This is a genomic window from Corynebacterium amycolatum, from assembly GCF_016889425.1.
Classification (GTDB): domain Bacteria; phylum Actinomycetota; class Actinomycetes; order Mycobacteriales; family Mycobacteriaceae; genus Corynebacterium; species Corynebacterium amycolatum.
Genome location: NZ_CP069513.1, coordinates 1,728,969 through 1,786,639 on the forward strand (window position 1 = coordinate 1,728,969; position 57,671 = coordinate 1,786,639).

Annotated in this window: 51 protein-coding genes and 1 tRNA gene (2 of these 52 cut by a window edge); 29 read left to right on the forward strand and 23 right to left on the reverse strand. The window is 58.7% G+C overall.

Annotated features, from left to right (window positions below):
• Both I6J19_RS07570 and I6J19_RS07575 read right to left on the reverse strand, forming a co-directional pair.
• A protein-coding gene (locus tag I6J19_RS07570) for an Eco57I restriction-modification methylase domain-containing protein (protein ID WP_038625593.1) crosses the window boundary here: on the reverse strand, positions 1–1,514 show its beginning. The gene continues 3,046 nt to the left of window position 1, outside the view; the window shows 1,514 of its 4,560 coding nt (coding positions 1–1,514); it begins with the start codon at positions 1,512–1,514; the stop codon falls past the left edge of the window.
• Between the two features lie 9 nt (positions 1,515–1,523).
• Positions 1,524–4,538 (reverse strand): DEAD/DEAH box helicase, encoded by a 3,015-nt coding sequence (locus I6J19_RS07575; protein WP_038625591.1) that lies wholly within the window; start codon positions 4,536–4,538, stop codon positions 1,524–1,526.
• 84 nt (positions 4,539–4,622) lie between these two features.
• On the opposite strand from I6J19_RS07575, the gene I6J19_RS11050 reads away from it, so the two are divergent.
• From I6J19_RS11050 to I6J19_RS07595, 5 genes are all read left to right on the forward strand, one after another.
• On the forward strand, positions 4,623–5,063 hold the full coding sequence (locus tag I6J19_RS11050) for a winged helix-turn-helix domain-containing protein (protein WP_200879285.1): 441 nt from the start codon (positions 4,623–4,625) through the stop codon (positions 5,061–5,063).
• 34 nt (positions 5,064–5,097) lie between these two features.
• Complete coding sequence (locus I6J19_RS07585; protein ID WP_200879284.1) at positions 5,098–5,610, forward strand: restriction endonuclease; 513 nt, start codon at positions 5,098–5,100, stop codon at positions 5,608–5,610.
• Positions 5,611–5,659: 49 nt separating this feature from the next.
• Positions 5,660–5,878, forward strand: a complete 219-nt coding sequence (locus I6J19_RS10915; RefSeq protein ID WP_052155522.1) for a hypothetical protein — start codon at positions 5,660–5,662, stop codon at positions 5,876–5,878.
• Positions 5,875–6,573, forward strand: a complete 699-nt coding sequence (locus I6J19_RS07590) for a P-loop NTPase family protein (protein WP_052155521.1) — start codon at positions 5,875–5,877, stop codon at positions 6,571–6,573. Before I6J19_RS10915 ends, I6J19_RS07590 begins: the two co-directional genes overlap by 4 nt.
• A 1,103-nt stretch (positions 6,574–7,676) precedes the next feature.
• Positions 7,677–8,792, forward strand: a complete 1,116-nt coding sequence (locus I6J19_RS07595; protein ID WP_038625589.1) for an esterase/lipase family protein — start codon at positions 7,677–7,679, stop codon at positions 8,790–8,792.
• A 55-nt stretch (positions 8,793–8,847) separates the two neighbouring features.
• On the opposite strand, the gene I6J19_RS07600 is transcribed toward I6J19_RS07595, so the two are convergent.
• Positions 8,848–9,606 (reverse strand): LURP-one-related/scramblase family protein, encoded by a 759-nt coding sequence (locus I6J19_RS07600; RefSeq protein ID WP_038625587.1) that lies wholly within the window; start codon positions 9,604–9,606, stop codon positions 8,848–8,850.
• A gap of 40 nt (positions 9,607–9,646) precedes the next feature.
• Entirely contained in the window at positions 9,647–10,165 is a 519-nt protein-coding gene (locus tag I6J19_RS07605; protein WP_038625585.1) for a type 1 glutamine amidotransferase domain-containing protein, read from the reverse strand.
• Between the two features lie 93 nt (positions 10,166–10,258).
• Here I6J19_RS07605 and I6J19_RS07610 point away from each other — a divergent pair, with 93 nt between their 5' ends.
• The 14 genes from I6J19_RS07610 (at position 10,259) to I6J19_RS07675 (ending at position 25,357) form a co-directional block, all read left to right on the forward strand.
• On the forward strand, positions 10,259–10,468 hold the full coding sequence (locus I6J19_RS07610; protein WP_038625583.1) for a DUF4177 domain-containing protein: 210 nt from the start codon (positions 10,259–10,261) through the stop codon (positions 10,466–10,468).
• Positions 10,469–10,541: 73 nt separating this feature from the next.
• Complete coding sequence (locus I6J19_RS07615) at positions 10,542–12,173, forward strand: CTP synthase (RefSeq protein WP_038625581.1); 1,632 nt, start codon at positions 10,542–10,544, stop codon at positions 12,171–12,173.
• Positions 12,174–12,221: 48 nt separating this feature from the next.
• Positions 12,222–12,875, forward strand: a complete 654-nt coding sequence (locus I6J19_RS07620; RefSeq protein WP_038625579.1) for an NUDIX domain-containing protein — start codon at positions 12,222–12,224, stop codon at positions 12,873–12,875.
• Positions 12,872–13,810, forward strand: coding sequence for a site-specific tyrosine recombinase XerD (locus tag I6J19_RS07625; RefSeq protein ID WP_038625577.1), 939 nt, complete (start codon positions 12,872–12,874; stop codon positions 13,808–13,810). The genes I6J19_RS07620 and I6J19_RS07625 overlap by 4 nt, the downstream gene beginning before the upstream one ends.
• A gap of 103 nt (positions 13,811–13,913) precedes the next feature.
• Positions 13,914–14,789: a ParA family protein gene (locus I6J19_RS07630; protein ID WP_038625574.1), complete on the forward strand. Its 876-nt coding sequence runs from the start codon at positions 13,914–13,916 to the stop codon at positions 14,787–14,789.
• 3 nt (positions 14,790–14,792) lie between these two features.
• Complete coding sequence (locus I6J19_RS07635) at positions 14,793–15,635, forward strand: segregation and condensation protein A (protein ID WP_187402594.1); 843 nt, start codon at positions 14,793–14,795, stop codon at positions 15,633–15,635.
• Between the two features lie 173 nt (positions 15,636–15,808).
• Positions 15,809–16,423 carry an SMC-Scp complex subunit ScpB gene (gene scpB / locus I6J19_RS07640; RefSeq protein WP_038625570.1) on the forward strand — a complete coding sequence of 205 codons (615 nt, stop codon included), beginning with the start codon at positions 15,809–15,811 and terminating at the stop codon, positions 16,421–16,423.
• 396 nt (positions 16,424–16,819) lie between these two features.
• Positions 16,820–17,953, forward strand: a complete 1,134-nt coding sequence (locus tag I6J19_RS07645; protein ID WP_052155520.1) for a PDDEXK family nuclease — start codon at positions 16,820–16,822, stop codon at positions 17,951–17,953.
• Positions 17,954–18,201: 248 nt separating this feature from the next.
• Positions 18,202–19,572 carry an adenosylmethionine--8-amino-7-oxononanoate transaminase gene (locus tag I6J19_RS07650; protein ID WP_038625568.1) on the forward strand — a complete coding sequence of 457 codons (1,371 nt, stop codon included), beginning with the start codon at positions 18,202–18,204 and terminating at the stop codon, positions 19,570–19,572.
• Between the two features lie 145 nt (positions 19,573–19,717).
• Positions 19,718–20,407 carry a dethiobiotin synthase gene (bioD, locus tag I6J19_RS07655; RefSeq protein WP_038625566.1) on the forward strand — a complete coding sequence of 230 codons (690 nt, stop codon included), beginning with the start codon at positions 19,718–19,720 and terminating at the stop codon, positions 20,405–20,407.
• Positions 20,408–20,785: 378 nt separating this feature from the next.
• Entirely contained in the window at positions 20,786–21,637 is an 852-nt protein-coding gene (locus tag I6J19_RS07660; RefSeq protein WP_081914028.1) for a pseudouridine synthase, read from the forward strand.
• A gap of 66 nt (positions 21,638–21,703) precedes the next feature.
• Positions 21,704–24,013: a bifunctional cytidylate kinase/GTPase Der gene (der, locus tag I6J19_RS07665; protein WP_052155519.1), complete on the forward strand. Its 2,310-nt coding sequence runs from the start codon at positions 21,704–21,706 to the stop codon at positions 24,011–24,013.
• A gap of 170 nt (positions 24,014–24,183) precedes the next feature.
• Positions 24,184–25,197 (forward strand): PASTA domain-containing protein, encoded by a 1,014-nt coding sequence (locus tag I6J19_RS07670; RefSeq protein WP_038625562.1) that lies wholly within the window; start codon positions 24,184–24,186, stop codon positions 25,195–25,197.
• A gap of 86 nt (positions 25,198–25,283) precedes the next feature.
• A tRNA-Pro gene (locus I6J19_RS07675) sits at positions 25,284–25,357 on the forward strand.
• A gap of 82 nt (positions 25,358–25,439) precedes the next feature.
• Here the strand turns inward: I6J19_RS07675 and rraA are convergent.
• The gene (gene rraA, locus I6J19_RS07680) at positions 25,440–25,913 is read right to left on the reverse strand and encodes a ribonuclease E activity regulator RraA (protein ID WP_016422839.1); all 474 of its coding nucleotides are present in this window, start codon (positions 25,911–25,913) and stop codon (positions 25,440–25,442) included.
• 217 nt (positions 25,914–26,130) lie between these two features.
• Between rraA and secA2 the strand changes: the two genes are divergently transcribed.
• From secA2 to I6J19_RS07705, 5 genes are all read left to right on the forward strand, one after another.
• A complete protein-coding gene (gene secA2, locus I6J19_RS07685) occupies positions 26,131–28,410 on the forward strand; it encodes an accessory Sec system translocase SecA2 (RefSeq protein ID WP_038625556.1) in 2,280 nt (759 codons plus the stop codon).
• Between the two features lie 238 nt (positions 28,411–28,648).
• Positions 28,649–29,074, forward strand: a complete 426-nt coding sequence (gene odhI, locus I6J19_RS07690) for an oxoglutarate dehydrogenase inhibitor Odhl (RefSeq protein WP_038625554.1) — start codon at positions 28,649–28,651, stop codon at positions 29,072–29,074.
• Between the two features lie 71 nt (positions 29,075–29,145).
• The gene (gene ftsR, locus I6J19_RS07695) at positions 29,146–29,904 is read left to right on the forward strand and encodes a transcriptional regulator FtsR (protein ID WP_038625552.1); all 759 of its coding nucleotides are present in this window, start codon (positions 29,146–29,148) and stop codon (positions 29,902–29,904) included.
• Between the two features lie 45 nt (positions 29,905–29,949).
• The gene (locus tag I6J19_RS07700; protein ID WP_038625550.1) at positions 29,950–30,549 is read left to right on the forward strand and encodes a bifunctional nuclease family protein; all 600 of its coding nucleotides are present in this window, start codon (positions 29,950–29,952) and stop codon (positions 30,547–30,549) included.
• 388 nt (positions 30,550–30,937) lie between these two features.
• On the forward strand, positions 30,938–31,441 hold the full coding sequence (locus tag I6J19_RS07705; RefSeq protein ID WP_172620271.1) for a MerR family transcriptional regulator: 504 nt from the start codon (positions 30,938–30,940) through the stop codon (positions 31,439–31,441).
• 144 nt (positions 31,442–31,585) lie between these two features.
• On the opposite strand, the gene I6J19_RS07710 is transcribed toward I6J19_RS07705, so the two are convergent.
• From I6J19_RS07710 to gndA, 7 genes are all read right to left on the reverse strand, one after another.
• Positions 31,586–33,199, reverse strand: a complete 1,614-nt coding sequence (locus I6J19_RS07710) for a vWA domain-containing protein (protein WP_038625547.1) — start codon at positions 33,197–33,199, stop codon at positions 31,586–31,588.
• Positions 33,200–33,296: 97 nt separating this feature from the next.
• Positions 33,297–34,214, reverse strand: a complete 918-nt coding sequence (locus I6J19_RS07715; protein WP_187402593.1) for a 3-methyladenine DNA glycosylase — start codon at positions 34,212–34,214, stop codon at positions 33,297–33,299.
• A complete protein-coding gene (locus I6J19_RS07720; RefSeq protein ID WP_038625543.1) occupies positions 34,211–35,425 on the reverse strand; it encodes a hemolysin family protein in 1,215 nt (404 codons plus the stop codon). The genes I6J19_RS07715 and I6J19_RS07720 overlap by 4 nt, the downstream gene beginning before the upstream one ends.
• On the reverse strand, positions 35,422–36,807 hold the full coding sequence (locus I6J19_RS07725; protein ID WP_038625541.1) for a hemolysin family protein: 1,386 nt from the start codon (positions 36,805–36,807) through the stop codon (positions 35,422–35,424). Before I6J19_RS07725 ends, I6J19_RS07720 begins: the two co-directional genes overlap by 4 nt.
• 3 nt (positions 36,808–36,810) lie before the next feature.
• The gene (locus I6J19_RS07730; protein ID WP_222867223.1) at positions 36,811–38,145 is read right to left on the reverse strand and encodes a DEAD/DEAH box helicase; all 1,335 of its coding nucleotides are present in this window, start codon (positions 38,143–38,145) and stop codon (positions 36,811–36,813) included.
• Between the two features lie 80 nt (positions 38,146–38,225).
• Positions 38,226–39,839, reverse strand: a complete 1,614-nt coding sequence (locus I6J19_RS07735) for a bifunctional hydroxymethylpyrimidine kinase/phosphomethylpyrimidine kinase (protein ID WP_038625537.1) — start codon at positions 39,837–39,839, stop codon at positions 38,226–38,228.
• A gap of 47 nt (positions 39,840–39,886) precedes the next feature.
• On the reverse strand, positions 39,887–41,329 hold the full coding sequence (gndA, locus tag I6J19_RS07740; protein ID WP_187402592.1) for an NADP-dependent phosphogluconate dehydrogenase: 1,443 nt from the start codon (positions 41,327–41,329) through the stop codon (positions 39,887–39,889).
• Positions 41,330–41,443: 114 nt separating this feature from the next.
• Here gndA and I6J19_RS07745 point away from each other — a divergent pair, with 114 nt between their 5' ends.
• Positions 41,444–42,007 carry a PaaI family thioesterase gene (locus I6J19_RS07745; protein ID WP_224786555.1) on the forward strand — a complete coding sequence of 188 codons (564 nt, stop codon included), beginning with the start codon at positions 41,444–41,446 and terminating at the stop codon, positions 42,005–42,007.
• A gap of 92 nt (positions 42,008–42,099) precedes the next feature.
• Here the strand turns inward: I6J19_RS07745 and I6J19_RS07750 are convergent, their stop codons facing one another.
• A complete protein-coding gene (locus tag I6J19_RS07750) occupies positions 42,100–43,521 on the reverse strand; it encodes an NAD(P)/FAD-dependent oxidoreductase (protein WP_049181063.1) in 1,422 nt (473 codons plus the stop codon).
• Positions 43,522–43,707: 186 nt separating this feature from the next.
• Here I6J19_RS07750 and I6J19_RS07755 point away from each other — a divergent pair, with 186 nt between their 5' ends.
• On the forward strand, positions 43,708–45,162 hold the full coding sequence (locus tag I6J19_RS07755; protein WP_038625531.1) for a class I SAM-dependent methyltransferase: 1,455 nt from the start codon (positions 43,708–43,710) through the stop codon (positions 45,160–45,162).
• A 117-nt stretch (positions 45,163–45,279) separates the two neighbouring features.
• Positions 45,280–47,007 (forward strand): FAD-binding dehydrogenase, encoded by a 1,728-nt coding sequence (locus tag I6J19_RS07760; RefSeq protein WP_038625529.1) that lies wholly within the window; start codon positions 45,280–45,282, stop codon positions 47,005–47,007.
• A 39-nt stretch (positions 47,008–47,046) separates the two neighbouring features.
• Here the strand turns inward: I6J19_RS07760 and I6J19_RS07765 are convergent, their stop codons facing one another.
• Complete coding sequence (locus tag I6J19_RS07765) at positions 47,047–47,331, reverse strand: Lrp/AsnC family transcriptional regulator (RefSeq protein WP_005511316.1); 285 nt, start codon at positions 47,329–47,331, stop codon at positions 47,047–47,049.
• A gap of 174 nt (positions 47,332–47,505) precedes the next feature.
• Here I6J19_RS07765 and tpx point away from each other — a divergent pair, with 174 nt between their 5' ends.
• Positions 47,506–48,003 carry a thiol peroxidase gene (tpx, locus tag I6J19_RS07770; RefSeq protein ID WP_038625527.1) on the forward strand — a complete coding sequence of 166 codons (498 nt, stop codon included), beginning with the start codon at positions 47,506–47,508 and terminating at the stop codon, positions 48,001–48,003.
• A 64-nt stretch (positions 48,004–48,067) separates the two neighbouring features.
• Here tpx and I6J19_RS07775 read toward each other — a convergent pair whose 3' ends face one another.
• From I6J19_RS07775 to I6J19_RS07795, 5 genes are all read right to left on the reverse strand, one after another.
• Positions 48,068–49,105 (reverse strand): hemolysin family protein, encoded by a 1,038-nt coding sequence (locus tag I6J19_RS07775; protein ID WP_038625524.1) that lies wholly within the window; start codon positions 49,103–49,105, stop codon positions 48,068–48,070.
• Positions 49,106–49,108: 3 nt separating this feature from the next.
• Positions 49,109–50,545: a hemolysin family protein gene (locus I6J19_RS07780; RefSeq protein WP_038625522.1), complete on the reverse strand. Its 1,437-nt coding sequence runs from the start codon at positions 50,543–50,545 to the stop codon at positions 49,109–49,111.
• A gap of 487 nt (positions 50,546–51,032) precedes the next feature.
• Positions 51,033–51,251, reverse strand: a complete 219-nt coding sequence (locus I6J19_RS07785; RefSeq protein WP_038625521.1) for a hypothetical protein — start codon at positions 51,249–51,251, stop codon at positions 51,033–51,035.
• Between the two features lie 182 nt (positions 51,252–51,433).
• On the reverse strand, positions 51,434–52,144 hold the full coding sequence (locus I6J19_RS07790) for a YceI family protein (protein WP_038625519.1): 711 nt from the start codon (positions 52,142–52,144) through the stop codon (positions 51,434–51,436).
• 17 nt (positions 52,145–52,161) lie between these two features.
• Complete coding sequence (locus I6J19_RS07795) at positions 52,162–52,551, reverse strand: hypothetical protein (RefSeq protein WP_080972838.1); 390 nt, start codon at positions 52,549–52,551, stop codon at positions 52,162–52,164.
• An 81-nt stretch (positions 52,552–52,632) separates the two neighbouring features.
• Between I6J19_RS07795 and I6J19_RS07800 the strand changes: the two genes are divergently transcribed.
• Entirely contained in the window at positions 52,633–53,022 is a 390-nt protein-coding gene (locus I6J19_RS07800; protein WP_005511311.1) for an RNA polymerase-binding protein RbpA, read from the forward strand.
• Between the two features lie 310 nt (positions 53,023–53,332).
• On the opposite strand, the gene I6J19_RS07805 is transcribed toward I6J19_RS07800, so the two are convergent.
• The 4 genes from I6J19_RS07805 to cobN all read right to left on the reverse strand — a co-directional run.
• The gene (locus I6J19_RS07805; protein WP_038625514.1) at positions 53,333–54,148 is read right to left on the reverse strand and encodes a polyprenol monophosphomannose synthase; all 816 of its coding nucleotides are present in this window, start codon (positions 54,146–54,148) and stop codon (positions 53,333–53,335) included.
• A gap of 12 nt (positions 54,149–54,160) precedes the next feature.
• Complete coding sequence (gene lnt / locus I6J19_RS07810) at positions 54,161–55,849, reverse strand: apolipoprotein N-acyltransferase (protein ID WP_187402591.1); 1,689 nt, start codon at positions 55,847–55,849, stop codon at positions 54,161–54,163.
• 38 nt (positions 55,850–55,887) lie between these two features.
• Positions 55,888–56,508: an FxsA family protein gene (locus I6J19_RS07815; RefSeq protein ID WP_038625510.1), complete on the reverse strand. Its 621-nt coding sequence runs from the start codon at positions 56,506–56,508 to the stop codon at positions 55,888–55,890.
• Between the two features lie 112 nt (positions 56,509–56,620).
• On the reverse strand, positions 56,621–57,671 hold the end of the coding sequence (cobN, locus tag I6J19_RS07820) for a cobaltochelatase subunit CobN (protein ID WP_038625508.1). 2,600 nt of this gene lie beyond the right edge of the window; the window shows 1,051 of its 3,651 coding nt (coding positions 2,601–3,651); the start codon falls outside the window, past its right edge; it ends in the stop codon at positions 56,621–56,623.

Sequence of the window (57,671 nt, forward strand, 5' to 3'; positions counted from 1 at the left end):
TCACCTGGTGCATAGCGTCGATTCCGAGGGGTGCCATCCTCGAGCTTTTCCTGAACAAAGGAATCTGATGGAAGGCTTTCTGCGAGCGCAGGTGTTACTAGCCACGAACCTTTCGAAGCGTCTCCTTTCGGCGCGACTTCAAACATCTCTTCTTGGGCAATCGAGCCCGTAAAGGACATCAGTCCTTCATAGACCTGTCCCAGCTGGGTGACTCCTAAGGTTGCGTAGGAGACATAGCCGCGTTCTTTCCCTGCAGCTTCACGAGTTAACAGAAGATTCTGCAGCACACGGTGAAGCGCAGCATTAGAAAGTTTTGATCGAGAGATGTATGCGATAGCGCTGGGCGCAAATAAGTCAGCTGACAGATTGCGGAAGGTCAGGCCTTCTTCGGCGTGACCATCATGCAGAGGGTTTTCCTGGTCATTTGGATCGTGACCGGTATTGACCAAGTTAAACAGCAAATTCAGACTGTCATAAAGATATGTGCCATTTGCCGCACGGTCGGTGGGTGGCTCGACCAAGATCTGGTCGCGTAGGTTAGCGAGTCCATAGCCCTCGTCATAGTCAGGCACACCTGTAGGCAGGATATTGAGTTCAGGGGACGCCTCGGCGAAGAGCAAAAAGAGTATACGGTAAAGGTAGCGTAGAGCCTGCTTGGACAACTCATTTCCGTCGACATCATCGATATCGAGACCTTGATGGCGGTAACGCTTAAGGGCATCGTTGCCGATAATCTCAATCGACTCTTTAATCGCTTCGCGCAAATCTTCGGAGACTTTCACCGCATGTTCGCGGGATTCTTCAATCGTCTGTAGCCACCAGGTTGTTCCGTCAGCAGCGCGCTCAATGTGTTCGCGCGCCAATGAAGCGACCACCAGACTTAACTCGCCGCGAACCTTCGTATCATTGCGCTCCGCTGCCAGGGCCACATCGACTGCTAAGAATCGGCCGAGGGGCCACGATTCCCGCTCAGCCAAGACAACCATGTTGCCTGCAATTAGAACGACGAAGGTCGGAGGTTGTTCTGATAAAAACACCTCAGTGATAATTCTTGAGACCGGGACGTCCCAAGTTTTTTCATTCTTAGTAGCCGCCTCAAGCAGTTTGGTGGTAGGAAAATCTTCGACGTCGGCAAGCCGTTCAGTGCGTAAATAAAGTGTCGTTCCTGCCACATCGCGTGCAGCAGACAATTTGATGGAGTCCCCGGAATAGTCAATAGAAACTTCTGTTGGAACGGGATAGTCGAACGTTTTCTCGATCTGCTCGGCAGCATTGATAACACTGATTTTCACGTCGGCATCAATGGTCGACAGTGCAGTTTGCAGCTGATTGCGGTTCGAAGTCATTCGTCCCCACGGTGAAACCTCGACGCCGCTTGCCTTATCGTCAGCTTTCCATTGTTTAATTGCGGCATCGGCTCGCTTACTGAACGACTCGCCCTTTTTCTCATCAGTAGTCAGGTAGTAGTCGCTAATCCACTCGTCGACGTTGATGATGGAATCAAAACTTGCCATGAGATGCTCCTACTTTTCTGCAGACGGGATGATGACGGCGAGCGGACGAATCAGCGTTCGCTCAGGAATAGACGCAGTCAGTAGCTCTCGCTCCTGGTTAACGAACAGTTGAGACCTGACAAGGCTCATAGTGCCGGGGAGGTCCTCCGCATCAGCTTCCCAATTGGCGGCCAATTCGGACCAAGCATTAGTACGATTATTAGCGTCTTCGGTCGCAGCTTGCTTTGAGATATCCGTGAGAGATCGTGCCTCACGGAGTCCCTCCCGAACTAGCACTTCAGCGTCCGCAGGCACGGTCAACGTACCGGTAGAAATTGCATCACCCGCAAGTCCCGTGGACCTCAACCAACCAATTGGATCCGAGATAGTGCGACAAATAGCACGGGGCATTCCCTCAGGTGCATCCAAACCGAATGGGCCAGGCTGCGCGACAATGAAAGCACGCGTGATTACTTGGCCACGTGAGTTGGTGAGAGTCGACATGAAAAGAATCGTCAGCTCATCGACTGCTCCAGCAAATGCGGGTATTTGAGAACGCTCCATGGAACTCAGCGCACGGTCGACAGCCCAGTCCGTTACTGGGTGTAGCGGGCCGAGGAAGTGAGCCTTTGGCCAGGACTTCTCCGACTTTCCTTCGCGAGCCATTCGCAGCTGAGAGTTACCCCGGTGCAGCGAAGTAGCGAGCATGAGTCGATCTTTGACCTTCCGATATGAGACATAATCTTGAGGGAGGTAATCGAAACGGCGCTGTAAATCTCTCGGTGGTGTGAGCTCGAGAATATCGCCTTCTTGAATTGTTAAGTCCACGCCTCCGGCAGCGGAACGTTGCTCCGGAACCTCATTGAAGGCCTCAGCGAGAGCATCGACAAGATAGTCCTTCTCCGATTGGTACAAGCTGAACGAGCCAGGTTCCGATGATGCCTGCTGTGCTTCGGAAGAAGTATCTGGGGAGGAAGCGGATGGGCTTGCCAACAAACTGGCTAGGAGGACTTCAATATCCTCTTCGTCGTCAACCATTTTTTCAGGCGATGAGGCGGGGGCCGAAGAAGCGTGCTTACCAGAACCAGGAGTGGGGGTGTCGCTTGTGGCCGCACCAGCGGAACCGAGTATCTGCTGTGCAGTTTTGACAGTGGAGTCAAAGTCGCGAGCGCCGCGAAGGACATCGCGAATTTCGTCTTCTTCACGTTTGGCGGAATGCTGTCCCATCAAAGAAGAAGCGTCACCCAGTAACTGGTTTGCCTCATATTCGCGTTCAATCAATTTGGTGAGAACGTGAATTTCACCGACGGCATCTGCATCAGCAGGATCCAGAAGTAGAGCTGCAATACGCGGATTGTTCTCCTGCCCGTATCGGTCAATGCGGCCATTGCGCTGCTGAATTCTGATCAGAGACCACGGAATATCGTAATGAACGAGGTCGTGGCACTGCGCATGTAAATTAACGCCTTCAGATGCCACATCGCCGGTAATGAGGACTCTTAGCTTCGTATCCGTACGTTTGAATTCGTCGATAAGCTCCATCTGCTCGATGTCAGACATTTGGCCGTGCATTGTTTTGACCGCGGCAGGGGAGAGCTTTAAATCCCGAATCAGGTTTTCCTGCAGCCAGCCCAGCGTCGATACGCGCTCGGAAAAGATGACTACCCGGTTCTTGGAGCGCTTGCTGATTCCCACCGTTTCGATCAAATAATTGACTAATGAGGCATACTTGTTCGAAGCCTCTGAGGTGACATGGGAGTTGAGCTCAAGGAGTCGCTGTAAGGCTAGCTGTTCTTGATTGTTGGTTGTGCCGTACTGAGTTTCAATCGTGCGCAAACGATTCTTAATAGATGCTTCGAGCGCAGCTGGCGACGACAAGAATGCCTTCACCAAAGTCCATGCAAAAAGATGAGAACGCGAATTATCAGCCGAATCAGTGGTTGAAATCCATGAATCCCGAAGCTCGTTAGCTACAGCGTTTTCCTCAGCTGAGGCTTCGACCGGAATATTGAGAGGTTCTTCGCGGGGCGCCCACTTAGCGCCGACCACGGACTTGACCTCAGGTGAGTTTCGGTGGCGGCGGATAATGAGTTTCTTCGCCAACTCCATATCAATGGAACCATCAGGCCGTACCGCAAGCGGGTCCAGCAGTTTGAGGATTTCCTTGAAAGATTCCGGATTGCCATTGTGAGGGGTCGCCGATGCCAGGATGAGTGCCTCAGTGCGCGGAGCGAGCGTTCGCGCGAGGTCATTATTCTGGGTTCCCGAATTGGTGGCATTGTGAATCTCGTCGATGACGACAATGCCCCAATTCACCTTTTCCAACTGCGCCTTATACTTTGCAGACTTCAGAGTGTCCATCGAGACAATGACGCGAGGAAAGTAAGAAAAAGGGTTTTTAGAAGCAGGTAGCTTCTGGCGAACCTTTTGAATGCCCTGGGAATCGAGGCGAACGAGCGGAATCGCAAAACGAGTCCACATTTCCTGCTGGAATTGTTCAAGCACATGCTTAGGAGTAACAACCAGAATGCGTTCTCCGCGGCCACGGCGAATGAGCTCGGCAACAATCATGCCGATTTCAAGAGTCTTGCCAAGCCCGACGGCGTCGGCAAGCAAAATGCGCGGACGAATGTGCTCAGGGCTGAGCGCCTTGCGGACTGCGTTGAGCTGATAGTCAAGCGGGTCGGCCAACATGCGCGTGGAGACCTCAAGGTTGTTCTGGTACAGCGGCACAGGCGTCTGACGGATTGTGGACTCAAGCCAGAGGCGAGACTTACGGAAGCCAGCGGAGTTGTCCGCAGTAACCGTTATCTTTGCTGGATCGAAAACTTCGAGGTCGCAATCAAGCGCTGTGTAAAAGGTAGCCGTGGTATCGCGCACATAGTCAGAAATGCCGCGCGCTTTAACTTTGAAGCCGTCACTCGACCTGGTGACGTGGGTTACAAGCCAGTACTCGTCACGAACCTTAATGGTGACGCCAGGAGAAAGCTGATCGAAAGCATCAGGAGTGGTCCCGTGCGACGGGGCTTCAGAAGTTGCGGTCATGGAGTTCAATCTACCGTTACAAAGCTTTAGGAATCGAAAGGGGACACCTATATGGCAGGGCCGCTAGGTGGATATAGTTTTCTTATGGATTCCGACAACACTCCGATAATCGATCAGTTCCGTCCTGCAGTACTGCGAGTATTAACTGACGGGCGAGAGCGTCGAATTAGTGAACTAGGCGACGAAGTAGTCAGATACATGGGGCTTTCTCCTGATGTTTTAGCGGAGACAGTTCCGTCTGGGCAGCCACGCTATAGAAATCGAATTGCATGGGCTTGTTCCTCATTTGCTCAGGCTGGTTTGGTGTTTCGACCTAAGCGCGGACGATACGTGATTTCGGACGACGGACGCGAGGTTGATTCAAGAAACCTTGCGGAGTACTCCGAAAAGGACATGCTGGAGTGGCCCAAGTGGCGGCAATACCAAGATGAGATTCGGGAGCGTAAGAGCTCCGGCAATGCAGCGGCTAATCTACTGGCATCCTCGGGTGAGCGTAGCGGAAGAACTTTAGCTGCATGGGGGTGAGGTTCCGAGTAGTCCGGAAAAATCGCCATTAGAGATGGTGGAGGATGCGCAAGCTGATTGGAACGCGAAGGTTTCAACTGATTTGCGGCAGCGCCTGCAGGACTCTACTCCGGAGTTCTTTGAACGTGCAGTTATTGAACTGCTGTGGACGATGGGATACGGCGGTGTCCACGGCCAGAAGCAGCATCTGGGACGGTCGAATGATGGCGGCGTCGATGGAGTAATTCGTGAAGATGCCTTGGGCCTTGGGAAGGTCTATGTACAGGCCAAACGCTATGCTGACTCGAATTCTGTCGCCAATTGGGAGATTAGGAACTTTATTGGCGCTCTAGATTCCCGAGGTGCGAATAAGGGCGTATTTATTACTACGTCTCGTTTTACTTCTGGCGCTGTAGAAGCCGCAGCGAACTATAGGCACGGAACAATCGTTCTGATTGATGGCGTGAAACTATCCGCGCTCATGCTCGACTATGGCGTCGCGGTCCAAAAAGCACACGAGATTACTCCTTATGAACTGGATGAAGATTTCTTCGAAGAGGATCAGTAGGGCATCTCACAGCCGAGTGTGACCTGTCGGCAGGAGGGCCACACAACTCATGCTGATTGAACAGCAGCATGAGGAGATCTACCTGAGCAGCAAGAATGATGAGCCGGCCGAGCGAGATTCGTTGGCTAAAACCGTCTATTCGCTGTTTATCTCGCTACGGGAGGGCGAGACCGATATCGAGCCCGACATCCGGCCGGTGCGCTCGGAGCGGTTTGGTGTCGATGTCCTGCCAGGGCACCCGGCACTTTCCAACATGAAGATGTCATGAGTGACGCATGGCAGTCATCGCTAGCCAAGAAGACCGGCGACTTTCGTCGAATCCACTGGGCCGGGCAGTTGGCTGTGGCTATGGAGGATGAAGATCGGTACGACTACATCTTCTACGACGTGGGACCGTCGTTAGGCCCTTTCAATCGCACCGTACTTCTGGGCTGCGAACCCTTCGTTACTCCGACGTCAACCGACCTGTTTAGCTTCCATGTCTTTGGAAACCTCGCCAAGTGGTTCAACGAGTGGGTGACTGAGGACAGAGAAATTTCCGAGGGGAATCTTGCCCAGTGGAGGAACTACTCGCCAGATATTTCGAAGAAAACTCGAAAGCTTCGGTTGCTCGGGCACGACGGGCGTGGGCTTCAGTACCTTGGCTACACAACGCTGGAATACGTGAAAAGGTGCTCAAATGGTAAAGAGCAGCTTGTCGGAGCGTTTGAACGATTCCGCGGCAAGTTTGACGACGAAGCAAAGCGGATCGGCGATAGCCTCGGGCATTCGTGTGACCAGTACCTGATTGGGCATGTGCCGCATATGTACTCGATGCCGGCGACTGCTCAGGACAGCCATTCACCAATTGCAGACCTGCAAGCAACCGATGGCGTGCGGGGAACTCAGCTGAACCAGCGCACTGGCTATGCAGAGAAAATTGATGAAGTCGCTGCGCTGGTTCTGGAGCGTTTGGAGAGTTAGCGAGTAAGGCGAACTTCTCGGTGACGACGGCGCGGGGGCAACGCGTCACCGATCTCGCTGCAGGCTGGGGAGGGCGTGCGGTAGAAAAATGTGAGGATTTTTGGGGCGGTGGTGGCTATGAATTGAATTGGTGAATCTGTCGCTGCGAATGTTTCTCGTTGAAGGTGGCAGCGGCTTCTTAATTCAACATCGCGCGACACTCTTCCTCAGAATGGCCAGAGTTCAGGCAATCGGCCCAGTCGATTTGGCCTTGAACCCACGGGGACGGCTCGGTGTTCTGAGGTTCTGGGGCAGTGTTTGCGGAAGGGCCATCATAGAAATTGTTGGCGCAATATTGCGTCCAGCCGGAGGTGCCGTCGGTAAACCAGGCGGTGCCCTGCTCGTAGAGTCCCTGCGAGGATTTCGCGCAATGCGAAATCGTTTTGTTTATAGCTGTCGGCTCGCCGTTGGGTGCGCCGGTGTAACCGGTAGGTCTCGAGCTTTCTGTCGTCCGGGCCGGGGGTGTTGACGGGTTAGGGGTCTTGGTGGTGGATTGCGTCGTCGATTCTGTGCTGCTTTCTGGGCTGGTGACAGTTTTTGTAACGGTAGTCGGTTCCGGTGCTTTTTCTGGTTCTCCGTTGGAGCAAGCCGAAAGGCACAGTGCTGGAATAGTCAGTGCGAGGGCGAAAACGTGTCGTTTGTGCATGTGAAATACCTTACTGTACGGGCAGGTGAAAAGGTGTTTTCATTGAGTTCTGCTATCAGTGACGTGGTTTCCTCGCTGGAGGTGTAAGGCCCCGCATTGATGATGGTCCGACATGATTGTGGAACAGGTGTTTAATCTCACCGGCGATTTGGGCTTCGGCAGCAATCCCGTGGGATTGCAAAGAAAGTAGGGCTTGTTTTGGCCTGTGGTCGATATCACTTTAAAAGCCTGCGGGCTTGTAAGTGAATAGCATTATAGTTATATTTAGTTTACTTTTTATTCACCCCTTTGAGAGGCTTTCATTGATCGCCTTTCAGAGTACGATTGCGATTCATAGCCTGTAATTACTGGCTCTTGCCCATGCCGTAATTCTTATTGAAAGCGTTTTACTGTTCACTGTTCTACGCAAGGAGTAATCATGGGCACTCAAGGAGTATTCACAAAACTGGCGCGTTCGGCCACGGCCCTAGCAGCCGCAGCTGGTGTCGCTCTGGCGGCGGCTCCCATCGCGGCTGCCGCACCGGCTTCGGCAACTGATAATGATCAGGTCCTGTCCTGGACCGAAATGGGTGACTGGGGGCCAAAGGCAAATGATTTCCCCACCGTCATGGTCAACCAGGGGATGACGGAAAACATCAGTCCCGAGGGGACAAATGTGCAGTGTGTTCCTGCTCCTGGTGAGAATCCGGTGGTCATGATCCACGGCATGAACTCGAACGCCTACCAGACCTATGCCCGCATGGCACCGGAGCTAAAGGCAATGGGGAAGTGTCTGTACGCATTTAACGTCGGCAAGCTAGGCCCTGATGAGTTTTCGGTGCTGGGATCTATTCCAACCATGCGTAACATGACCCCGTTGGATACCGCTTTGGCAGAGCTGACTGCGAAGATTGAAACCCTCAAGGCGGAAACCGGAGCGACCGAAGTTGACATTGTTGGTCACTCTGCAGGTGGCACCTTGGCTGCCGCTTACGCCAAGCAGGAGCAGGGCCGGGGAATTGGCACCGTAGTGTCCCTGGCGGGCGTGCTGCACGGCACATCGCTGCTCGGTATCTCCTATGGTTTGGAGGAACTCAACCAGTTCGGCAATGCTGGTGACAAGGCTGCGGGTGTCATTGTCAGCCCGAGCCTGGTGGATCTGCTGCAGCACAGCGAGTTCATGGCCAAGATGAATGAGGGCGGCTTGGAGCAGCCGGGTGTCAACTATGTTGCAATCTCGACTCAGGTTGATGAAGCCGTCACGCCAATGGCTGCAAGCCAGTGGAACGCACCGACTTCCAACAACATTCTGCTGCAGGATGGCTGCTCTGCAGATCTATCGGGTCACATCGGGCTGACTTTCTCACCGCGGGCAATTGCACTGGTAGCGAATGCGCTCGGACGTAATGTTGAGGTTCCATGTGTACCGGTAACCGCCGTTGTGGAAGGCGGCATCAATGACAACGCTAATGTTCGCCCCGAACACGTCAATGCCGTCTCTGATGGCATCACGGAAATCGACGGACGCATCGCTCAGGCTGCAGAATCGCGGTAGAGATAGTCGCGAGCAGTAGCTCTTGATAAAAGGCGCGAGCCGACAGTGAAATCAGCTAGTCGGATTGCGCCTTTTTCGCCATCAAATCCAGGGCAATGGCGGCACCAATGATCGACGCGCGCAATTGTGGCGGCAAATCATCTTTGAGCTGGAGCATGTAACGCTCATTGCCGGATAGGAAATTTGTAAACCCCGACCACTTTCGTGACATCTGGGCGACTCTGACGTCGTTGATCATAAAAGTGGCGTCGTAATGCCAGACGTCGCCGTCGACCTCGCAATTGGCAAAACCGGGGATGGAAATCTCCAGCCGCCGCTTAAAGAACGCAAACTTCTGCTGAATAGTGGCCAAAAGGCGCGATGACTCTGCTCCATCTTGCTGCTGGCCTTCAGGGGCTGTCGCATGCGGGGCGGGGTAGTAGACCTCGTAACGGTCAAGGGCAAGATCGGTCGGATCGGTAATAACGAATACCGGAGTGCCGTCTGGCTCGGAAACTGTCAGGCGACGAGAGCCCATAAACATGCGGCTCAGCGTGCCACCAGTAGTTTCAATCTTGCCGATGCAATTGCCCTCGGTATCCAGGATGTCGAAATCATCCGCCATGAAGTTTCGAATCTGCTGGATAACGATGCTGTTGTGCGAGAGCAATCCCTGATAGCGCCCTTGCTGTGGCGGAAGCTGTGCAGCCGCGGCAGGCTGTTCGGCCGCGGAAGGCTGTTCCGGCGTGGAAGGCTGCTGCTCGGAAACATCTTCCTCATTGTGCTGTGGAATCTGATCCCACAGCGACTTTGGGTTATCCCAATATGAACTCATGGCAACAGCCGTCCTTTGGTGATGCTAAAAGCCGAGTGGCTTAGAAGTTCTCCACGAGAGCCTTGTTGAAAGCCTCGAGGTCAGCTGGGGTGCGGGAGGAAATCAGGTTGCCGTCAACGACAACTTCCTCATCGACCCAGTTGGCACCAGCGTTAATAAGGTCAGTCTTGACGCTGATGTAGGAGGTAATAGTGCGGCCCTTAAGCACATCCGCATCGGTGAGAATCCAACCGCCGTGGCAAATCACGCCGATTGGCTTGTCGGCTGCGGCGAATGCCTTTACCAGGGCTACGGCATCCTTATCGATGCGAATCTGGTCTGCATTTACGGTGCCGCCAGGCAGAATCAGGGCATCATAATCATCAGCAGAAACGCTGCTGGTGAGCTTATCGACATCCACCTTCGTGCCATTCTTGCCCTCAATGGAGCCATCTTCGGTGGAGATAACGTGCACGGTCGCACCGGCATCCTTCACGGCTCCCGCCGGGCTCGTCAGCTCGGAGTCCTCGAATCCGTTAGTGGCCAAAACTGCAATGTTCTTATTCGTTAGGTCAGTCATAGCCCCGAGGGTAACGACGTGGTCGCGTTTATGCATCCGCCCGAGTATTGTTTTGCTTGCAATATTGAAAATTACTTTAACGGAGGGCGGAAAATGCCTCATTATGAAGTTCTTCAGGTGGTTCTGAAGGAAAAGTTCATCGGTACCGGCTCGGCTAATCTGACAGAGCTTGAGAGGGTAATCAACGACAAGGCTTCGCAGGGGTTCCGGTTGCACACGATTACTACTGCCTCTTCGGGCAGTAAGGGACTGATGGGCGGGGACCGTATCCAGGCGACCATGATTTTTGAGAGTCTTACCTAGTTGCGTAAGTAATCTCCGCCATTGTGAAAAATAGCTTGCGCTCATACCCGCGCAGGCGATATTCTGAAGTCCCGTGGTTACGAAATACATCATCGTTACAGGAGGCGTTGCCTCCTCCCTCGGCAAAGGCTTAACCGCGGCTTCGCTCGGCCGCCTGCTTACCTCGCGTGGTCTCAAAGTGACTATGCAAAAGCTCGATCCCTACCTCAATGTGGATCCGGGCACCATGAACCCCTTCCAGCACGGCGAGGTCTTCGTCACCGAAGACGGCGCGGAAACCGATCTGGACCTGGGGCATTACGAGCGTTTCCTCGACCGCAACCTCTCCGCCGGCGGCAACGTCACCACCGGCAAGGTCTATTCCTCGGTTATCGCCAAGGAGCGCCGCGGTGAATTCCTCGGCCAGACCGTCCAGGTCATCCCGCACATCACCGACGAGATCAAATCTCGCATCGTCGCTATGGGGAACGCGGACGCAAACGGCGAAAAACCCGACGTGGTCATCACCGAAATTGGCGGCACCGTCGGCGATATTGAATCGCAGCCCTTCCTGGAAGCTGCGCGGCAAGTGCGTCACGACGTCGGCCGCGAAAACGTCTTCTACCTCCACGTGTCACTGGTTCCATACCTCGGCCCCTCCAAGGAACTGAAGACCAAGCCCACCCAGCACTCAGTAGCTGAACTTCGCTCGATTGGCCTGGTTCCCGATGCTGTCGTTTTGCGATGCGACCGCGACGTTCCCGATTCCCTCAAAAACAAGATTGCGCTGATGTGTGACATCGACCGCGAGGGCGTGGTGTCCTGCCCAGATGCGCCGAGCATCTACGACATCCCGAAGGTCCTCTACGACGAGCACCTGGACACCTTCATCATTCGCCGCCTCAACCTGCCGTTCCGCGACATGGATTGGGCCGTGTGGGGAGACCTGCTCGAGCGAGTTCACAACCCAAAGAGCGAGGTCACGGTGGCGCTCGTCGGCAAGTACATCGACCTGCCGGACGCCTACCTGTCCGTCGCAGAAGCCGTGCGCGCAGCCGGTTTCGCCCACCGCGTGAAGGCGAACATCCGCTGGGTCGCCTCCGACGACTGCGAAACCCCCGAGGGGCTGAAAGAAAACATGGCCGGCGTTGACGCGATTGTCATCCCCGGTGGCTTCGGCGGGCGTGGGATTGAAGGCAAAATCGCTACCATCCGCTACGCCAAGGAAACCGGCATGCCACTTTTGGGAATCTGCCTGGGTATGCAGTGTGTTGTCATCGAGGCGGCACGCACCGCGGGTGTCGAAGGCGCGTCCTCGACCGAGTTCGACGAAAACGCGGCCGAGCCGGTCATCGCCACGATGGAGGAGCAGCTCCAGGCCGTCTCTGGCGAGGCTGACTTGGGCGGATCCATGCGCCTGGGTTCCTACCCGGCGAAGCTCGCTGAAGACTCCGTCGTCGCGCGTCTCTACGGCAGCACCGAGGTCACCGAGCGTCACCGCCACCGCTACGAGGTCAACAACGCATACCGTGCCCAGCTCGAAGAAGCAGGCCTGGTCATCTCGGGCACCTCGCCGGACGGCAAGCTCGTCGAATTCGTCGAGTACCCCACAGACGTGCACCCATACCTCGTGGCCACGCAGGCGCACCCGGAGCTGAAGTCGCGCCCCACCAACGCTCATCCGCTTTTCGACGGCCTCATCGCCGCAGCCCTCAAGCGCAACTAGCCTTGGCTCCGCGAGGGTGAATCCGGCCTACCTATTAGAGTGAAACTCATGGCGCACCAATTTGACGTTGTTGAATCCGAGATTGTTCTCGAGGCACCTATTCTCGCGATCCGCCGCGACCAGGTGCGAATGCCGGGTGGGAATGTGTCCGCTCGTGAGATTGTGGAGCATTTCGGCGCTGTCGCGGTCGTTGTCGCAGATGAGAATAACCGCCTCTACCTGCTCAATCAGTGGCGGCAGGCGGCAGGGGAGCGTCTGGTGGAATTGCCGGCCGGGCTCCTCGACGTCGCAGACGAAGACCCGCTGGAGGCCGCCAAGCGTGAGCTAGTGGAGGAAGCCGGGCTGGAGGCCGAGTCCTGGTCCCTGCTTACCGATATGTTCAGCTCGCCCGGCTTCGCAGAGGAAGCGGTCCGGATCTACTTGGCTAGGGGTCTCCGTGCCGTCGATAAGCCGGAAGCCCACGATGAGGAAGCGGACATGACTGCGTCGTGGATTGACGTCGAGGAAGCGGTGGCGATGGCGCTGCGCGGAGAGATCCTCAACGGCATCGCACTGTCCGGCATTCTGCTGGCGGCGGAGGTGCTGCTGAGGGGTGCGACGCCGCGCTCGGTCGCGGAGCCGTTCGGCATTCGGCCGACGGCACTGGCGAAACGCCGGACGGAGCAGCTCGGCACCGGAGCGGACCTGAAACGCATCCGATGAGTTCAATTGATCCGCTTGTCGACGCCTTCGTGACCTACCTCGCGGTGGAAAAGGGGTTGTCGGCGAATACACTCGCCAGTTATAAGCGCGACTTGGAGAAGTACCGCACCTACCTGCGGGAGATTGGGCGCACGGAATTGGCGCAGGTCACCGAGCAGGACGTAACAGAGTTCCTGGCGTATCTGGCGCGGGGAGATAAGTCGGCCGGCAGGCCAGCGTTGGCCCCGACCTCGGTGACGCGGTCGCTGTCGGCCGTGCGGAGCTTCCACAGGTTTGCGGTGGGTGAGGGTGCGTTGGAGGTGGATGTCGCCAAGCGGGTGGCGCCGCCGAAGCAGCCCTCGCGGTATCCGAAGGCACTCAGCATTGAGGAGGTCACCCGGCTTATCGAGTCCATTCCCGACGACGACACCGCAGACGTGACCGACCTGCGCAACCGTGCACTGGTGGAGTTTTTGTACTCGACTGGTGCGCGAGTGTCAGAAGTCACCGGCCTGGATATCGATGACGTGGACCGCGAAACCAACCTCGTGTTACTGCATGGCAAGGGCGGCAAGGAGCGCATTGTGCCAGTGGGCTCGCCGGCCATGGCGGCGCTCGATGCGTGGCTGACACGCGGGCGGCCGAGCTGGGTGCGGGCAAACTCCGGGCCGGCGCTGTTTATCAACTCGCTGGGACGCAGGCTGTCTCGGCAGTCGGCCGGAAATACGCTGGCGGAGTTGGGTGAGCGCGCCGGGCTGAGCGTGAAAATTTCCCCGCACACCCTGCGCCACAGTTTCGGCACGCACCTCATTGAAGGCGGTGCCGATGTGCGAGTGGTCCAAGAGCTATTGGGACACGCCTCCGTGACGACAACCCAGATTTACACCATGATTACCGCGGAGAATATGCGACGAGTCTGGGCGGGGGCTCACCCACGGGCTGAATACTCGCGGTAATATGCGGCGGTAGTATGTAGCGCTACTACGCGGCGGTAATATATGGCGGTATTACGTGGCGCAGTAGAATTGATGAGAAATCTTCAAGGAAGAGGGATTGACTGTGGCTGAAGAAGGGTTGTTTGAGGCCGATCGAGTTGAACTCGGTCTCACCGGTCGTCCGGTGCGCGAGCTACCGGAACCCGCACCCCTGACCAGTCACGGCCCCGCGGTCATCCTGGCAATGTGTAACCAGAAGGGCGGCGTGGGTAAGACCACCTCGACCATCAACCTGGGCGCAGCACTGGCGGAGTTCGGCCGTAAAGTCCTGCTCGTTGACTTGGACCCGCAAGGGGCACTATCCGCCGGTCTTGGTGTCCCTCATGAGGAACTCGACCTGACTGTCTACAACCTCATCGTCGACGACACCACCGACGTCCGTGATGCCATCCACCACACCAAGGTTTCCGGCCTGGATCTCGTCCCGGCCAACATCGACCTGTCGGCGGCGGAGATTCAGCTTGTCAACGAAGTCGGTCGCGAACAGGCCTTGGGGCGCGCGCTGCGCCCAGTGATGAATGACTACGACTTCATCATCATTGACTGCCAGCCGTCGCTAGGCCTGCTGACCGTCAATGCGCTGACCATCGCCGAGGGCGTCATCATCCCAATGGTGGCCGAATACTTCTCGCTGCGCGGCCTGGCACTGCTCACCGACACGGTGGCCAAGGTTCGCGACCGCCTGAACTTCAACCTGGAAGTCTCCGGCATTCTGGTCACCATGTTCGACCGCCGCACGCGCCACGCCAAGGAAGTCATGGAACGCCTCATCGAGGTTTTCGGTGACAAGGTCTTTGACACGGTCATCACCCGAACCGTCCGCTTTCCGGAAACCTCCGTCGCCGGTGAGCCCATCACCACCTGGGCGCCAAACACCCCAGCCGCGGCACAGTACCGCAACCTGGCCCGCGAGGTCATCGAGCGCAAAGGCCGCAAATAATAGGTGACTTCCCCGGATAGTTACACTCCCGAACCGTCGTCAAGCGAGGGCGTGCAGGAAGAAATCACCGGCTTCCGCGTCGCGCTCGCGAACTTCAACGGGCCCTTTGACCTGCTGTTGCAGCTGATTAGCAGCAAAAAGATGGACGTCACCGAAGTCGCGCTGGCGGCGGTCACAGACGAGTTCATCGCATACACGCGCAGCCTCGACGCAGTCAGTGACCTCGACGAAATCACCGAATTCCTCGTCGTGGCAGCGACGCTGCTCGACCTCAAAACCGCACGGCTCCTACCGCGTGGCGACGTCGACAGCGAAGAAGACCTCGAACTGCTAGAAGCGCGCGACCTGCTGTTCGCCCGACTGCTGCAGTACCAGGCGTATGGCAAGGTGGCCGACCAATTCGAGGAGTGGCAGAAGACTGCGCCGCGGCGCTATCCGCGGGCCGTGGGGCCGGACAAGCAGTTCGAGGAGTTGCTGCCGCCCGTGCGCCTGGGCATGACGCTCGGGGAGTTTGCCGAGTTTGCGGCCGTCGTAATGCGGCCAAAGCCACCGGAGGAAGTCGGTGTCGGCCACATCCACGGCGTGCCGGTGTCCGTGCCAGAGCAGGCGGGCAAGATTCTGGACTCGCTGCGGCTGGCAGGCGAGGGGACCTGGCTGACTTTTACGCAGCTGACATCGGAGTGCCGCGTGTCCATGGAGGTCGTCGGGCGGTTCCTGGCACTGCTGGAGCTCTACCGCGCCAAGGCGATCGGTGTGGAGCAGGAGGAAGCGCTGGAGGAAATCCACGTGGCCTGGACCGGGCTCGACGTGGACCCGGCCGTCGTGGCGGCGGCGAACTGGGAGTAGGTGGCTGTTGATTTGTGCTGGCTGTTGGGCTCGGTCGGGCTCGGGCGGGCGTGGTTGGGCCCTGCTCGGTGCGGGCTCGGTCGGGCTTGGTTGGGCTGGGGCTGAGTTGGGGCCCAGCTAATTAGCGGCCACTAATTAGCGCCCGGCGCGGGAGGTTGCGTAATCTGACGCGCATGAGCGAAACCAGTTCCGCACCATCCGAGCAGGCCACGGAGTCTGCGTCTGCTTCTCCGGCGCAGTTGCCACCCATTGACCCGTTGCGAGCAGGCGTGGAGTCGATTCTGCTTGTGGTCGATACGCCGGTGGCGGCGGAGGATATGGCGCGGGCGCTGGATGTTTCCGCAAGCGATATCCGTGACGTGCTTCGCGAAATCGAGTACGAATACCGTGCGCGCCGCAGCGGCATTGAGCTGCGTGAAACGGATGAGGGCTGGCGCTTCTACACGGCTCCCGCGCACGCCAGCGCGGTGGAGCGCTTCTTGCTGGATGGCTCGCAGTCGAAGCTCTCACGTGCAGCTATGGAGACGCTGGCAGTGGTGGCGTACCGGCAGCCGGCCACGCGTGCGCAGGTCTCCGGTGTGCGCGGCGTCAATGTTGATGGTGTGATGCGCACGCTGGTCGCGCGCGGGCTGATTGCCGAGTCGGGAGAGGACCCGGCCACCGGTGCGCATTTGTACGTTACGACGACGCTGTTCCTGGAGCTTTTGGGGATTGATTCGCTAGACCAGCTGCCTGACTTGGCTCCGCTGCTGCCAGAGGTCGACTTGATCGACGAGCCGTTGGACTAGGCAGGGCTTGGGGTGGTGGCTAGGCGAGCCACTCCGTTTTAGATTCACTTCACGGTTATCGATCCACTTCACGACACGCGTGTCACCTCATGCCACCTCCAAAGCTGCCACGAGGTGACATGGGTGTCGTGAAGTCGCGTTTAGGGGCTGCTCACTGCCGCTCGCTGCGCACTACGGGTCTTTGCCCCCTGTTGCGCCCACCGCATGCCCTGTGGATAACTCCCGAAAACTGCAAACTATCCACAGCCAACGCCAAATCGACGCCTCCTGACCCTCCGCGTGTGTCAAAAAATGAGAACGTAGCACTCGCAAACACACAAACACGCAAACACTCGCACCGCCCAGCACACACCACCCACCGACCAGCAGTTGCCTGGACCTCAGGAGCGCAATCCGATGCCGCAGTGGATCTACGACGCCGACGACATCATCCGTACCGGCCAGCAGTGCGAATGCGCCCGTCCCAGCACCTTCGCAATTTCCCGAATCGGCCAGCACTCCGACCGTGATCTCCACCGGCGAGCCAAAAGCGGCAGCCTTCTGTGGCTCGCGCATGGCGCGTACGTGCCCGTCGACAGGTGGCTCGCCTTACACAGCACCGAACGCTACGTTCTGGAAATCAAAGCGCTCATTCATCGCGGCACCGCCACCGTAATCACCCGCGATGCTGCCGCTGCCCTCCATGGTTTACCTCTACTGACGCATGGCACTCCCATCGCGATAGCCAACTCCGGCCGCACGCGTGGGCAATTGCGAAGCACACCGAATGGCCCGTACCAGCCGCACAAACGCCTCATCCGCGTCTCCGGCCGGATTCTCCCCGAGGACGTCGTAGAAGTCGATGGCCGCCTCGTCACCGATGTCCCAAAGTCCGTCATCGATGTCTGCCGTTCTCGCACCCCGCATAATGCACTAGTGCTTGCCGACGCCGCCCTCCAGCGCCACACCGATACCGAGGAACTGTTGGCCACGTTGGCTGCGTATCCCCGTGCTCCGGGAAATGCGCAGGCCAGGAGGTTGTTGCGGCAAGCGACAGCGTCGTCGGAAAGCATTGGGGAATCGCTCACTAAAGAAGCAATCGTCCAGGCGGGGCTAGCTTCTGTCGACGATTCTCGGGCTCCGTTGCTTCAGCAGGTTTCCTTTCGGGATGAACGTGGCTTCATCGCACGCGTGGACTTTTATCTGCCCGAACTTGGGCTGGTCGTCGAGTTCGATGGCCGTATGAAATACACCGACGGCGGGGTTGCGGACACGCAGGTGGCAATCGCAAAGGAGTTGGAGCGCGAAAAGCGCCTGAAGAATCTCGGGCTGAATGTCATCCGGATTGTCTGGTCACAGCTTTTCGACGGCTCCGCAGTAGCCACCTTGAGGCAAACGGCCGCGGAAATCCGACGTCACCTGGCAAATGGCGGGAACCGCTACAACGGTAACTACGCCTTCGCTCGGCCGCCCATCACGATCACAGGAAAGGCGGCTGAGCTGGCTATGCGTCGCCGACAGGTGTGGAGCCAAGCGGGACGGTTGTACTAGCTGGCTGGCTTATCGGGTTTAGCCCCCTGCCGGTGCCGCTGCCGCGCCCGGCCCGCTGCCGCTGCCCTCGAGCCCAAAATTTCACTTCACGACACCCCCGTCACCTCATGCCACCTCCACAGCTGCCACGAGGTGACATGGGTGTCGTAAAGTCGCTGAGACTGTCTGTAATCCTTGCGAAAAGTCCCAAACACCAACCCCGAACAGTGTTCAAGTCTGGCGCTGTACAGGTACTATGCTTGAGTATCATGACAGCCTCGGAAACCACCCAGCCGCTCGTACCGTCGTCTGCACCAGCATCCGCGAAGTCGCCTACACCGCAGCCAACGCAAGCATCCGTCGCCGACCTCGCAGCCTTCGACGCCGACCACATCTGGCACCCATACGGCCCCATCCCGTCGCCGGTCGCGCCCAAACTGGTCGAGTCCGCCGAGGGCGTCAACCTCCACCTCGCCGACGGCCACACCCTGATCGATGGCATGAGCAGCTGGTGGGCCGCATGCCACGGCCACTCGCACCCGAAGCTGGTCGCAGCCGCGAAGAAGCAGGCCACCACCATGTCGCACGTCATGTTCGGCGGACTGACACACCGCCCGGCCATTGAGCTGGCGGAGAAACTCTTGAAGCTCGCGGGCCCCGGCTTCGATGCCATCTTCTACTCGGACTCTGGCTCGGTCTCCGTCGAGGTGGCGATCAAAATGGCGTTGCAGTATCAGCAGGCCAAAGGCCATCCCGAGCGCACCCGCCTGGCCACCTGGCGCGGCGGCTATCACGGCGACACCCGCGCGCCCATGACCGTCTGCGACCCCGAGGGCGGCATGCATTCGCTGTGGACGGGCCAGTGGACTCCGCAGGTCTTCGCCGACAAACCACCCGCCCGCGGCGCAACCGAAGAGGAACGCGCACGCTATCTAGCGCACTTCGATTCGCTTATCGACGACTCCGTCGCCGGCCTCATCGTTGAACCGGTGGTCCAAGGCGCTGGTGGCATGCGGTTCCATGATCATGAGCTGCTTGTAGGGCTCCGGAAGCTGTGTGACAAGCACGGCATTCTCCTCATCGCGGATGAGATTGCCACCGGCTTCGGCCGTGCTGGTGACCTGTTCACGACGCAGGCGGCCGGGATTGTGCCGGATATTATGTGTGTCGGCAAGGCGCTGACCGGCGGCTTCATGAGCTTCGCAGCCACCCTCACCACCGCCGATGTGGCTCGTACTATTTCCGGTGGTGCAGGCGGAGGCATCATGCACGGCCCGACCTTCATGGGCAACCCCTTGGCCTGTGCGGTGGCCTGCGCGCAGCTCGACCTGATTGCAGAAGGGCAGTGGCGTGAGGATGTCCCGCGCATCGAGTCCCGATTCCGCGACCAGCTCCAGCCCCTAGCCAGCAGCGATGCCGTGGCCGACGTGCGTGTCCTTGGCGCAATCGGTGTCGTGGAGATGCAGCGCCCAGTGGACATGGGCCTGGCTACCGCAGCAGCTGTCGATGCCGGGGTGTGGCTGCGCCCATTCGGCAAGCTGGTCTACACCATGCCGCCGTACATCAGCACCAATGACGAGGTCGACCGCATCTGCGAGGCCATCGCCGCCATAGTCGCCGCAGAGGAACAACGTAGGTAGCGCAGCGAAGCAGCACAACAAGTAGCGCAATCAGCACGACGACCAACCGCGCAGCGAAGCAACACAACAGCGTCACAACAAGAAGCACAACCAGCACACCACCACAGCCCCCACACCACCACAGCCAAAAGGAGCACTAACCACCATGAGCATCGTCCTTGTCACCGGCACCGGTACCGATATTGGAAAGACCATCGGCACGGCGGCCCTGGCGGCGGCACTACGCGGGGAGGGCAGGCAGGTGCACGTCGTCAAACCAATTCAGACCGGATTTCCGGACCCTGACGGCGGTGATTTGGACACTGTCGCGGAGCTGACGGGGATCGACAATCTGCATGGCTTCGAGCGTTACCCCGAGCCGATGGCGCCGGTGGCGGCGGCGCAGCGCGCGGGAATGCGCCTGCCGAACGCCACGGAGATCGCGGAGAAGATCAAGCTTATCGACGGGCCGAACCGCGTTGTCCTCGTGGAGGGCGCGGGCGGCTTGTTGGTGCGGCTCGGCGAGGATTGGGCGCTGCCGGAGTTGGCGGCGTTGCTGCCGGGTAGTCAGATGGTGGTCGTGACGCGGTTGGGGCTGGGCTGCCTGAACGAGGCGGAGCTCACCGTCGAGGTGGCGCGGGGGCGTGGGGTCAATGTCACGGCGCTGGTGGGAGGTTCGCTGCCGGCGGATGTCGACCCGATCATCGAGACGAACCTGGAAGAACTGCCACGCATCACCGGGGTGCCGCTGCTGGGGTCGGTGCAGGCGGGAGCGGGCGCGTTGGCGCGGCAGGAGTTTGTGGCGAAAGCTACGCAGTGGCTGCCGGGCGTGCGAGAGTGGGCCGCAGCGCTGTAGGGGAGCCGCAGCGCTTTAAGGGGCGCTCTGGCGGCGCCTCGAAGTAGAGGCCGCGCGGGACGTCGTTAAGCTGGCGTTTTGCGAGAAACGTGCTAAGGTGACTAGACGACAAGGCGCGAGGCTTTCTCTGTAAATCTCTTTATTAACCTGCTTCCACCGGCCGTTTTGGGCCCACGGGGGAGAGAACAGCGTCGCCTGGCGCTGAAGTTCTAACAAACAGAGCAATCTCCAACGCTTGAAAAGGATGTAGGTCAAGTGGCTAAACCCGCTCGCCGAGAAGGCACACCGGCACACAAGAACCGTAAGAATCACTCCAACCGCGCACACGGCTCCACTAACGCCCAGCGCAATCGCAGCCGTCGCGATAGCGGCGCGAAGATGGAGACCTCCAACGTCCACGCGAAGGACATCTACGTATCCAACGCCCGCCCGGCGCGCCATCAGCACGCGGACGCCGACCGTCGTAGCTCGGGCAAGCGCGCTCACAGCCAGGCAGGCGAGGGTGTGCGTCTGCAGAAGGTGCTCGCGCAGGCAGGCGTGGCGTCGCGTCGCATGGCGGAAAAGCTTATCGACGAAGGCCGCGTCGAGGTCGACGGCAAGATTGTGACGCGACAGGGCGTACGGGTGGATCCAAACACATCTGTGATTCGCGTTGATGGTTCCCGCGTCATCGTCAATGAGGACATGCAGTACTTCGTCCTGAACAAGCCGCGTGGTGTGCAGTCGACCATGCACGATGACATGGGCCGTCCGTGTGTGGGCGACATCATCGGTGAGAAGATCAGCGCTGGTCAGCGACTCTTCCACGTTGGTCGTCTGGATGCGCCCACCGAAGGGCTGCTGCTGCTCACCAACGATGGTGAGTTGGCCAACCGTCTGATGCACCCAAGCTACGAGGTCACCAAGACCTACATGGCCACTGTTGTCGGTGAGGTCGACCCCAAGGTCATGCGTGAGCTGGAAAAGGGCATTGAGCTCGATGATGGCATCGCTAAGGCGGACATGGCGCAGATCATCGATGTCTGGCAGGGTCGCTCTATCGTCCGCATCGAGCTGCACGAGGGCCGAAAGCACATTGTGCGCCGGATGCTCAAGACCGCGGGCTACCCGGTCGAGCGCCTGGTGCGCACTAAGATTCACACTGTCCAGCTGGGCGAGCAGACTCCGGGCGCTCTCCGCGCACTCAACCGCGCTGAGCTGACCTCTCTCTACAACGCGGTGGGGCTGTAAATGGCACTAGTGAAGAAGAACGAAGAAAACCACGGAGTGGAACAACAAGGAGCTGAAGGAGCCCACATGAGTGAGCAGAACACTGACGACATGCTGTTGGTTGCCATCGATGGCCCTTCCGGCACTGGCAAGTCGACTGTCTCTCGGATGGTCGCAACCGAGCTGGGTGCAAAGTACCTGGATACCGGCGCGATGTACCGTGTGGCCACCCTGTGGGTACTGCGCCAGGGCATCGACCCGGCCGACGAGGAAGCCGTGGCCAAGGCGACGGCCGCCCTGCCACTGGAAGTCTCCGATGACCCGAACTCCACCGCTGTCCTCCTCGACGGCGAGGATGTCTCCGGCGAGATCCGCGGCCCGGAGGTTACCCGCAACGTGTCGGCTGTCTCCGCGATTCCGGCCGTGCGTACCAACCTGGTCGCGCTCCAGCGCTCACTGGCCGCATCTGCGGTGCGCTGTGTGGTGGAGGGCCGCGACATCGGCACGGTTGTTCTTCCGGACGTTCCGGCGAAAATCTTCATGACCGCCTCCGCCGAGGTTCGCGCCCACCGCCGCTACGACCAGGACATTGCTGCTGGTCGTGAGGCTGACTTCGACACCGTGCTTGCCGACGTCATCCGCCGCGACGAACTAGACAGCAACCGTGCGACCTCTCCGCTGAAGCCAGCCGAGGATGCGTTCATTCTAGACACCTCCGAGATGGACATCGAAGAGGTCGTGGAAAACGTCCTCGATGTTGTTGAGGCAGGATACCCGGGGTCCACCATGGACTGGGACGATGTCGACAACGAGGAGTTCGAGGGCTCTTACGAGGACTCCGAGGACTCCGAGGACGACACCGCCGGACACCTGGTCGCAAACGTGGAGAGCGAAAACGCGCCGGGCACCGCAGGTAGCCACACCAGCGCAGACGAGTTCATCGACCGCACGATTGCTGACCACGAGACGATCATCTCCGAAGCCATCGAGCGCGCCGAAACCGGCCAGATCGACGACGATGCCGACTGGGAAGAGCTGGAAAACGCTTTCGCGGCGCTTGGCGTGAGCGACGAGGAAGAAGAAGCTCTTCCGACCGTGGCCATTGTGGGACGACCGAATGTTGGTAAGTCCACCATGGTTAACAGGTTCATTGGCCGTCGTGAAGCAGTTGTCGAAGACTTCCCGGGCGTGACCCGCGACCGCATCTCCTACCTGGGTGAATGGGGCGGACGTCGCTTCTGGGTGCAGGACACCGGCGGCTGGGATCCGGACGCCAAGGGCATGCATGCGGCGATTGCTCGTCAGGCGGAGACCGCTATGGAGACCGCCGATGTGATTGTCATGGTCGTTGACACCACCGTCGGAATCACCGCCACGGAAGAGGTTATGGCCCGCCGTCTGCAGCGCGCGGAGCAGCCGGTTATTCTCGCCGCCAACAAGTTCGAGTCGGATTCGCAGCTTGGCGACGTCGCGGAGTTCTGGGCCCTCGGGCTCGGCGAGCCGCACCCAACCTCGGCCCTCCACGGCCGTGGCAATGCCGACGTGATGGACGAAGTGGTGGCCTCCTTCCCGGAGGTGCCGCGTGCAAAATCGCTGCCGACCGGGCCGCGTCGCGTAGCGCTGGTGGGCAAGCCGAATGTGGGCAAGTCCTCGCTGCTGAACAAGCTCTCCGGTGAAAATCGTGCAGTGGTCAGCGATATGGCCGGTACCACGGTTGACCCGGTGGACTCGCTGGTGCAGATGGACGAGACGCTGTGGCGCTTCGTGGACACCGCTGGTATCCGCAAGAAGAGCAAGACCGCCAAAGGCCACGAGTTCTACGCCTCGCTGCGTACTCGTTCGACGATTGACAACGCCGAGGTTGTAATCTTCCTGGTCGATGCGTCCGAGCAGATTACCGAGCAGGATCAGCGCGTGCTGCGCATGATTCTCGATTCCGGTCGTGCACTTGTGGTCGCCTACAACAAGTGGGACCTCATGGATGAGGACCGCCGCGACCTGCTCGAGCGCGAGATTGAAGAACAGCTCGCACATGTGCCGTGGGCTCGTCGGGTGAATATCTCCGCCAAGACCGGGCGTGCTGTGCAGAAGCTGGAGCCGGCAATGCTGGAGGCCGTGGAGTCGTGGGATAAGCGCATCTCCACTGGTCGCCTGAACACTTGGTTGCGCGCGATTATGCAGCAGAACCCGCCACCGCTGCGTGGTGGTCGACAGCCGCGCGTGTTGTTTGCCACCCAGGCGTCCTCACGCCCGCCGGTGATTGTGCTGTTCACGACCGGCTTCCTGGAGCACGGCTACCGTCGCTTCCTGGAGCGCAAGCTGCGTGAAGAGTTCGGCTTCGAGGGTTCGCCGGTGCGCATCGCAGTGCGTGTCCGCGAGAAGAAGAAGCGCCGCTAGGAAGCTGCTAGGAAGTGCCGCTAGAGTGTGCCTCTAGGCAGATCTCTTAAGCCCTGCTAGTCGCTCGAACTGAGCTGAGGAAAGCCCACAATGTGATTTAGGCAATTGCATTTTGGGCTTTTCGTTGGCATTTTGGAGTTTTAGGAAATTAGCGATAAGGAGAACTGACAATGGTCAGGCGCGGCAACAACCGTGACGGCTCTCAGCACGACGGCCGAGACAACAGCTACGGACGCGATTCCTCAAGCTCATACGGCGATGACTCCGCGACTCGCTACATTCCGCGAGACGAGGGATACCGCGGGTACAACCCAGATGCCGACTTTGCGAGCGAGCAGCCGACCGAATACTTTGGCGGCGACTCCTCTGAAACGCAGTTCTTACAGCGCGGCGATGAAACGCGATTTGATGACTCCCGCGGTGCAGGAGCCGGCGCTGGTGCTGGTGCCGGTGCACAAGGCAGTGGCGCGCAGGGTAGTGGCCAGTACTGGGCCCCGCTTTCTGAAGAAGAACGCGGCTATGGTCAGGCGAGCCAGCAAGCCGGTGCAACCCAACAGTACGCTGCAGGTGCCCCAGGTGGCGCAAGCGGTTACGGCGACCTGAACAACGGCAACAACCGCGGTAATAACCGTGGCAACAGTGGCAATGATGACTCCAAGAAGGGGTGGGGCAAGACTGTCGCCATCGTAGCCATCGCCGCCATGGTGGCCGTCGTCGCGCTGGTAGCCCTGGTTTTGTCCTTTACTTCCGGAACCGAGGACAAAAACGACAACCCGGCGGCGCCGACGCAGGAGACGTCGTCAAGCCCGACGCCGACGACAACCTCGCCGGAAGAAACCACGACAAGCCCTACCGATCGCTTGGACCCGTCGGGCACGATTAATGACACCCGTGAACGCCTTGAGCAGGAGCTGGATCAACTTCGCGAGTCGCCGCCAGCTATCCCTGGACCTGGTGAGCGCAGTAGCGGCTGGGGTACTATCCCGCAGGGTGTGGTGGGCAAGAGCCCGGCCTCCGTCGAGGTGGAGCTGCGTACCAACGGCTACCAGAACGTAACCGTCGTCGACGCAGAGGGCAACCAGACCAATTCTGTGGCCGCGATTATGGGTAAGGTCGCCTCGATTGACCCGCCGGAGGGACAGATGGCGGAGACATCTACGCCTGTGACCATCTACCTGCAGTAACACGGCAGAAAAAGTAGGTACCAGGGGCGATTTCCGCCAGCAAACACCAATGATGTAACCTATAGCTCGTTGCACTTTCGTGCACACGGGCTGTAGCGCAGTTTGGTAGCGCACCTCACTGGGGGTGAGGGGGTCGTCGGTTCAAATCCGGTCAGCCCGACAAAACAACCGCCGTCTTCTGGAAGATTCCGGGAGGCGGCGGTTTTTGTTTGCGGTTATTGCTTTACGGTTTCGTTTGCCGTCTAGCGCACGACAATACCGTCGGAGTCAGCGTAGAGCGTCTCGCCCGGAACGAAGTCAATGCCGCCGAAGGAGACAACGACGTCGCGCTCGCCCTCGCCGGTCTTGGTGGACTTGCGCGGGTTGGTGCCGAGCGCCTTGCACCCGAAGTCCATCTCACCAATCAGCTTGGAGTCGCGGATCGCGCCGTTGACGACCACACCAGCCCAGCCATTGTCCTTGCCGAGCCCCGCAATAACGTCACCGACCAGCGCCGTGTGGACTGAAGCGTCACCGTCGATGACAAGCACGCCGCCCTCAGACGGCTCGGAGAGGACCTTCTTCAGTAGCGCGTTGTCCTGGAAGCACTTGACCGTGGAGATCTTGCCGCAGAACTCCACGCGACCGCCGAGGTTGCGCATCTGGGTATCGCAGGAACGCACGTCCGGGCCGATCTCGTCAACCAGGTCAGCAGTGGGGATGAATTCGATTGCCATAGGGATTCAAGTCCTTCCGAAAAATGATTACAAGAAAATACTTGCAAGAAAGTGCTCGCAACAAGTGTTAACTCCATTGTTTCAAACTCAAGATGTGACTAAAGACATATGGTGCAAATTCGCTGGCAGCGATTGGTACTCCGAAGGCCGGTCCAGATTGATTACTCTGGTGAGTCAGAACGCGCCGACAACCACACGTGCGCAGGAAGGGTAGAAGATGGCTGGGTTTAATTGGTTTTGGAAGGCTCTTAGCGGCAAGCAAGGGCGCAACCAAAAACGCAGCGTAGGGCTGGTGTCGCGCGCCGCTGAGCTCGAGCCACAGGCACAGGCGCTTTCCGACGCCGACCTCGCCGACTTCGCCCGCCAACACGCCACCGATGCACCGGAGCTTTTGGCCGCGCTCCGCGAAGTCTCCCAACGCACCCTATCCATGCGCCCCTTCGATGTGCAGCTGCAAGGCGCGCTGGCGCTCATGGAGGGAGACGTTATCCAGATGGCCACCGGTGAGGGCAAGACTCTTTCCGGCGCCCTGGCTGCAGCCGGGTTCGCGCTGCGTGGCCACCGCGTGCATTCCGTGACTGTCAACGACTACCTCGCAGGCCGCGACGCGCAGTGGATGCAACCACTGTTCGGGTTCCTTGGACTCTCTGTAGCGGCTATTTCGCCGCAGGATGGTCCGGGGGAGCGTCGTAAAGCATATGCGGCAGACATCGTCTACGCCGCCGTCAACGAACTCGGCTTCGACGTCCTGCGCGACCGCTGCGCGCCGACCATTGAAGACCGCGTGCAGTCGCCAGCTGCCGTCGCCATCATCGACGAGGCCGACTCAGTGTTGGTCGATGAAGCGCTAGTCCCGCTCGTGCTTGCCGGCAATGAACCGGGCACCGCACCGACCGGACAGATCACCGACGTGGTGCGCCGCCTGCAGCTCGGCGACGACTACACCGTCGACGAAGGTCGCCGCAACGTCTTCCTCACCGATACCGGCGCCGCACGCGTCGAGCGTCTGCTTGGCATCAGCTCGCTGTACGACGCCGAACACGTCGGCACCACCCTGGTTCAGGTCAACGTTGCACTGCACGCCCACGAGTTGCTGCAGCGCGATGTCGACTACATCGTGCGCGACGGCAAGGTACAGCTCATCGACGCCTCGCGTGGCCGCGTGGCGGAGCTTCAGCGTTGGCCGGACGGTCTGCAAGCGGCGGTAGAGGCCAAGGAGGGCCTGCAAGTCTCTGAGGGAGGCCGCATCTTGGATTCCATGACCATCCAACAACTCGTCGGCCGCTACGACATCACCTGCGGTATGACCGGCACCGCCACCTCCGCGGGCGACCAGTTCCGCGAGTTCTATGGACTCCACGTCTCTGTCATTGAACCCAACGTCCCATGCATCCGCGACGACGAGCCCGACCGCATCTACGCCACCACCGACGACGCGTTCGCCGCGCTTATCGACGAGGTCGTGGAACTCAATGGCACCGGTCGGCCAATCCTCGTAGGCACCCGTGACGTGGCTGAATCGGAACGACTAGCCGATGCGCTAGTCCTGCGCGGCATCGAATCCTCGGTACTGAACGCGAAAAATGACGAGCTGGAGGCCCAAGTCATCGCGGGTGCTGGCGATATTGGCCGCGTCACGGTCTCCACCCAGATGGCCGGCCGCGGTACCGACATCCGCCTCGGAGGGGCAGACGAATCCAACCGCGATGCCGTAGTCGAACGCGGTGGCCTATGCGTCATTGGTCTGGGTAAGCACCGCACTGACCGACTAGATAACCAGTTGCGTGGCCGCGCCGGGCGCCAGGGCGATCCGGGCTCGTCGGTGTTCTTTGTCTCCCTGGATGACCCAGTGATTTCCGAAGGTGCTGCCGGCGAAACACTGAGCGTGCTGCCTGAAGACGACGGTCGCGTCCGCGATAAGCGGGCATACCAGTTCATCGACCGAGCACAGCGAGTGACAGAGGCGACCATGCTGTCCATTCATGCGACGACGTGGAAGTACAACAAGCTCATCGGCGACCAGCGCGAGATTCTGGATGAGCGCCGGGAGAAACTGCTGACTACGAATGCTGCCTGGGAAGAACTGTCCAAGCTGGCATCGGCGCGGGCGAAGGAAGTGGAAGCCGCAGTCGGGCGCGAAGTCGCCGAGGACGCTGCCCGGGAAATTATGCTGAGCCACCTGGATCGCGGGTGGTCGGATCACCTGGCGGACCTGGATGACCTGCGGGAGTCGATTCACCTGCGCGCGCTGGCTAAGGAAAGCCCCATTGCTGAGTTCCACCGCGCTGCCATCGGTGCCTTTAAAAACCTGGTCAACAATGCCGTCACCGACTCAGTGCAGACCTTCCAGGAGGTCGAAATCGATAGCGATGGCGCGCATTTGGAGGACACGGGACTTGCCCGCCCGAGCTCGACGTGGACGTACATGGTCAACGACAACCCATTGAGCAATGGTGGTGGCTCGGTAGTCGGTTCAATTGCAGCGATGTTTAGGTAAGCCGTAACCACAGGTTTGGTAACAATTTGAAATTATTTCTCAGGTGACCGGCCTAGGTACACCCACGGAGAAAGCTCTCCGATGTCGGTATTTACGCATATCAATCATGTTGTACATACCCTGTAGGTGAGCTGTGTCACAACATGGTTGGGATTAGATAACAACACGAAAGCGGTTGGGGCGCTATTATCTAAAAAGTAACGAGTAAATCGCCCAAGGTTATCCCGGAGGGAAAGATATGACTAGCAATAGCGGCCAGCCAGAGGCATCGGTCGAGACCACCTCGGTCTTCCGTGCAGATTTGCTGAAGGAGATGGAGTCCAGCTCTAACACGGACTCCACGGTCTCCGGTGTTGAAGGACTTCCGGCAGGCTCGGCACTCTTGGTCGTCAAGCGGGGGCCAAACGCGGGTTCGCGTTTCCTGCTCGATCAGGCAGTCACCACCGCTGGTCGTCACCCGGAAAGCGACATTTTCCTCGATGATGTGACTGTTTCCCGTCGCCACGCAGAGTTCCGCAAGAACGGTGACTCCTACGAGGTTGTCGACGTGGGATCGCTGAACGGCACCTACGTTAACCGCGAACCGAAGAACTCCGCGGTTCTGGCTAATGGTGACGAGGTCCAGGTCGGTAAGTTCCGCCTCGTATTCCTTATCGGTAACTAATTCGACATCGGTTAGTGTCGACGTCTGTCGGCATTAACCCCCTTATTTTTGTAAAGGCTCGGAAAATACCAGTGGCAGCAGTACACAAATCAGCGGTTTCGCAGCCGGCTTCGTCAGAAAGCACTGCGAAGCAAGCACGCTCGGTGGGCAAGAAGAAGACCATCGGTGCCGTGCTGAAGGAAGTCAAGGTTGAGTTCCCTGATGTAACGCTGTCCAAAATTCGTTTTCTCGAGTCGGAAGGGCTGCTGTGCCCGTCGCGAAGTTCCTCGGGCTATCGTCGCTACAGCCAGGCGGACATTGACCGCCTGCGCTACATTCTGACCGTTCAGCGCGATAACTACTTGCCGCTGAAGGTTATTAAAGAGCAGCTCGACGAAATTGATGCGGGCAACGCTGGCGGCGACGGTCTGGCTTCGGTTACTCCACTGGTGACGGCGGATCAGTTCCGCGAAGCTGCAGTGGTCTCACTGACCCAGGCGGAGCTGGCAGAGCGCACCGGCGCTAGCGAGAAGTTCATCACTGAGCTGGTTCGCGTCGGGCTGATTACTCCGGACACGCTGAACATGTTCGACGGCGATGACCTGCTCATCACTGAGACTGCAGTCAAGCTGGCTGAGTTCGGTCTGGATGCCCGCCACCTCAAAACTGTGCGTACCGCTGCGACCCGTGAGGCTGATTTGGTGTCGCTGGCAGCTAGTCCGCTGAGTAAGTCGCGCGCGGCTAGCGGCAAGCAGAAGGCTGTGGAAATGGGCCGTGAGATGACCGCGCTGATGGTCACGCTGCACGGCACTTTGGTCAAGCGCCAGGTCAACAAAGATCTGGGGAAGTAGTCAGTAGTCCCGCGTAAATAGCGGCTCGCTACAATTATCGCTGTTATGGACGAAAAACTCGTAGAAGTCAAGTTTCTAGACTGGATGGCTCATCCTCCTGAGGACGATCCGGTGCTGCTCCTGCATGCCGAAGAGACTAACCGGATTATCCCGATTTGGATTGATTTGGCGACGGCGACGGAGTACTCCGCCCGCGAGACTGGCGCTACGCAGCGTCGCCCGGGCATGCATGACGTCTTTGTCGACACACTGGACATGGTGGGGCAGAGCGCCCTACGCGGCCAGATTACGGGCGTCCATGAGGGCGTTTTCATCGCCAACCTGGTGCTCGAAGGTGGCGCAGAGATTGATATGCGCCCCTCCGACCTAATCCTTATCGCCAGCGAGCTTGAGGTGCCGCTATATGTTGCACGCGATGTGCTCGATGCCACGTCGGTGTCGGCGCGTCTTGTCGCTACCAATGGCGGTTCGCTTACCGACGACACGGAGACCGACTCTGTCGAGGCATCGGTGTCGGAGTTTGCTGAATTCCTCGACAGTATTGATGCTGACTACTTTGCCGAGCCGCGTGGTGATGCGGAGGGTAGGAAGTCCGATGGTGAAGCCGACGGTGGCGCCGACTCGGCTTCCGATAGCGACCGTTAGCAGTGTGACTGGAGTGAACAGCTGACAACTTTTGATGTAGTTGTGGCGCGTATTTCCTCCGGCACGTCGCTGAATGCCCCCATAAAAGGGGTAACTTTTCTTAAGTTATAGTTTCACCCCTTCCTGGGGTTTTTCTCCCGGGTTGTGCTTGAGCTGGGGAAACTGGGACTCTAAACTCTAAACCTTAACTTTAGGTTTAGAGATTCGGCGTGTCGTCCTGTGATGTATTGACAGCCGATTAACCTTGGCGAAAGATAAATAACGGCAGTGAAACTACCTCGGGAGAATTTATATGGTCGACGACAACAGCGGTTCGCTCTTTGGCGACAATGAGCTCCGTGCGTCGGATTCGCAAGAGCCACGCGCGGTCCAGGAATCCCTGTTCGACATGGGGCCGGACGAGCAGGTTGGCTACCGCGTTCCCATCGCATGTCAGGTAGCGGGCATTTCTTACCGTCAGCTGGACTACTGGGCGCGCACCAAGCTGGTGGAGCCTTCGATTCGTACCGCCAAGGGCTCGGGCACCCAGCGTCTGTACTCCTTCCGTGACATCCTCGTTTTGAAGATTGTCCGCGGTCTGCTGGACACCGGTATTTCCCTGCAGAACATCCGTCTGGCTGTCGACCGCCTGCGCGACCTCGGGGTCGATGACCTAGCTACCATCACGCTGGTTTCCGACGGTCGCACCGTCTACCAGTGTCGCTCTAACGAAGAGGTCATCGACCTGCTCAACGGTGGCCAGGGAGTGTTCGGCATTGCTGTCCCGGGCATTATGAAGGAACTGACTGGCACCATCGCCTCCTTCCCATCTGAGCGTATCGACGGTACTCAGGAGAACCCAGGTACTGGCATCGACGAGCTGGCTGAGCGCCGTCGCCGCCGCATCTCTTAACAGCCAACGACACGGCTAGATAGCGGCGTTGCAGCTACGGCCGCCGCTCAAAGAAGCGAAACAAACTAAACGAAAACCGCCTTCCACAACTGGTTCCGTTTTCCTCTCCCGAGGTTGGAACAGATGGAGGCGGTTTTTTGCTGGTTACTCGGTACCGATTGCCGCAGCCAACTGAGAGGCCAGGCCGTCGCCGTAGTCAGCGGCAATGCGCAGAGAACCAGTGGTCATATTCGCCACTTCCTGCAGTTCAGGGATGGAGCTGTCCCCATCGGGAAGCACGATGACCTCAATCGTTACCGGGCGGTCCGGGCTAATGAGTTCCTTGATTCGCTCGACGGACTCGGCGGCATCGGCGCCGGAGGCATCGCGCCCCGAGGTGAGCACGACGAGCCGGTTCGGTTTGTCAGGGGAGTAGGTGTCGCGGGCGGCCTGGTAGGCATCGATAAGCGCTGACCAGAACTGTGCCTCACCACCGGCCGGAAGTTCAGCCAGCGAACCCTTTACGGCATCTGCGCCATTGTTGGCCTCGTCATCGGGGGCGGGCAGTTCCGCGAGACGGTTCACCTCAGGGGCGAATGTCCACAGGCCGTAACGGCCGCCAGGTGCCGCATCGATAGCGCCGGTCAGGGCTGCAGACAGCGCCCCGACATCGACGCCCTCGGAGGTGTCAGCAAGCAGGAGTGCCGAACCCACCGTAGTTGCGGGCTGTTGCGCGTCCGGCTGCTCCAGTGCTGGCGGCAGCGCAAAAGAATCCGTCTGAATCTGCGAGAGCACCCCAAAGTTCTCCGCTACTTCAGGGCCGAAAGTGCTCTCAGCAGCTTCGCCGTCGGCGCCGTGATCTGCTGCGAAGTTCCGGAAGTCCTCGGCCGCGCGAGCCGTGTTCTCGTCGATCTTGCCGCCGGAGCCAAAGGTGACAACTGGCGCGTGTAACTGGGGTGCATCCGCAGGGGAGACCAGCTTCAGCCCCTCGCCGGCCATCTGCAGCATGGGCTGGGTTGCGGCCACACCGTCGAAGTCGGCGACATTCTGGCCGAGCATGGTCAGCAGAGTATTGGAGGTGTAGACCTCACCCAAGTCCGCGCGTTCGCGAGCGACATCCGGGCCGCCGCCAAGTCGAGCACTGATCACGGCAGACAGTGCAGCATCGGAGCCACCGGGGGCGGCCACGCGCAATCCCGCAAGCTCTTCCCAGGTGGCGTTGTTCAGCTGGTCAGCACGATTGGTTGTGAAGGCCACGCCACTGGCAATCGGTGGCAACCACGTCTTGGGGTTGTTGACCTTGACCTTGTCTGAATTCTTCGCTTGATCCACGAAGGAGATATCGGCGGGAATCCAGACTCCCGGCGTCATAATTCCGGCGCTGGCCTCGTCAGCTGCAGAATCATCCGCAGCGGGGTCCTCCGGAGCCCCCTCACCAGCTTCAGCACCGTCAGAATCAGCCAAGGCGTTCACAACCTCCTGCGAGCCGGCCACAGTAATCTGTGGCCGCACGCAGAAGTCCCTCACCACGGGATTTGACTCGCCATAGTCCTGCACGAGTTTCTGTGCCGAGCCCACCGCAGCAGGGTCAGCGGTCACCACCAGTGTCAGGTCACCCTTGGTACACCGTGCACGGTCCGCATCAATCGACGAATCGTTGCTCTTGCGCAGATTAACCCAGGCAAAAACCGCAGCCACCAGAACAATGACGACCAAGACGGCAATAAAAGGCCCCTTAGCCACTCGATAGTTGTTCTCACCCGAGGCGTGTCGTCCCATGTCGTTTTAGCCCTTTCTATGCTGAGTGTGCTCGGCGCTGTCGACTCGCAGCAGACCTCGTCGTAAAGCACAAACGCGCACGTAACTCCTGCCAACTCTACTGCGTGGACAATGCGACATCTACTACTTGCAGCAAACGCCCGCGCAGGACGTCGGCGCGAGCAGAAATCTCACGCTGGCGGCGGACGTACTCGGCCTTGCCCTCGGGAGTCTCGATGCGAATGGGAGCAAAGCCCCAATCCCGCAGATCGTAGGGAGCGGCGCGCATATCCAACTCACGGGCACTGCACGCGAGCGCGAAAGTATCCAGCCACAGGTCGCCGGGGACCGCCTCGCCGAGCTTGGTCGCCCATTTATACAAGTCCATGTTGGCGTGCAGACAGCCCATCTGCTCACAGTGCGGCTGTGTCTCGCGCGTCGGCGCAAACTCGTTGAGCGGGACGGCGTCGGGCGTAAAGAAGCGGAAGGCGTCGAAGTGCGTACACCGCACTGTGTGGGCCTCGACGACCTCGTCCGTGCCTGCCTGACCAAGCCGCAGTGGCTCCGGGTGACGATGCTCGGGCTGGCGATACACCATCGCCCATTCATGCAGGCCGAAGCAGTCAAAGTGCGCTGGATTCGCGCGCGTCGAACGCAACAGATTGCCGATGTACGCCACCGTCTTACCTCGCTTATCGACGTACGCCGAAACATCCATGCGTGCCGTCCCCGAGGCGGTATCGGTGGGCTCCTTGCTAGCAGAACTGTCGGTAGCGTCATCCATGTCGAGGGTAAAAAACTCCAGGTGACTGATGTCCTTGGCTGTCGCACCGGGAAGATCTACGCCGATGCCCGGTGACCAGCGGCGGAGTTGACCGGGCTTGACGGGGTAGTACTCGAAGATGAAGTCCCACACCGGGTGGCGCTGGCCACGACTGCGACGGGACAGGTGATCGCGGGTCAGGGCATCGACGCGGGCGATATGCCTTGCTTTGGCTTCACGCCAGTCGAAAGACGAATCGGGCGTAGATGTCACTGCTGGCGTCCCTGCGTGGTGCCCGGCCGGATCCGGGGCTGGTTCACGATCGGGTACTGCTTTGGTGCACCGCTGCGACGCGGGGAGACCTCGTGGGTCCAGTCACGCACGACACCGACCTGCTCTTCGATGAGGTCCTCCAGAGCCACGATGCCGATCTGCTCCGCGCCGGAGAAAGCACCGGTCTTCGGGGCGATACTTGCCGGGGCGCTTGCGCGCAGGTGCGGCTTTGGCATGCGAGCGCGTACAGCCACTGCCATGTGGGCGCTGTAGCGGCGCATGATGCGCAATCCCTCATCCAGCGTGGCATCGATCGGAATCTCGATCATCGGGCGAATCTCGTCATCAGGGATGGCTGTCTCCGGTCCGGAGGCAGGGTCCATGACGCGGTCGAGGACATCCTTGACGTGAACATAGCCACGGTACTCGTTGGGTTCATTGTTGGCCGCAGCGACGGGGAACCGGGAGAAGCCAGTTTCGGTGACCGCCGTCTCTAGGTCGCCCACAGTCGGTGCGGTGGGGAGGCGCCGAATCTGCTCGTGCGGAATTAGCACCTCCTCAATGGTGCGCGTGGCCGAAGCCAGCGTGCGACGAAGACGGACGTGCTCCTCGCTGTCAAGGAGCCCCTCTTGACGAGACTCCGCAATCATCGATGCCAACTCAGTGGAATCAACAGTGGTGTCAAGCTCATCGCGCTGCTCAATGCCGAACAGCCTCAGTGTATGGCGAGCCAACCAGTTAAACAGCAGCAACAGCGGTTTGGTCAGGCGGTAGAAAACCATGTGAACCGGAATAAGCAGCATGGCCACTGTCTCTGGGCCGGCTAGGGAAATGTTTTTTGGAACCATTTCGCCGAGCATGATGTGCAGCACTGACACCAGCATCAACGCGATGGCAAAGCTCAGCGGGTGTAGCAGTGATTCCGGAATACCCATGGCGTGGAAAGGAGCTTCCAGCAGATGTGCCAGCGCCGGTTCAGAGACCTTACCCAGCAGCAGCGAGGCAATGGTGATGCCCAGCTGTGCGGCGGCGAGCATCATCGACAGGTGCTCAGAAGCATTGATAACTGTGCGAGCGCGCTTCTTTCCCTGAGCCAGCAGCGCTTCCAAACGGTCACGGCGAGCAGCAATAAGTGAGAACTCCGCGCCCACGAAAAACGCGTTGACCAACAACAAGACGAAGGTCAGGAGGATTCCAAACCAGTCACTCATAGGTTGAACATCTCCTTAGCGTGCTCGTTGGTCACAGGAATCAAAATGGCACGATCCACGCGGCGGTCATCCATCGCCAGAATGCGGGCGTACCAGCGTCCGGCGATACCCGATTCGAATTCGTCCATGAAGTCGCGTTCGGTCTCTGGCAGCAGGACGACATCACCGACCTCTGGGATGCGACCGAGCGCAAACATAATCAGGCCACCGAGGGTTTCGAAGCTGCCCTCCGGGGCGAAGTATCCGACCTTGGTCGGCAGCTCGTCGGTACGCACAAGGCCGGAGCAATTCCAGCCTTCAATTGCGCGCTTGACTTCCTGCTCGGACTCCTTGTCGTCGTACTCATCCCAGACCTCGCCAAGAATTTCCTCGACGACGTCCTCGATGGTGACAATGCCGGCGATGCCGCCATACTCGTCCGCGACCAGCGCAATCTGCGAACCAGCCGAACGCACGGCCTCCAGTACGGCATCGCCGTCCAGCGACTGCGGCAGCGTGGGCACTGGCCGTGCAACCTCCCGCATGGTGGTAGTTGAGCGCTTCGTCGCAGGCACCGCGAATGCGTCCTTGACGTGGACAACACCGACAGTGGCATCGAGGTCCCCGTCAGTAATGGGGAAGCGGGAATGTCCTGATTCGATGGCGACAGCCAGCAGATCCAGCGCCGTGTCATCGACATCGAGAGAAGTAATCGTCGACCGCGGCGTCATCAGGTCCTCCGCAGTAGTTTCGCCAAAGCGTAACGACGACTCGAGCACAGCAGCCTTCGACTCATCCAATGCACCCTGCTCCGCAGAATTGCGCACCAGTGCTTCCAGCTCCTGCGGGGAACGCGCCGAAGCCAGCTCATCCGCCGGTTCAATGCCGAGCTTGCGCACCAGCCAGTTCGCCGAGGCATTCAGCGACTGAATGAAGTAGCGGAACACCCAGTTAAACGCCATCACCGGACGAGCCGTAACGCGCGCCGAAGCCAGCGGCTCTGTAATCGCGACATTCTTCGGCACCAACTCGCCGTAGACCATTGACAACATCGTGGCCACAATGAGCGCAAGAATCAGTGCGGTCGGTCCCGCTGCAGACTCGCTGAGCCCCATCCAATGCAGCATCGGCGTGAAGTATTGCGCCAGCACCGGTTCCGCGAGGAAACCAGTTGCCAGCGTCGTCAACGTAATGCCCAGCTGTGCACCGGAGAGGTGGAAGGACAGTCGATTATGTGCCTTGTGAACGGCCTCAGCAGGTGCATCCGCTGAACGGGCGCGGTCGGCGTCAATCGTAGAACGCTCCAGTCCTGTCAGCGCGAATTCAAACGCCACAAAGAGGCCGGTGCCAGCGGTTAGCGCGATAAAGCCGACAACCGCGACAATATTGAGAACAATATCCACTGATTATCTCTTCTTCTTTTTCCCTCGCTTGGGGCGGTGTACGCGACCGCCAGCACGATTCTTTCCGCTTGCCGACGGGCCGCCGCGCCCGCGGTACCCGGAACCACTAGCACCGCCTGCCGATTGGCTCTGATCTTGACGAGCCCGGCGCGGACGGCGTGCGCCCAGTTCCTTGACAAATCGCGGCAGCCCCGGAGCTGCGCGCAGCTCTTCAGCTTCAACGCCGGCTCCTGCCAGCAGCTCACGGGCCTGATCAACCTGGCGGTCACGCACAATCATCGCTACCGTGCCGGAAGCACCTGCACGCGCCGTGCGACCCGAGCGGTGAATGTACGTCGCGGAATCCCTTGGCGGATCCGCGTGCACAACCAAGTCAAGAGCATCGATATCAATGCCCCGAGCGGCCACATCCGTGGTGACGAGGACATTGATTTCACCGTCGGCAAAGGCCTTGAGGACTGCGCGACGTGTTGCCTGGCCGCGATCGCCGTGGAGGAAACCTAACTTGATGTTGTAGAACTGTAAAAACTTAGCCAGCTGCACGACACGCGCCTTAGAGTTGGCGAAGATGACGCACTGATCCTTGCGGGAGGCAATCCAGGCGACTACTTCGTCTGCCTCAGTGTTGTCCTCTACCCGAAGTAACAGATGCCGCATATTGCGCATGGTCAGCCGGGATGCAGTGACCTTGTGTTTCGCAACTTCGGTGCTACTTGCGCGACGATCGCGGATAAGCCCCGCGGCGTCGTCGTTAATCGTGGCGGAAAAGACCATGCGCTGTGCCGACTTCGGGCACGCACGGACTAGGCCCAGAACATCGGGCAGAAAGCCCATGTCAGCGAGCATGTCCGCTTCGTCTACGACGACGGCAAGGACGTGCTCAAGGCTGAGTACGCCGCGGCGGCGCAAATCGTGTGCGCGACCCGGTGTGACCACAGCGATATCGACTGGTGCTGCGAGCAGAGTCTGCTGCTTGGCCACGGAGTCACCGCCGACCAACCTCAAGACACGCAGACCTGCAGCGGCGCCGATGTCAGCGAGGACATCAGCAATTTGATCTGCAAGTTCCCGCGTCGGCGAAATAATAAGCGCGCGCGGGTAACGGGGAAGCGCTGGAGAGGCGTTATTGAGTAACGCGACCAGCGGAATGCCAAATGCGAGCGTTTTGCCCGAGCCTGTGGGTGCCTGTGCAAGAACGTCCTTGCCAGCGAAAGCATCTGGCAAAGTCGCCACCTGCACGGCGGTGGGCGAAGTTATGTGCTGGGCACGCAGAATACTCACAATTGCTTCCGGCGTGCCCAACTGTCTGAAATCACTGGACTCAGCAGGAGGGGGCATGCTTGTTAGAATACCGCTATCCCCGGACTGCCATGCAATAGGCACGTCCGGTGAACTGGAAAACTACCGTGCCATGAGATTTACCAACCGCGACCCGGTTGCGCATAGGCCTCGCGCTCAAGAACAGCAGCTCGACGGAAGATATTGCGGATAGATTTGAGCTCCGCATCGCTGGCCGTGGACATATTCTCTTCAAGGACCTCGAGAGCCTGCTGAACACTGTCAACATACTCGGGGTCGGAATACACCTCCACCCAGTCCGCAATCGTGGAATCTCCATCGACCAGCGATTTTCCTTGCAGAGTCAGCTCGGCTGTAACCCACATTTCGGCAACGATACTGGTTACGGCGACCCGATATGGATTGAAAGCGCTACAGGAAGAATGCACGTCCAGCAAAAGCTGCGTGATGGTTGTCGGTTCGATGTCCTCGAGCGCCGAAGAAGCCTCTTCCAGCGTGTTATTGCTCAATTCCAACGCACGCACCAGGGCTTCCTGCGCGACCGATGACCACAGAACCTGTTCCTTAGCGCAGGGTGCTTTCGTTGCCAGATGCGACAGGACTGGGAAAACTTGGTGCAAGTACCAGGCCTCTTGCGCTACGAAGAAGTTGGTTTCTTCCGAGGAAAGGTCGCCGCGGAGCATCGTGGGGACGCTGAACATTCCGCCAATCTCGGCAACGATGTCCTCGATGTCCCGCCACAGCTGGGAAGTAAAGGGGCCCGCCGGAGCAATCTGGAGTGAGTGCCCGAAGAAAGATTCCAACTCTTTTGGCGATTGCGCAGTGTCAGTGCCTTCGATGGCTCCTGGGGAAAAACTGGAGTTCAGATGTACTGGTTGCATTCGCCGAAGCGCGACCTTTTCCAGGCGACGAGCCCTGTGGCCGTGGTCAATGGGGCCGTGCCCCTGGCCGACGTTGAGGTTATCCGCGAAACGAATGGACTCGCTGAGCCAGCGCGTAGTCCAGCGCAGGGCATCATTAATCGCAGAGCCCCCACCAATCCGTGTGGCGAGAGCAGCGGACAGCGAACAACCCGTGCCATGGGTGTTCTCAGTGTGAATGCGGGGAGAAGAGCTGAAGAAAACCTGGCCATCGGGGGATGCCACGGCATTTCCGGCTTCCTCATCACTTAAGTGACCAGCTTTTGCAATCACGATGACATCGTTCTTGCCCGCGAACTCCAGCGCCTGCTCAATCAGCTCAGTGAAGTCGCTGGCCTCCGGGGCGTCGGCAAGCAACGCCAGTTCGGGAACATTCGGCGTGATGACGGTGGCTTCCGCGACCAAGTCCCGCATTGCATCCATGGCATCTTCGTCAAGCAGACGGTCGCCGGAGGTAGCGACCATAACCGGATCGAGAACAACCACGGCTGGCTTGGTCTCCTGAACCCAGCTGGTGACGGCCTGCGTGAGTTCGCGTGACCCCAACATGCCAATCTTCACCGCGTCGATGGTGACATCCTCAGTCACAGCAGCCAGCTGCTCGACGAGGAAGTCAACAGGTGGGGTGTGGACGGCACGAACGCCCACGGTGTTCTGAGATACCAAAGCGGTGACCACGCCCATGCCATAACCACCGGCGGCAGCAATTGACTTTAAATCGGCATGCAGTCCAGCCCCACCGGTTGGGTCTGTGCCGGCGATGGAAAGAACTCGTGGCACAAAATCAGGCTTCGCCTTCAATGGAAATGGCATCTCAGACCCCTTTTAACTTCAAGAGTGTGAAGCGACAGACTTCAACACTATGCTTCAACCTCGGAGCGGTCGCCAGACCAGAGGGTGTGGAAAGCGCCCTCGCGGTCAACGCGCTTGTAAGTGTGTGCACCGAAGTAGTCACGCTGCCCCTGAACCAGCGCTGCCGGCAGGCGCTCTGCACGCAGGCCGTCATAGTAAGCCAGCGAGGAGGAGAACACCGGAGCCGGGATACCCATTTGTGCTGCAGTGACAACAACATCGCGCCAGGCGTCGAGGCACTCGGTGACCTGGTCACGGAAGTACTCGTCGAGTACCAGCGCCGGCAGCTCCGGATCGCGGTCGTACGCTTCCTTGATGCGGTTCAGGAACTGAGCGCGAATGATGCAGCCACCACGCCAGATGGTTGCCAGCGCACCGCGGTCAATTTCCCAGCCGTACTCCTTGGCGCCAGCGTTAATCTCATCAAAGCCCTGCGAGTAGGCAATGATCTTGGAAGCGTAGAGAGCCTTACGGACGCGTTCCACAAAAGCATCGCGATCCTCGGGCGCCTTAGCCAGGCTTCCTGACGGCAGGTTGCGTGCAGCCTCACGCTGAACAAGGGAAGACGACAGGGCGCGAGCGAACACGGCCTCGCCAATACCAGTTACCGGAATGCCCAAGTCCAAAGCGGCCTTGACCGTCCAACGCCCGGTGCCCTTCTGACCAGCGGCATCCACGATGACATCCACCAGCGGCTTGCCTGTCTTCTCATCGACCTGGGAGAGAACCTCAGCGGTGATCTCAACCAAGTAGGAGTCCAGGTCGCCCTTGTTCCACTCGCGGAAGATATCTGCAATCTCTGCAGGGGTGAGGCCAGCGGCCTCGCGCAGCAGGTGGTAGGCCTCGCCGATGACCTGCATATCCGCGTACTCGATGCCGTTGTGGACCATCTTCACGAAGTGGCCAGCGCCATCGGAGGAAATGTGTGTACAGCACGGAACGCCATCAACGTGAGCGGAGATGGACTCCAGCAGCGGGCCGAGGGACTCGTAGGACTCCTTCGTGCCACCCGGCATAATGGATGGGCCGGTCAGAGCGCCTTCCTCACCACCGGAAATACCAGTGCCAACGTAGTGCAGGCCACGGGCGCGAATAGCCTTCTCACGACGGATGGTGTCCGTGTAAAGAGAGTTACCGCCATCAATGATGATGTCGCCGGGCTCCATCACGTCGGCAAGCTGATCGATGACCGCATCAGTAGCGGCACCTGCCTGAACCATAATCAGAGCGCGACGCGGGCGCTCCAGCGAAGCGACGAACTCTTCGATGGTCTCGGACGGGATGAATGAGCCTTCATCACCGTGTTCAGCGATGAGGGTGCGAGTTTTCTCCGGGCTGCGGTTGTACACGGCAACTGTGTGTCCCTTGTGGGCGAAGTTGCGCGCGATATTCGAGCCCATGACGGCGAGCCCGACGACACCAATTTGTGCGAGTTCATTGTTATCGGTCATGCCCACCATCTTAAAGCCTGGCCAGGGTTCGTTGTATCTGGGACTCAGAATTTGTTACTGGTTTTAACGTTAAAACTGCCACAAGTGATGGCGTGCGCTGGCACAATGTTTGGCATGGCTGACGAGACTATTGCGAATAATGGCAGTTCACAGGACTCTAACTCTGCAGATTCCGCCGCCGAGCAGGCGAAGAGGAAGGGGCTGCGCAAGTATATGACACTGGTGACGAAGGCTAGCCAGGAAGCCTTGAGCGATGAGGAGCTGGCTGTTTTTAACAGCACCTTGGGCGATAACGGAATCGGCGGTCTAGATACGCTGCTGGGCACGAAGTTTGTCCATGTCGGGCCGGAGCGAATTCAGATGGAGCTCGCAGTCGGGCCCGACCACCTGCAACCGTGGGGCCTAGCCAATGGCGGTGTTTACTGCTCGCTAGGTGAGACTGCTGGCTCTATTGCTGGTTTCGTTGCCTGCGGTGCGAAGAAGCCGGTCGTCGGTGTGAACAACAACACCGATTTTTACCGCTCCGCCCGGGCCGGCGAGGTAATTGTCACTACTGCGGAGCCGGAGTACCTGGGGCGCACCATGCAACTGTGGCGCATTGAGCACACCCGCAAGGCAGATGAAAAACTGCTGGCCCGCACCAACCTACGAATTGCGGTACTTGACAAGCCGCTGTAGCAAATCGTCATAGGTGGTAACGGGCCAGATAGGGAACTCGCAGGTGGTTAACCTTGGTTAGCTGTTTTCTAACCTAGCCACCTGCAAGTTAACTACTTGTTCTTATTTGCGCGGTGCTCGCGGCGGGTGTCGCGAACTTCCAGAGGCAGATCCTGCTCAGCCTTGTCCTTGTTGAGCTCGGCCAGGCGATTGATTGCATTGCGTGCGTACATCTGCTGGCGGGTGGAAACCATCTGCCAACGGTTGCGGTCCAGAACATTCAGACCCCAGCTGACGCAGGAGACGAGACGGTTGCGGAAGCCCACCAGGAACATCAGGTGGACAGCCAGCCACAGGACCCAGCCGATGAAGCCGGAGACCTCAACCTTGCCCATCTTCGCCACTGCAGAGAAGCGGGAGACGGTTGCCATGGAGCCCTTGTCGAAGTACTCGAACGGCTGGCGCTCCGCGACATCGCGGCCGTCTGCCTCGGCAGCAATGTTCTCAGCGACATACTCGCCACCCTGAATAGCAACCTGAGCAACACCCGGCAGGTTCTCGCGGTTGGACATGTCGCCCACGACGTAAACGTTCTTGCAGTCACCAGCTGTCATGTCCTCGTTGACAACGACGCGGCCAGCGCGGTCGGTCTCGGCGCCGGTCTGCTCGGCAATCATCTTACCCAGCGGGGAAGCGGACACGCCGGCGGACCAAATCTTGCAGAACGACGGGATGAACTCCTCGGTTTCATCCTTCATGTTCTTGTAGGTGACGCCCTCTTCATTGACGTCAGTGACCATCGCGCCCAGCTTGACGATGACACCCATCTTCTCCAAGGACTTCTGAGCCTTACGGCCCAGACGCTTGCCGAACGGCGGCAGAACCTGCGGTGCGCCGTCGAGCAACACGACACGTGCAGCGTGCGGGTTGTAGCTGCGGTAAGACGATGCGAGAGTGCGGTTAGCCAGCTCGGCCAGCTGACCAGCAAGCTCAACGCCGGTCGGGCCAGCACCGACGACCACGAAGGTCAGCAGACGCTCGCGCTCGGCCGGATCGTCGGTCAGCTCGGCGCGCTCGAATGCGCCAATGATACGAGCGCGAATCTCGAGTGCATCGTCGATGTTCTTCATACCCGGAGCAAACTCGGCAAAGTGATCATTGCCGAAGTAGGACTGGCCAGCGCCAGCGGCGACCAGGAGGTGGTCGTATTCCCACTTGGAAGTCTGGTGACCCAGTTCGGAAGTCACGACCTGCTTTTCGACATCGATGTCGGTGACATCGCCCTTGACAACACGAACGTTCTGAACACCGTCGAAGATGGTGCGAGTAGACGGTGCGATTTCGCCCGAGGAAAGGATGCCCGTTGCTACCTGGTAGAGCAGCGGCTGGAACAGGTGGTGGTTAGTGCGGTCGATGAGAGTGACGTCGACCTCGGCGTCCTGCAACTTCTTCGCCGCGAACAAGCCACCGAAACCCGAACCGATGACGACCACGTGCGGACGTCCGGAGTGCGGGCGGTACGGAGTCTCGGTCATGTATTTTCTCCTCACAGACTTTAAAGTTCTCGAAGTTTTGATTCGGCTTTTAGCCGGCAAGCCACAATAGTAATCCTCTCGGTGCGCCACCGCCTATTCTGGGTCCCTGCGCGGTAGAATTCGAGAGCAAACTCAGTTCGTTATTCGTACCTTTATGCGGCGCGATTGTTAGGAGGTTCGGGCAGGGTGAATTCGGCAAGCCGGCAGGCAATTGACGCAGAGCGATGGCCTCGGGTTGCGCGTATTCCAGAGGGGCGTTTCTTAGCGAAACGTGCTGACGTAATGGAGCGCTCATTCGAGCGGCTCTGCCAGAACAACGGCATTGAACTGGTTGAATCCGGCGAGTTTGTCGGGGAGTCCTTCATTACTCGGTCGACGAGTGACGCCGATTTGGCTATCGACGGTGTCGGTGGCGCCAGTTCCCGCAGTGACAGTGAATCTCCCGATGATTCCGTCACATTGCGTCCAGTCGTTTTCAGCGTCATTGATCCTGTTTTCTATTCTCGACTAGCTGATTCAGAATGGCTCGGATTGGGGGAGTCCTATCTCGCGGGCGAGTGGTCCAGTGATGACTTGCCAGAGCTTCTCAGCCGACTGCTCAGCGCCGAGTTTGATATTGCCTCGTCGGGGCCGCTGGCACGTGGTCTGATGAAAGTCGCGCGTTCACGCCCGCGTCTCGATGGGCCAGATATGGCGGGAGAGTTGCCGACCTCATTGCTGGAGCTTTATTCCGGCGAATTGCTGATGGGTGGTTCTGGCCTGTTCGCCTCCGGAGTGCGAACCTCGTCGCGTGAACAGATTCCCAACTATGCCCGCGGTGCGGGCAAGGGTGGGGTTCCCTCGCACTGGTCAGTTGACGTGACTTATGTCGATGCCCCAAAATCCGTCGCACGTGCTGATTTTCTGCATGCCCAGGTGCGCAATATTGAGCACATGCTCGATCTCGCTCGAGTGCGGGCTGGCGACCGTGTAGCCGAATGGCCGTCGGCAGGCGGAGAAATTGCACTTCGAGCTGCAGAAAGGGGAGCGGGTGCGGAGGTTATTACCGTCTCAGATGACCACACCGACACGGTGCTGGAACGGGTGGAAAAGGCTGGATTGCGCGGCGCGGTAGATGTAATCCAGATGGATCGCAACATTCCGTCGCCACGCGAATTCGAGTCTGACTTCGAGGCGGTTATCAACGTCGGGCGTCTGGAGACCTTCGGTCGTGCAGGTGCGCTGCGCTGGCTGAAGAGCGCCGAGCGTCTGCTTGTCGATCGCGGCACTATCGTCGTCCAAATGGTGGTAGCTACGGACAAATTCGACGCGCTCTCCGAGCGTAGCTTGGACCTCGTACGCGCTTACGTGTGGCCACAGCTGCAACTTTTCACCATGGAAGAGCTGCGCAAGATGGTTGACCGGGAAACCGGTCTGCGCATCGCGGCGGAGGAATACATTCCTTCGCACTTCGCGACGACCTTGCAGCTCCAGCGCGATTTATTTGCAGCTCATGCGCGTGAAGCCGCTGGTATCGGCTACGACAGAGTGTTTCGGAGGATGTGGAATTACTACCTGTCGCTGTTTGAAGCGCTCGTGCGTGCAGAGAAAGTCACGCTCGTGCAGGTCGAACTCGTGCATGCGCCACGCAGGCCTCACTAGCAGCGGGCAGCTCCGGACGCGCTGGAAATTCGCTAGATAAATAGAGCCTGCAAAAATAAATCACGTTTTTAGGCAAAACCACCTCAAAGGCGGTGTTTAGGGTCTAAAAACGAAACTATGAACGCACAGAGCACCACACGTACTGCAGACATTGTTGTCGTCGGCGCCGGACTTGCCGGATTGGTCGCGACGTATGAGGCCACGCAGGCAGGTAAGAAGGTCATCCTTGTCGATCAGGAGAATGCCAACAACCTTGGCGGACAGGCTTTCTGGTCGTTGGGAGGAATCTTTCTCGTCGACTCGCCAGAGCAGCGCCGCCTAGGAGTCAAGGACAACCGCGAGCTCGCTGAAGCTGACTGGTTCAACTCCGCGCAGTTCGACCGCGAGGAAGACAACTGGGGGCGCAAGTGGGCCAAGGCCTACCTGAACTTCGCGGCGGGGGAGAAGCGCGACTACCTCCGCAATCTCGGCGTGAAGTTCCTGCCTGTCGTCGGGTGGGCTGAGCGCGGTGAAGGGCGTGCCGACGGTCACGGTAACTCGGTACCCCGATTCCACTTGACCTGGGGCACAGGCCCCGAGATTGTCCGCGTTTTCGCAGAGCCGGTCGCTGAAGCTGCGAAGAAGGGGCTGGTGGAATACTGCCATCGCCACCGCGTTGATGAGGTGATTGTAGAAGATGGCCGCGCCGTCGGCGTGCGTGGCAAGATTCTGGTTCCCTGTGAATCTTTAGAGCGAGGAGTGGCGTCGTCACGCGAGGAAACAGGGGAAGACTTTGAGATCCACGGGTCGGCCGTGTGCATTGCGACGGGCGGTGTCGGTGGCAACCTGGAAGCCGTGCGTAAGTGCTGGCCGACCGAGCGCCTGGGCGAGATGCCGAAGGACATGGTTTGCGGTGTGCCAGAGCATGTTGACGGCCGTGGCATTGAGATTGCAGAGCAAGCCGGCGCAAACCTCGTCAACCGTGACCGCATGTGGCATTACACCGAGGGCATGAAGAACTGGAATCCGGTGTGGCCGAACCACGGTATCCGTATCATCCCGGGACCGTCGGCCATGTGGTTCGACGCAGAGGGAAACCGCCTGCCTGCGCCGTATATTCCGGGCGCGGATACTGTCGGCACGATGAAGCACATTCTGGCTACCGGACATTCCTACTCCTGGTTTGTGCTGAATAAGAACATCGTGGCCAAGGAGTTTATCTTCTCTGGCTCAGAACAAAATCCGGATCTGACGGACAAGGAGATTAAGAAGCTGATTGGCAAGGTGACCTCTGGTGTCGCCGCGCCCATTCAGGCGTTTATGGATAACGGCGAAGACTGGGTGGTTGCCGACGATTTGCCGAAGCTGGTCGAGGGGATGAACGAGATCGTGGAAGCGAGCTCGGGCGGAGAGTCTGGTTCGGGCAGCGAGTCCGGAGCTGCAGCGCCGAAGATTGACTTGGAGAAGCTTGAGGAGCAGATCCGTCAGCGCGACATGCAGACCGGCAATCCCTTCTCCAAGGACTACCAGGTCAATTACGTCAACGTGGCCCGGAACTTCCTCGGGGACAAAATCATCCGCTCTGTGCCGCCATCACCGATTTTGGATCCGAAGAACGGCCCGCTGATTGCTATTCGTCTGCGCATGCTGACCCGCAAAACGCTCGGCGGCATTGAGACGACCCTCGACGGTCAGTGCTTGCACCCCGACGGAACTCCCTTTGAGGGGCTCTACGCCGCAGGCGAGGCCTCTGGTTTCGGTGGCGGCGGCGTCCACGGCAACAACGCACTGGAAGGCACATTCCTGGGCGGCTGTATTTTCAGTGGCCGTCAGGCAGGCCGCGCGATGGCGGAAGTGGTTAAGTAGCTACCGCATACCGGCACGGTTCGGTGGAAGAATCCGCGACTACTCCAGCCCGATGGAGAATGCACTTTCCAGATCGTGCTGAGAGTAGGTGCGGAAAGCCAGCTGAGTCTGAGTGCGAATGACGCCGTCGACCTTGCTGATGAGGTTTGGAATGATTTCCGCCAAATCATCGTGGTTAGTTGCGCGCACCACGACGACCAGGTCCCAGTCGCCAGTAACGGAGTAGACCTCAGTCACGCCGTCGATCTCGACGATGGTCTCGGCGGCCTCCGGAATCTTGTCAGCTTCGACATCGATGGACACAATTGCGGTAATCAAACTCATGGCTGCCTTTCCTCGGAGTTTAAACGTTGGGCCCGCTGAGTAGCGTGGCCCGGACCGCAAGATACGCAAGATTACTCAAGATACTGCGGCCCGGAATTTCATTTCTGTCACGATTCTACTGATTTCCAGGAAACAGCCTGGAGGATCCTGACGAAAGGCGGTAAAAAGGGCGCTATGACACAAACCGCATTTCAGTCCAACCCAGTCCAGCTTTCCGGCGACCTGCCCCAGGTGGGCAACAAGGCTCCGGAGTTTACCCTCACCGGTGGCGATCTCGGGGAGGTCACCAAGGAGACCTTCGCTGGTAAGAAGGTCGTCTACAACATCTTCCCGTCTGTAGACACCGGTGTTTGTGCAGCTTCGGTGCGTCACTTCAACGAGGACGCTGCTGGGCTGGACAACACCGTCGTGGTTAATGTTTCGCGTGACCTGCCGTTCGCTCTCGGCCGCTTCTGCGCTGCAGAAGGCCTGGACAACGTTGAGGTTGCCTCGGATTTCCGCCACGGTTTCGGCGAAGCCTTCGGTGTTGTCCAGCAGGATGGCCCGCTCGCAGGTCTGCTTGCTCGTGCCGTAGTCATCACTGACGAAGAGGGCAAGGTTATTTACAACCAGCTGGTCGATGAGATCACCACGGAGCCGGACTACGACTCCGCGCTGGCTGCGCTGAAGTAATTAGCTAACTAGCTCGCAGCAGCAAGTAACCAGCTGGAATCGACGGGGCTCGTCGGCGGTCTCGCTAGGCTGTTGCCTGGCGCACTTCGCCGACGAGCTCTTCTAGTACGTCCTCCAGTGCAACGATTCCGTTGACAGAGTTCTTCGAAGTACTATTTCGCTCTGTCACCAAGGCGAAGTGAGCTTGCTCGCGCTGCATAAGCCGCATGACCGATTGGAGCTTGGCGTTCGGGCTGACGGTTGCGAAGGTGCGAATCAGATTCCGCGGGAAGGTCTGGTCGCGGTGACCGTCGTCAAGCGAAAGCAAATCCTTGACGTGAATGTAGCCGATGAAGCTGCCGTCGGTATCAGTGATGGGGAAGCGGGAAAATCGCGTGCGTGCGCTGAGCTCTTCGATGTCGGCGACAGTGGTGTCGGGGTCAATGGTGACGAGGGTGTCGAGTTCCATAGTGACGTCCGCGGCGGTGAGATGCTCGAAGCCGAGAGCTTTGTGAAGGAGTGCGAGCTCGTCATCGTCGAGAAGCCCCTGACGCCCGGACTCGGCGACGAAATCCTGCACCTGACTAGCGGTGAAGGAGGAATCGACCTCGTCCTTCGGAGTGGCGCGAAGAACCTTACGAACCACGATGTTCGAGGTCGTATTCATCGCCCAGATAACCGGGTTGAGTAGCCGCACAATCACATACAGCGGAATAGCCACGAACTTCGCTGTCGGGCTGGGGGCCGCAATAGCGATGTTCTTCGGCACCATTTCGCCGACAACCATGTGTAAGAAAGTGACGATCAGCAGCGCCAACACCAGCGCAACCACGTGGGCGGTGCCCGCGGGGAGTCCAAGTGCTGTCATGTAGGGCTCGAAGAAGTGTGCAATTGCAGGCTCACCGACGGCACCGATGAGCAGGGAACAGGCGGTAATGCCAAGCTGTGTTGCCGCCAGGGAGGCTGACACGTTTTCGATACCGCGCAGCGCGTACTTTGCGCTGGTAGAGCCGCTGACGGCATCCGGTTCAATTTGGTCGCGGCGAGCCGAGACCATCGCAAATTCAGTAGCGACAAACCAGGCATTGAGGGCTAACAGCAAAATAAGAGTAAGTAGTGGCATGTTTTAGCCCTCCTGTTCGCTGTTGTGCTCGACGTGGTTGTGACTGGTGCCTTGCTGATCGGCGCCTTCATCCCTGTGTGCGACCTTGTTGCCGACGCGGTCCACCTGGACACGAATACGGCCAACGCGGTGACGCGCCATGCGCTCTACTCGGAAGGCGACTTCAGCGGTGGTAGGCAAGTTTTCCTGATCGAGGTTTTCGTGGTCGGTGGCTTCGACCGTGACAGTGTCGCCGAAACGCGGCATGCGATCTAAGCGCTCGGTAATAAATCCGCCAATCGTGTCGGATTCGTCGCCCTCCGGCAAAACCAGATTCAGAATCTCTCCCAGCTCATCCGGGCGCATGAGACCGGAAACAATCACCGTATTGGGGCTAATCCGGCTGTAGAGCAACGAACGATCGTCCTGTTCGTCATCGATTTCACCGACGATTTCCTCAACGAGGTCCTCCAGAGTCACGATGCCGTCCGTGCCACCGTACTCATCGACGACAACCGCGAACTGGTATGCATCCTCACGCAATTGACGCATCAGCGGATCAAGTGTGGTCGAATCGTTCACCACGAGTACATCTTTGGCCAGGCTCGCAGCTGACGTCGTCAAGCGTTGTGCGTGTGGCACGCTGAGCAGGTCTGTGTAGTGCACCACGCCGCGAATGTCGTCGACACTATTGCCAACGACGGGGAAGCGTGCATGTCCAGAATCTGCGACGACCGTCAGCATCTCTGCGACGCTTTGATCTTCGATAAAGATAATCTGCGTGCGTGGCGTCATCACATCAGCCGCCGTGCGCTCGCCGAACTCAATCGATCGCGCCACCAACTCGGCGGTCTGCGGGTTAATCTTTCCTTCATCGCTAGAGTGCGTGACGACGGCACGGAGTTCCTCCGCGGTTCTGGCACTGGCAACCTCTTCCTCAGGGGAGAAGCCGAGCCGTTTTAGTACCCAATTAGCCGCGCTGTTGAGCAGCCAGACCAGCCAGCCGAATGCGAACATGAAGGCATTCTGCGGCCTGACCACGAGGTTTGCGACTTTCGTGGGCTCGGCGATGGCCCAGTTTTTGGGAACGAGTTCGCCAAAGACCATTTGAGTGAAGGTTGCGATAATGAAAGCGCCCGTAGTGCTGATTGCAGTGACGGTGGCGGGAGAGACGCTAGTGCCACCAAAAGCGGCTTCGAGGAGCACGCCGAGGGAAGGTCCGGTAAGGAAACCAGCGACGAGGCTGGTGACCGTAATTCCCAGCTGTGCGCCGGAGAGGTTAGTAGAGGTGCGTGATAGAGCACGGTCTACTAAATATGCGGACTTTGAGCCGGAGTCTGCGGCCTTCTTGACGTCGTTTCTGTTAACCGTGAGGTAGGAAAACTCGACAGCAACGAAAACTGCGTTGGCGAAAACGAGGAAAAGAAAAGCTGCGAATACAATGAGCGCGGATACAATCACGCGGCATCACCTGGAGTGTTTGCTGCGTTCGCTGAGGATGTTGCGGTTGCTACGGTTATTGCGCTTACTGCGGCTACAGAGAGCCCGTTTACCTTGGCTCGAGGCTCAGGGTCGTCGGACGAGTCAGCTCTATCTGACGTGTCTGACGTATCGGGTCTGTCGGAGCTACTGGATGTGTCTGAGAAATCAGGCATGAGGGAATTTTACTAAAAATTCCTGAATAGCCGTGTAGCGAAAATCAATTCTTTGCTGAGTGGGCATGGCGGTGCGGGTTGGCGGGACAGTCTGACTGACTGGCTGGCTGGTTAGGCCTGACGACAATGGCGCATCGGCGGTAATGGGGAGAGTAAGCCCCTAAGGCCAAAATGTCATAATGTATATTATCGGACAAATATTGACAGTGGTTAGGTCTGGAGGTTTCTGAATTTCTAGGGCTGCCACGTTTTCCGCCCCGTTCTACCTTGGCGCTTGATCCATGCTGTCGGGCTTATTGTTCATTGGTCTTGGTGTCTGCTACAAGCTCATCCGCGTTGCGGACGGCAATCTCTTCCCGCAGTCGCTTGTTCTGCCACAGCGTCATGCCAATCAGAAATATGCCAACAGCCACGAGCCACCACACGCCCTTGTAGGCCACGAATGCAATGAAGATAATCAGTAGCACCATTCGCACCTTTCGTGCGAGCAACATTGCTTCGTAGGTGTTCATATCGTTGTGGCTCCCAACTGGCCTATCAAAATTGTTTTTGGCGGGACCTCTGCGGTGTGTGGACTAAATGGATTTATTACGTCACAGTGACGAAACGGGGCATATTTTTGCTGGCTAGAAGCCTCTTTTAGATTCGTTCTCGTGCGATCCATCTTTAGATGGCCGTGCCTGCTAGCCGAAACCTACGCGTCCTGCTTCTCCGCGACAATGCGTAGATTGAGTTCGCCGTTCTCCTCGATGGATGCAGCTACAAACTGTGGCAGGCGCACGTTGTAATCCAGGCGGTTGATTGGCAAGGTGCCCGACAGCAAAACCAGGTTTTCGGTACGAGCGGCCTTCATTGGCACGGTGACATCATTGGTGACACCGCGAATGGTCAGGCGTCCCGGAATCTCGATATTTGCCCATTGGCCGTTATCTGGAATGCTTGAAATATCGAGCGGCTCTGCAAGCTCAAACTTAGCTTCTGGGTACTGCTCAACGCTGAAAATATTGTTGCGGACATTGATGTCACGACGTTCAATATCGCTAGTCAGAGTTGCCATGTCAACAACAATGGATGCGTCCTCAAGGTTGTCGTTAGCAACCTTCAGCTCGCCAGTGACTTCGTGGGTGGAACCGGACGTCGTCCGCCTACTGCCTGGCAGCACCTCGTTAAAAGTAAAGCCAACGGAGGTGTTCTGTGAGTTATCGCCACCGACAATCTTCCAGGTGCCATTCGCGTCAGTCGTTGCTGCAGGCAGCTCGTTAGCCTCGAAATCCCCAGTACGCACCCCTTCATGCGTGAAAACGCGATACAAAACTGGTCCCACAATAACAATTGCGAGCGCAACAACTGCAACGGCTATCAAAGTAATAATTGATTTACGGACACCAGAATTCATAGTGCTCATCCTATCCTTTTAATCCGCTATGGGATAAACCGTTCCACCTCACGCGTTTTCATAATCAATTCCTGCGTAATCTCCTGTAGGACGGCGGTCTCCATGTCGTCGTCAAGCGCGGTGCGCAAGTCTTCGGCGAGACAACGTACTTCGAAGAGCCCGTCCCCTATTCGCTTTACGACGTCACCGCCCGCCGGCCTACTCGTGGCATCGGCGGTCTTCAGCGTGAGATCCGAATTGATTCGTTCGGCAATCGGCCTGGAGGCGCCTTTTGCTACGCCGGTGCGTTTTTCATACGCGCGCTGCCGGCAGGCTTGGCTGCAGAATTTGCGCCGGCGACCGCGGATGGCGACCTCCATTTCGCGGCCACACCACTGGCAATTGGCGATAGTTGTGCTCGGCTTTTGATCTGACACAGAAGTCAATTATGGCATGAATGCTGACTAAGGCGTTATAATGTGTGGTCTAGTATTTCTACCAAAGGGGGCACGTTCCACATGGCAGATCGAGTTCTTCGTGGCAGTCGCATGGGCGCCGTTTCGTATGAGACCGATCGCGATCATGACCTCGCGCCGCGAATGATGGTCCGCTACCGCACTGAATCCGGTGAGATCTTCGAGGTCCCATTCGCGGATGACGCGGAAATTCCAGGTGAATGGCTGTGCAAGAATGGCCAGATTGGTGAGCTGGTTGAAGGCGAAGGCACCGAAGCTAAGCCGGTGAAGCCGCCGAGGACTCACTGGGACATGCTCCGTGAGCGCCGCTCCATTGAGGAGCTCGATGTGCTGTTGGATGAGCGCGTTGACTTGCTGCGCAAGCGTCGTCGTAACGCCGCTCGCCTGCTGAAGGCTCAGAAGGAAGCCGAAGAGGCAGAGAAGAACGCTTAAGGTTTGAGCTGGTTAGGTTCGAACTTTAGAGCTTTGTGGCCGTCGATCAAACACTGAAATTCGGGTCCGGATAAGGTTTTGCTCCTTATTCGGGCCCGTTTTTCGTTGGTGGCTGGCTGCGGCGGGCCGAGCCGAGTTACTGACTGCGTTTATGACAAAAATGGCCTGAAAAATGGCCTGAAACTGTCATAAACTAAGTCAGTTTCACATTTGCAGCCTGCAGTCATACAGGCAGCCTGCATTCGTACATGCAGCCCGTATTCATACATGCAGCCCGCAATTTTTGTGGTCGCAATCTTTGGGGGTTGCCCTACTTGCGGAATCGCTGCTTAAACTCGTGACCAGCCAGGCGACCAATCTCAGATCCCAGGTTTTTTACCTGCTGTGAGCGGTGCTTGAATCCCCACTTGGTGACCTGCAGCAGAGACTGCTTCACAAAGCTGCCATCCATCTTGGACTCGCCGTACTCGCGCTCAGTAAAGGTGATCGGAACCTCTTCCACCAGGAAGCCCGCCTGCACAGCCTCAAAGGCGAGCTCGGTCTGGAACAGGTACGCAGCCTTGCCAATGTTCTCGAGATCGAGGGTCTCGAGAACTTCCCGTCGATAAGCACGGTAGCCAGCGGTGATATCCGAGATGCCTGCGCCGAGCGCCAGCGAGATGTAGAAGTTGCCGCCGCGGGAGAGAACCTGACGGCTCATTGGCCAGTTGACGGTCTTGCCTCCCGGAATGTAGCGGGAGCCGATGACGACATCGGCGCCGTCCTCGAGCTTCTCCAGCAGCAGATGGAACTGCTCTGGTGCGTGGGAGCCGTCGGCATCCATCTCGCAGAGAACCTCGTAGTCGCGCTCGAGACCCCAAGCGAAGCCCGCGCGGTACGCACCCCAGAGACCGCCCTTGCCCTCGCGGTGCAGGACGTAGATGTGCTCTTTCCCGTTGTTGTCCGCCTTGTCAGCGGCAGCGATTTCATCGGCGAGCTCTCCGGTGCCGTCTGGTGAAGAGTCATCGACAACCAAAATGTCGACGCTCGGCTCCGCTGCGCGCAGGCGTGCAATCACGCCCGGCAGGTTTTCCCGCTCGTTGAAAGTGGGAATGACAACCAGCGTCGACTCATTTAGGGCAGTCACTCGTGATTCTCCTTAGTGCATATTCTGCTCAGTATCCCGGCCATCAACTTCATCTGCGCCTGCCCTGGCATCTCCGCCACGGCGACGCAGGACGGCACCAACCACACAAAGAATACCGAATGCAGTCAGTAGACCTTCAATCCACGTCCCGAAGCGGGCTGCAAAAGTCAGGTGGGAGTACTGAGGCAAAGTCTCGGTGAGCACTTTCTGTTCGAAGATTTTGCTTTGCTTTACGACGTCTCCGTGCGCATCCACAATAGCGCTCACACCGCTGGTTGCGGCGATGGCCGTGGAGCGTTGGAACTCCATGGCTCGCATGCGGCTCATGGCCAGCTGTTGGTAAGTCATATCGGTGAAACCGAAGGTGGCGTTATTCGTGGGCGTGGCAAGCATAGTTGCGCCGTGGTTGACCGCGTTGCGGAAGGCACCGTCGAAGACCACTTCGTAGCAGGTGGCCAGGCCCAGGTTGACCTTTTTTAAACCATCGGTGCCAGGTGTTGTGACCACAGCATCGCCGTTGCCCGGGGTCATGTCTCCGGCGTGATCGACCATGTCGGAAAAGTGACGGAGTAGTTCGCGGAATGGCATGGTCTCGCCGAAGGGCTGGAGATAGATTTTCTCGTGCTGGTCGCCGGGGCCGGTCTTTGGGTCCCAGACCACCATGGTGTTTTGCACCCCATTGGTGTAGGTAAAGGTGCCGACCACGATGGGGGCGCCAATATTCATCGCGGCGTTTTCGATAATGCGTGCCGCTTCCCCATCCGTAAACGGGCTGACATCGGAGGAGTTTTCAGGCCAGATGACGATGTCCGGCTGCTGTTCCTTACCTTGGTGGACACGTCGTGCCAGTTCATTGGTGGCATCGGCGTGGTTCTGCAGTACTGCGCGGCGCTGGGCATTGAACTCCAAACCGAGGCGAGGAACATTGCCCTGGATAACCGCGACACGGGCGTTGTCAGCGGCCGTAGGTTCAGGCAGTGGTTGGGTCCACGCAGGAAGAGCCCAGCCGACGATTAACGCCCCCACCAAAAGCGCAGCGGAGGTTGCGTAGGAACGTAGCGTGAGCGCGACCAGTCCCGCACCAACGCAAGCAGCGAGGAAAGTGACCAATGCAGTGCTGCCGATTGCCACTGCTGGGGCCAGCGGGCCGTCGACTTGCCCCCAGGCAACGCGGAGCCAGGGGAAGCCTCCGAAAGGCCAGCGGGCCAGCAGCGCCTCCCCTGCCACGAGCGCAGCGGCCATGCCAGGGAGCTTCAGCGCGAGGGGGAAACTGGATTGGGCAATCAGCCACATCGCAAGCGCCGCCGGAATTGTGAGGAGACCCAGCACAATTGAGAGCGCCACGTAGGGGCCAATACCGACGAAGGAGCCGATCCACGGCAGTGAGAAAAGCGCCGTCGCTGTTGCCCAGCTGAAGCCCCCCACTACGCTGGATTTCCAATCGGCTGCGCAGAAGAAGGCAAAAATGAGCAGGGCGAGGCCGACCCAGGCGGTCCACCACCAGCTCAGGGGTGCGTAGCTTAAGAATTGCAATCCACCAGCGAGGATTGCAATGAAGGCGAGAAGGAGGCGCTGCTTTAGTGGGGTAAGCGCGCGAAAGCGCGCCTGCCAGCGACTCGGATTCTCCGGAGTGTCTTTCGAAGCGTCTTTCGGAGCAAAGTCCCCGTGCTCGCTGGAGCGCGCTTGACGGTTAGTGTGCACTTGTATAAAAGAACTCTCTACGTCCGCGAGTATTCGAGTTAGCGCTTGTCGCTGTCGTCCTGGTCATGATCCCAGGCGTTGTCCGGCGCCGGTGGCACGATTTTATCCTGTGGGAAGCTCTTGCCATCCGCGCCCGGGAAACCACCAGAGAATCCAGGGAACCCCGAAAAGCCGCCAGCACCAGCGCCAGCTCCTGGAGTACCTGGGTTCATGCCGTACTGAGAGACCACCATCATGCTGCGGTCACTGAAGTTGCGGAGTCCGTTGAGCAGCGCCACCGATCCGCTCTTACGAATCAGCCAGCGAGTCGGCGGTAGCACCATGAGGAAACCAACAACGGTGGTGACGACGCCCGGCAGGGCAATCAGCCACGAGCCAACCAACAGAATTGCAGAGTCAGCCACAAAGTGTCCCGCGCCCTTTGCCGAGCGCTTGATTGCCTCCTCCGGATGCTTCTGTCCGTACTCGGTAAGAGTACGAGAAGTATCCAGCAGCAACTTCTGGTAGATGCGCTTGAACTCGATAGCGGCGAAGACCAACCCCACAATGAACAGGCCCAAAACCAATAGGACGGTCCAGCCGTAGCCAATCCATTCACCGAGTGCGATAAAGGCCGCAATCTCGGCAATGAGGTAAATAATTGTGAACCACTTGCTCATAGTTCCCCAGTGTAACCGCCACTAGATGAGCAAGTGGTTAGGGCTATCGGCCGGTTCTCTTGTCGTATTCTAGCAGGCTGTAGCGGCAAGTTAGATGACGACTAGCGCTCGCCTACCGGTCAGCTCGCTCCTCTAAGTCGCCCTCTGTATCCAGGTAGGTCTGGCGCAGCAAATCCATGCGTTCCTGGTCGGGGTTTTCCCACATACCGCGCTCGGCGGCCTCCATCAGGCGTTCGGAAATATCGTGCAGAGCCCACGGATTCGACTGTTCAAAGAACTCGCGGTTTTCCGGGTTCGCAACGTATTCGTCGGTAAGCGTTTCGTACATCCAGTCATCCATGACCTGTGCCGTCGCGTCGTAACCGAAGAGGTAATCGACCGTTGCCGCCATTTCGAAGGCACCCTTGTAGCCGTGGTTACGCATGGCTTGCATCCAGCGTGGGTTGACTACGCGGGCTCGGAAGACACGTCGCGTTTCCTCGTGCAGGGTGCGGGTGCGCACGGCGTCCGGACGCGTGGAATCGCCCACATACGCCTCTGGAGCGGAACCCGTCAGCGCACGGACCGTGGCGATCATACCGCCGTGGAACTGGAAGTAGTCATCGGAGTCGGCGATGTCGTGCTCACGGGTATCGGCATTCTTCGCGGCAACCTGAATACGGCGGTAGGCCGTCTTCATATCGTCAGCAGCCTCTTCCCCATCGACGCCGCGACCATAGGCGTAGCCGCCCCAGGTCGTGTAAACCTTCGCCAGATCCGCGTCATCGCGCCAGGAACCGGAATCGATCAGCTGCAGCAAACCAGCTCCATAGGTGCCCGGCTTGGAACCGAAGATACGGCGCGGACGCTCCTGCTGGTCGGCCTTCGCATGTGCGCGCACGTAGTTGTCCTCATCGGATTCATCAAGCTTGACGACGAGCTGAAACGCATCATCCAAAAGGTCAATAACATGCGGAAACGCATCACGGAAGAAACCGGAAATGCGGACGGTCACGTCAATGCGCGGACGCCCCAGTTCCTCCAGCGGAATTGGCTCAAGGCCGACGATACGGCGAGATGCGTCATCCCACACCGGATGCACACCAATCAGCGCGAGCACCTCGGCGATGTCATCGCCAGAAGTACGCATGGCGGAAGTGCCCCACACCGACAGGCCAACCGAC

What these genes read in the sequence shown, in the direction of transcription:
- I6J19_RS07575 (WP_038625591.1), bottom strand. Translation starts at nt 4,538, where the DNA reads ATGACCGCAACTTCTGAAGCCCCGTCGCACGGGACCACTCCTGATGCT.
- I6J19_RS11050 (WP_200879285.1), top strand. Translation starts at nt 4,623, where the DNA reads ATGGATTCCGACAACACTCCGATAATCGATCAGTTCCGTCCTGCAGTA.
- I6J19_RS07585 (WP_200879284.1), top strand. Translation starts at nt 5,098, where the DNA reads ATGGTGGAGGATGCGCAAGCTGATTGGAACGCGAAGGTTTCAACTGAT.
- I6J19_RS10915 (WP_052155522.1), top strand. Translation starts at nt 5,660, where the DNA reads ATGCTGATTGAACAGCAGCATGAGGAGATCTACCTGAGCAGCAAGAAT.
- I6J19_RS07590 (WP_052155521.1), top strand. Translation starts at nt 5,875, where the DNA reads ATGAGTGACGCATGGCAGTCATCGCTAGCCAAGAAGACCGGCGACTTT.
- I6J19_RS07595 (WP_038625589.1), top strand. Translation starts at nt 7,677, where the DNA reads ATGGGCACTCAAGGAGTATTCACAAAACTGGCGCGTTCGGCCACGGCC.
- I6J19_RS07600 (WP_038625587.1), bottom strand. Translation starts at nt 9,606, where the DNA reads ATGAGTTCATATTGGGATAACCCAAAGTCGCTGTGGGATCAGATTCCA.
- I6J19_RS07605 (WP_038625585.1), bottom strand. Translation starts at nt 10,165, where the DNA reads ATGACTGACCTAACGAATAAGAACATTGCAGTTTTGGCCACTAACGGA.
- I6J19_RS07610 (WP_038625583.1), top strand. Translation starts at nt 10,259, where the DNA reads ATGCCTCATTATGAAGTTCTTCAGGTGGTTCTGAAGGAAAAGTTCATC.
- I6J19_RS07620 (WP_038625579.1), top strand. Translation starts at nt 12,222, where the DNA reads ATGGCGCACCAATTTGACGTTGTTGAATCCGAGATTGTTCTCGAGGCA.
- I6J19_RS07625 (WP_038625577.1), top strand. Translation starts at nt 12,872, where the DNA reads ATGAGTTCAATTGATCCGCTTGTCGACGCCTTCGTGACCTACCTCGCG.
- scpB (WP_038625570.1), top strand. Translation starts at nt 15,809, where the DNA reads ATGAGCGAAACCAGTTCCGCACCATCCGAGCAGGCCACGGAGTCTGCG.
- I6J19_RS07645 (WP_052155520.1), top strand. Translation starts at nt 16,820, where the DNA reads ATGCCGCAGTGGATCTACGACGCCGACGACATCATCCGTACCGGCCAG.
- I6J19_RS07650 (WP_038625568.1), top strand. Translation starts at nt 18,202, where the DNA reads ATGACAGCCTCGGAAACCACCCAGCCGCTCGTACCGTCGTCTGCACCA.
- bioD (WP_038625566.1), top strand. Translation starts at nt 19,718, where the DNA reads ATGAGCATCGTCCTTGTCACCGGCACCGGTACCGATATTGGAAAGACC.
- I6J19_RS07660 (WP_081914028.1), top strand. Translation starts at nt 20,786, where the DNA reads ATGGAGACCTCCAACGTCCACGCGAAGGACATCTACGTATCCAACGCC.
- der (WP_052155519.1), top strand. Translation starts at nt 21,704, where the DNA reads ATGAGTGAGCAGAACACTGACGACATGCTGTTGGTTGCCATCGATGGC.
- I6J19_RS07670 (WP_038625562.1), top strand. Translation starts at nt 24,184, where the DNA reads ATGGTCAGGCGCGGCAACAACCGTGACGGCTCTCAGCACGACGGCCGA.
- rraA (WP_016422839.1), bottom strand. Translation starts at nt 25,913, where the DNA reads ATGGCAATCGAATTCATCCCCACTGCTGACCTGGTTGACGAGATCGGC.
- secA2 (WP_038625556.1), top strand. Translation starts at nt 26,131, where the DNA reads ATGGCTGGGTTTAATTGGTTTTGGAAGGCTCTTAGCGGCAAGCAAGGG.
- odhI (WP_038625554.1), top strand. Translation starts at nt 28,649, where the DNA reads ATGACTAGCAATAGCGGCCAGCCAGAGGCATCGGTCGAGACCACCTCG.
- I6J19_RS07700 (WP_038625550.1), top strand. Translation starts at nt 29,950, where the DNA reads ATGGACGAAAAACTCGTAGAAGTCAAGTTTCTAGACTGGATGGCTCAT.
- I6J19_RS07705 (WP_172620271.1), top strand. Translation starts at nt 30,938, where the DNA reads ATGGGGCCGGACGAGCAGGTTGGCTACCGCGTTCCCATCGCATGTCAG.
- I6J19_RS07710 (WP_038625547.1), bottom strand. Translation starts at nt 33,199, where the DNA reads ATGGGACGACACGCCTCGGGTGAGAACAACTATCGAGTGGCTAAGGGG.
- I6J19_RS07720 (WP_038625543.1), bottom strand. Translation starts at nt 35,425, where the DNA reads ATGAGTGACTGGTTTGGAATCCTCCTGACCTTCGTCTTGTTGTTGGTC.
- I6J19_RS07730 (WP_222867223.1), bottom strand. Translation starts at nt 38,145, where the DNA reads ATGCCCCCTCCTGCTGAGTCCAGTGATTTCAGACAGTTGGGCACGCCG.
- I6J19_RS07735 (WP_038625537.1), bottom strand. Translation starts at nt 39,839, where the DNA reads ATGCCATTTCCATTGAAGGCGAAGCCTGATTTTGTGCCACGAGTTCTT.
- gndA (WP_187402592.1), bottom strand. Translation starts at nt 41,329, where the DNA reads ATGACCGATAACAATGAACTCGCACAAATTGGTGTCGTCGGGCTCGCC.
- I6J19_RS07745 (WP_224786555.1), top strand. Translation starts at nt 41,444, where the DNA reads ATGGCTGACGAGACTATTGCGAATAATGGCAGTTCACAGGACTCTAAC.
- I6J19_RS07750 (WP_049181063.1), bottom strand. Translation starts at nt 43,521, where the DNA reads ATGACCGAGACTCCGTACCGCCCGCACTCCGGACGTCCGCACGTGGTC.
- I6J19_RS07760 (WP_038625529.1), top strand. Translation starts at nt 45,280, where the DNA reads ATGAACGCACAGAGCACCACACGTACTGCAGACATTGTTGTCGTCGGC.
- I6J19_RS07765 (WP_005511316.1), bottom strand. Translation starts at nt 47,331, where the DNA reads ATGAGTTTGATTACCGCAATTGTGTCCATCGATGTCGAAGCTGACAAG.
- tpx (WP_038625527.1), top strand. Translation starts at nt 47,506, where the DNA reads ATGACACAAACCGCATTTCAGTCCAACCCAGTCCAGCTTTCCGGCGAC.
- I6J19_RS07775 (WP_038625524.1), bottom strand. Translation starts at nt 49,105, where the DNA reads ATGCCACTACTTACTCTTATTTTGCTGTTAGCCCTCAATGCCTGGTTT.
- I6J19_RS07785 (WP_038625521.1), bottom strand. Translation starts at nt 51,251, where the DNA reads ATGAACACCTACGAAGCAATGTTGCTCGCACGAAAGGTGCGAATGGTG.
- I6J19_RS07790 (WP_038625519.1), bottom strand. Translation starts at nt 52,144, where the DNA reads ATGAGCACTATGAATTCTGGTGTCCGTAAATCAATTATTACTTTGATA.
- I6J19_RS07800 (WP_005511311.1), top strand. Translation starts at nt 52,633, where the DNA reads ATGGCAGATCGAGTTCTTCGTGGCAGTCGCATGGGCGCCGTTTCGTAT.
- I6J19_RS07815 (WP_038625510.1), bottom strand. Translation starts at nt 56,508, where the DNA reads ATGAGCAAGTGGTTCACAATTATTTACCTCATTGCCGAGATTGCGGCC.